Origin of the sequence: Massilia sp. BHUDP2 (assembly GCF_046236355.1) — a bacterium.
In the GTDB taxonomy this organism is placed as follows: Bacteria; Pseudomonadota; Gammaproteobacteria; order Burkholderiales; family Burkholderiaceae_D; genus Telluria; species Telluria varians.
This window is the reverse complement of record NZ_JBJUVW010000004.1, coordinates 56882-112006: the sequence shown is the minus strand read 5'-3', so window position 1 is coordinate 112006 and position 55125 is coordinate 56882. Positions and strand designations below refer to the sequence as shown.

56 protein-coding genes (2 of these 56 only partly in view) are annotated in these 55125 nt (G+C 66.6%); 23 read left to right on the top strand and 33 right to left on the bottom strand.

Features of this window, described 5'->3' with window-relative positions:
* Both ACK6C6_RS22125 and ACK6C6_RS22120 read right to left on the bottom strand, forming a co-directional pair.
* A protein-coding gene (locus ACK6C6_RS22125) for a TonB-dependent receptor domain-containing protein (protein WP_409269696.1) crosses the window boundary here: on the bottom strand, nucleotides 1-1011 show its 5' portion. Its footprint begins 624 nt before the window's first position; the window shows 1011 of its 1635 coding nt (coding positions 1-1011); its start codon is at nucleotides 1009-1011; its stop codon lies beyond the left edge, outside the window.
* Nucleotides 942-2252: a TonB-dependent receptor plug domain-containing protein gene (locus tag ACK6C6_RS22120; RefSeq protein WP_409269318.1), complete on the bottom strand. Its 1311-nt coding sequence runs from the start codon at nucleotides 2250-2252 to the stop codon at nucleotides 942-944. The genes ACK6C6_RS22125 and ACK6C6_RS22120 overlap by 70 nt, the downstream gene beginning before the upstream one ends.
* A gap of 549 nt (nucleotides 2253-2801) precedes the next feature.
* Here ACK6C6_RS22120 and aroG point away from each other — a divergent pair.
* From aroG to ACK6C6_RS22045, 15 genes are all read left to right on the top strand, one after another.
* Nucleotides 2802-3860 (top strand): 3-deoxy-7-phosphoheptulonate synthase AroG, encoded by a 1059-nt coding sequence (aroG, locus tag ACK6C6_RS22115; protein ID WP_409269317.1) that lies wholly within the window; start codon nucleotides 2802-2804, stop codon nucleotides 3858-3860.
* Nucleotides 3861-3964: 104 nt separating this feature from the next.
* A complete protein-coding gene (locus ACK6C6_RS22110; RefSeq protein ID WP_409269316.1) occupies nucleotides 3965-4903 on the top strand; it encodes an ABC transporter permease in 939 nt (312 codons plus the stop codon).
* 8 nt (nucleotides 4904-4911) lie between these two features.
* The gene (locus ACK6C6_RS22105; protein ID WP_409269315.1) at nucleotides 4912-5910 is read left to right on the top strand and encodes an ABC transporter permease; all 999 of its coding nucleotides are present in this window, start codon (nucleotides 4912-4914) and stop codon (nucleotides 5908-5910) included.
* Complete coding sequence (locus tag ACK6C6_RS22100; RefSeq protein WP_409269314.1) at nucleotides 5907-7598, top strand: ABC transporter ATP-binding protein; 1692 nt, start codon at nucleotides 5907-5909, stop codon at nucleotides 7596-7598. Before ACK6C6_RS22105 ends, ACK6C6_RS22100 begins: the two co-directional genes overlap by 4 nt.
* Nucleotides 7599-7652: 54 nt before the next feature.
* Nucleotides 7653-8597 carry a VTT domain-containing protein gene (locus ACK6C6_RS22095; protein WP_409269312.1) on the top strand — a complete coding sequence of 315 codons (945 nt, stop codon included), beginning with the start codon at nucleotides 7653-7655 and terminating at the stop codon, nucleotides 8595-8597.
* 142 nt (nucleotides 8598-8739) lie between these two features.
* Nucleotides 8740-9753 carry a glucokinase gene (locus tag ACK6C6_RS22090; RefSeq protein ID WP_409269310.1) on the top strand — a complete coding sequence of 338 codons (1014 nt, stop codon included), beginning with the start codon at nucleotides 8740-8742 and terminating at the stop codon, nucleotides 9751-9753.
* 349 nt (nucleotides 9754-10102) lie between these two features.
* A complete protein-coding gene (gene scpB, locus ACK6C6_RS22085) occupies nucleotides 10103-10849 on the top strand; it encodes an SMC-Scp complex subunit ScpB (protein WP_036217034.1) in 747 nt (248 codons plus the stop codon).
* The gene (rluB, locus tag ACK6C6_RS22080) at nucleotides 10836-12794 is read left to right on the top strand and encodes a 23S rRNA pseudouridine(2605) synthase RluB (protein ID WP_409269308.1); all 1959 of its coding nucleotides are present in this window, start codon (nucleotides 10836-10838) and stop codon (nucleotides 12792-12794) included. The genes scpB and rluB overlap by 14 nt, the downstream gene beginning before the upstream one ends.
* 354 nt (nucleotides 12795-13148) lie before the next feature.
* Nucleotides 13149-13637 (top strand): ribosome maturation factor RimP, encoded by a 489-nt coding sequence (gene rimP / locus ACK6C6_RS22075; protein WP_036217039.1) that lies wholly within the window; start codon nucleotides 13149-13151, stop codon nucleotides 13635-13637.
* Nucleotides 13634-15199, top strand: a complete 1566-nt coding sequence (nusA, locus tag ACK6C6_RS22070) for a transcription termination factor NusA (protein ID WP_036217042.1) — start codon at nucleotides 13634-13636, stop codon at nucleotides 15197-15199. The genes rimP and nusA overlap by 4 nt, the downstream gene beginning before the upstream one ends.
* Nucleotides 15200-15245: 46 nt before the next feature.
* Nucleotides 15246-18101, top strand: a complete 2856-nt coding sequence (gene infB / locus ACK6C6_RS22065; protein ID WP_409269305.1) for a translation initiation factor IF-2 — start codon at nucleotides 15246-15248, stop codon at nucleotides 18099-18101.
* Between the two features lie 108 nt (nucleotides 18102-18209).
* A complete protein-coding gene (gene rbfA / locus ACK6C6_RS22060; RefSeq protein ID WP_409269304.1) occupies nucleotides 18210-18617 on the top strand; it encodes a 30S ribosome-binding factor RbfA in 408 nt (135 codons plus the stop codon).
* Nucleotides 18614-19531, top strand: a complete 918-nt coding sequence (truB, locus tag ACK6C6_RS22055) for a tRNA pseudouridine(55) synthase TruB (RefSeq protein ID WP_409269303.1) — start codon at nucleotides 18614-18616, stop codon at nucleotides 19529-19531. Before rbfA ends, truB begins: the two co-directional genes overlap by 4 nt.
* Before the next feature lie 221 nt (nucleotides 19532-19752).
* The gene (gene typA, locus ACK6C6_RS22050) at nucleotides 19753-21591 is read left to right on the top strand and encodes a translational GTPase TypA (RefSeq protein WP_409269301.1); all 1839 of its coding nucleotides are present in this window, start codon (nucleotides 19753-19755) and stop codon (nucleotides 21589-21591) included.
* 258 nt (nucleotides 21592-21849) lie between these two features.
* Nucleotides 21850-22377 carry a porin family protein gene (locus tag ACK6C6_RS22045; protein WP_036217055.1) on the top strand — a complete coding sequence of 176 codons (528 nt, stop codon included), beginning with the start codon at nucleotides 21850-21852 and terminating at the stop codon, nucleotides 22375-22377.
* A gap of 78 nt (nucleotides 22378-22455) precedes the next feature.
* Here ACK6C6_RS22045 and ACK6C6_RS22040 read toward each other — a convergent pair whose 3' ends face one another.
* The 12 genes from ACK6C6_RS22040 to flgB all read right to left on the bottom strand — a co-directional run bounded on the left by ACK6C6_RS22040 (nucleotide 22456) and on the right by flgB (nucleotide 32274).
* Nucleotides 22456-23469, bottom strand: a complete 1014-nt coding sequence (locus tag ACK6C6_RS22040; protein WP_036217058.1) for a hypothetical protein — start codon at nucleotides 23467-23469, stop codon at nucleotides 22456-22458.
* Nucleotides 23470-23483: 14 nt separating this feature from the next.
* On the bottom strand, nucleotides 23484-24395 hold the full coding sequence (gene flgL / locus ACK6C6_RS22035) for a flagellar hook-associated protein FlgL (RefSeq protein ID WP_209588035.1): 912 nt from the start codon (nucleotides 24393-24395) through the stop codon (nucleotides 23484-23486).
* A 10-nt stretch (nucleotides 24396-24405) separates the two neighbouring features.
* Nucleotides 24406-25803, bottom strand: coding sequence for a flagellar hook-associated protein FlgK (gene flgK / locus ACK6C6_RS22030; RefSeq protein WP_409269298.1), 1398 nt, complete (start codon nucleotides 25801-25803; stop codon nucleotides 24406-24408).
* Nucleotides 25804-25891: 88 nt separating this feature from the next.
* On the bottom strand, nucleotides 25892-26233 hold the full coding sequence (locus tag ACK6C6_RS22025) for a rod-binding protein (protein ID WP_409269297.1): 342 nt from the start codon (nucleotides 26231-26233) through the stop codon (nucleotides 25892-25894).
* Complete coding sequence (locus tag ACK6C6_RS22020) at nucleotides 26233-27324, bottom strand: flagellar basal body P-ring protein FlgI (protein WP_409269295.1); 1092 nt, start codon at nucleotides 27322-27324, stop codon at nucleotides 26233-26235. Before ACK6C6_RS22020 ends, ACK6C6_RS22025 begins: the two co-directional genes overlap by 1 nt.
* A gap of 46 nt (nucleotides 27325-27370) precedes the next feature.
* Nucleotides 27371-28036, bottom strand: a complete 666-nt coding sequence (gene flgH / locus ACK6C6_RS22015; RefSeq protein ID WP_409269294.1) for a flagellar basal body L-ring protein FlgH — start codon at nucleotides 28034-28036, stop codon at nucleotides 27371-27373.
* A 3-nt stretch (nucleotides 28037-28039) separates the two neighbouring features.
* Nucleotides 28040-28825 carry a flagellar basal-body rod protein FlgG gene (gene flgG / locus ACK6C6_RS22010; RefSeq protein ID WP_409269292.1) on the bottom strand — a complete coding sequence of 262 codons (786 nt, stop codon included), beginning with the start codon at nucleotides 28823-28825 and terminating at the stop codon, nucleotides 28040-28042.
* Between the two features lie 30 nt (nucleotides 28826-28855).
* Complete coding sequence (locus ACK6C6_RS22005; protein ID WP_027866931.1) at nucleotides 28856-29584, bottom strand: flagellar basal body rod protein FlgF; 729 nt, start codon at nucleotides 29582-29584, stop codon at nucleotides 28856-28858.
* A gap of 3 nt (nucleotides 29585-29587) precedes the next feature.
* Nucleotides 29588-30784, bottom strand: a complete 1197-nt coding sequence (locus ACK6C6_RS22000) for a flagellar hook protein FlgE (RefSeq protein WP_409269290.1) — start codon at nucleotides 30782-30784, stop codon at nucleotides 29588-29590.
* An 11-nt stretch (nucleotides 30785-30795) separates the two neighbouring features.
* Entirely contained in the window at nucleotides 30796-31491 is a 696-nt protein-coding gene (locus ACK6C6_RS21995) for a flagellar hook capping FlgD N-terminal domain-containing protein (RefSeq protein ID WP_409269289.1), read from the bottom strand.
* Between the two features lie 5 nt (nucleotides 31492-31496).
* Nucleotides 31497-31901: a flagellar basal body rod protein FlgC gene (gene flgC, locus ACK6C6_RS21990; protein WP_036217083.1), complete on the bottom strand. Its 405-nt coding sequence runs from the start codon at nucleotides 31899-31901 to the stop codon at nucleotides 31497-31499.
* 13 nt (nucleotides 31902-31914) lie between these two features.
* Nucleotides 31915-32274: a flagellar basal body rod protein FlgB gene (flgB, locus tag ACK6C6_RS21985; protein WP_027866935.1), complete on the bottom strand. Its 360-nt coding sequence runs from the start codon at nucleotides 32272-32274 to the stop codon at nucleotides 31915-31917.
* A gap of 207 nt (nucleotides 32275-32481) precedes the next feature.
* Here flgB and flgA point away from each other — a divergent pair, with 207 nt between their 5' ends.
* Nucleotides 32482-33063 carry a flagellar basal body P-ring formation chaperone FlgA gene (gene flgA / locus ACK6C6_RS21980; RefSeq protein WP_409269288.1) on the top strand — a complete coding sequence of 194 codons (582 nt, stop codon included), beginning with the start codon at nucleotides 32482-32484 and terminating at the stop codon, nucleotides 33061-33063.
* Between the two features lie 101 nt (nucleotides 33064-33164).
* Here flgA and ACK6C6_RS21975 read toward each other — a convergent pair whose 3' ends face one another.
* Genes ACK6C6_RS21975 through ACK6C6_RS21895 form a run of 17 tightly spaced genes read right to left on the bottom strand, consistent with a single transcriptional unit; the run spans nucleotide 33165 to nucleotide 46655 of the window.
* A complete protein-coding gene (locus ACK6C6_RS21975) occupies nucleotides 33165-33923 on the bottom strand; it encodes a glycoside hydrolase family 73 protein (RefSeq protein ID WP_409269286.1) in 759 nt (252 codons plus the stop codon).
* On the bottom strand, nucleotides 33910-34338 hold the full coding sequence (gene flgN / locus ACK6C6_RS21970; RefSeq protein WP_209588045.1) for a flagellar export chaperone FlgN: 429 nt from the start codon (nucleotides 34336-34338) through the stop codon (nucleotides 33910-33912). The genes ACK6C6_RS21975 and flgN overlap by 14 nt, the downstream gene beginning before the upstream one ends.
* Entirely contained in the window at nucleotides 34335-34622 is a 288-nt protein-coding gene (flgM, locus tag ACK6C6_RS21965) for a flagellar biosynthesis anti-sigma factor FlgM (RefSeq protein WP_409269285.1), read from the bottom strand. Before flgM ends, flgN begins: the two co-directional genes overlap by 4 nt.
* A 43-nt stretch (nucleotides 34623-34665) precedes the next feature.
* Complete coding sequence (locus tag ACK6C6_RS21960; RefSeq protein ID WP_409269283.1) at nucleotides 34666-35613, bottom strand: flagellar motor protein MotB; 948 nt, start codon at nucleotides 35611-35613, stop codon at nucleotides 34666-34668.
* A 2-nt stretch (nucleotides 35614-35615) separates the two neighbouring features.
* The gene (gene motA / locus ACK6C6_RS21955) at nucleotides 35616-36527 is read right to left on the bottom strand and encodes a flagellar motor stator protein MotA (RefSeq protein ID WP_209588048.1); all 912 of its coding nucleotides are present in this window, start codon (nucleotides 36525-36527) and stop codon (nucleotides 35616-35618) included.
* A 40-nt stretch (nucleotides 36528-36567) separates the two neighbouring features.
* A complete protein-coding gene (locus ACK6C6_RS21950; RefSeq protein WP_409269281.1) occupies nucleotides 36568-37308 on the bottom strand; it encodes a FliA/WhiG family RNA polymerase sigma factor in 741 nt (246 codons plus the stop codon).
* A gap of 21 nt (nucleotides 37309-37329) precedes the next feature.
* Complete coding sequence (gene fliL / locus ACK6C6_RS21945) at nucleotides 37330-37800, bottom strand: flagellar basal body-associated protein FliL (RefSeq protein WP_409269279.1); 471 nt, start codon at nucleotides 37798-37800, stop codon at nucleotides 37330-37332.
* Nucleotides 37801-37822: 22 nt separating this feature from the next.
* Nucleotides 37823-38971 (bottom strand): flagellar hook-length control protein FliK, encoded by a 1149-nt coding sequence (locus ACK6C6_RS21940; protein ID WP_209588050.1) that lies wholly within the window; start codon nucleotides 38969-38971, stop codon nucleotides 37823-37825.
* Between the two features lie 8 nt (nucleotides 38972-38979).
* Nucleotides 38980-39297, bottom strand: a complete 318-nt coding sequence (locus ACK6C6_RS21935; RefSeq protein WP_209588051.1) for a hypothetical protein — start codon at nucleotides 39295-39297, stop codon at nucleotides 38980-38982.
* The gene (gene fliS / locus ACK6C6_RS21930; RefSeq protein WP_209588052.1) at nucleotides 39290-39679 is read right to left on the bottom strand and encodes a flagellar export chaperone FliS; all 390 of its coding nucleotides are present in this window, start codon (nucleotides 39677-39679) and stop codon (nucleotides 39290-39292) included. Before fliS ends, ACK6C6_RS21935 begins: the two co-directional genes overlap by 8 nt.
* An 11-nt stretch (nucleotides 39680-39690) precedes the next feature.
* On the bottom strand, nucleotides 39691-41067 hold the full coding sequence (gene fliD / locus ACK6C6_RS21925; RefSeq protein WP_209588053.1) for a flagellar filament capping protein FliD: 1377 nt from the start codon (nucleotides 41065-41067) through the stop codon (nucleotides 39691-39693).
* Nucleotides 41068-41094: 27 nt separating this feature from the next.
* On the bottom strand, nucleotides 41095-41529 hold the full coding sequence (locus tag ACK6C6_RS21920) for a flagellar export protein FliJ (RefSeq protein ID WP_409269276.1): 435 nt from the start codon (nucleotides 41527-41529) through the stop codon (nucleotides 41095-41097).
* Nucleotides 41526-42842, bottom strand: coding sequence for a flagellar protein export ATPase FliI (fliI, locus tag ACK6C6_RS21915; protein ID WP_409269275.1), 1317 nt, complete (start codon nucleotides 42840-42842; stop codon nucleotides 41526-41528). Before fliI ends, ACK6C6_RS21920 begins: the two co-directional genes overlap by 4 nt.
* On the bottom strand, nucleotides 42839-43522 hold the full coding sequence (gene fliH, locus ACK6C6_RS21910) for a flagellar assembly protein FliH (RefSeq protein WP_409269273.1): 684 nt from the start codon (nucleotides 43520-43522) through the stop codon (nucleotides 42839-42841). Before fliH ends, fliI begins: the two co-directional genes overlap by 4 nt.
* Nucleotides 43519-44541, bottom strand: coding sequence for a FliG C-terminal domain-containing protein (locus ACK6C6_RS21905; protein WP_409269271.1), 1023 nt, complete (start codon nucleotides 44539-44541; stop codon nucleotides 43519-43521). Before ACK6C6_RS21905 ends, fliH begins: the two co-directional genes overlap by 4 nt.
* Entirely contained in the window at nucleotides 44525-46282 is a 1758-nt protein-coding gene (gene fliF, locus ACK6C6_RS21900; RefSeq protein ID WP_409269270.1) for a flagellar basal-body MS-ring/collar protein FliF, read from the bottom strand. Before fliF ends, ACK6C6_RS21905 begins: the two co-directional genes overlap by 17 nt.
* A 25-nt stretch (nucleotides 46283-46307) precedes the next feature.
* Nucleotides 46308-46655, bottom strand: a complete 348-nt coding sequence (locus ACK6C6_RS21895) for a flagellar hook-basal body complex protein FliE (protein WP_409269268.1) — start codon at nucleotides 46653-46655, stop codon at nucleotides 46308-46310.
* Between the two features lie 333 nt (nucleotides 46656-46988).
* Here ACK6C6_RS21895 and ACK6C6_RS21890 point away from each other — a divergent pair, with 333 nt between their 5' ends.
* Genes ACK6C6_RS21890 through ACK6C6_RS21860 form a run of 7 tightly spaced genes read left to right on the top strand, consistent with a single transcriptional unit; the run spans nucleotide 46989 to nucleotide 53357 of the window.
* Nucleotides 46989-47894, top strand: a complete 906-nt coding sequence (locus ACK6C6_RS21890) for a hypothetical protein (protein WP_292041763.1) — start codon at nucleotides 46989-46991, stop codon at nucleotides 47892-47894.
* Complete coding sequence (locus ACK6C6_RS21885; protein ID WP_409269267.1) at nucleotides 47895-48251, top strand: FliM/FliN family flagellar motor switch protein; 357 nt, start codon at nucleotides 47895-47897, stop codon at nucleotides 48249-48251.
* Nucleotides 48248-49033 carry a flagellar type III secretion system pore protein FliP gene (fliP, locus tag ACK6C6_RS21880; RefSeq protein WP_409269266.1) on the top strand — a complete coding sequence of 262 codons (786 nt, stop codon included), beginning with the start codon at nucleotides 48248-48250 and terminating at the stop codon, nucleotides 49031-49033. The genes ACK6C6_RS21885 and fliP overlap by 4 nt, the downstream gene beginning before the upstream one ends.
* Before the next feature lie 31 nt (nucleotides 49034-49064).
* Nucleotides 49065-49334, top strand: coding sequence for a flagellar biosynthesis protein FliQ (gene fliQ / locus ACK6C6_RS21875; RefSeq protein ID WP_027866955.1), 270 nt, complete (start codon nucleotides 49065-49067; stop codon nucleotides 49332-49334).
* 18 nt (nucleotides 49335-49352) lie between these two features.
* On the top strand, nucleotides 49353-50138 hold the full coding sequence (gene fliR, locus ACK6C6_RS21870) for a flagellar biosynthetic protein FliR (RefSeq protein WP_036217131.1): 786 nt from the start codon (nucleotides 49353-49355) through the stop codon (nucleotides 50136-50138).
* Nucleotides 50128-51267, top strand: a complete 1140-nt coding sequence (flhB, locus tag ACK6C6_RS21865; RefSeq protein WP_209588060.1) for a flagellar type III secretion system protein FlhB — start codon at nucleotides 50128-50130, stop codon at nucleotides 51265-51267. Before fliR ends, flhB begins: the two co-directional genes overlap by 11 nt.
* Complete coding sequence (locus ACK6C6_RS21860) at nucleotides 51264-53357, top strand: flagellar biosynthesis protein FlhA (protein WP_409269265.1); 2094 nt, start codon at nucleotides 51264-51266, stop codon at nucleotides 53355-53357. The genes flhB and ACK6C6_RS21860 overlap by 4 nt, the downstream gene beginning before the upstream one ends.
* A 58-nt stretch (nucleotides 53358-53415) precedes the next feature.
* Here ACK6C6_RS21860 and ACK6C6_RS21855 read toward each other — a convergent pair whose 3' ends face one another.
* Both ACK6C6_RS21855 and ACK6C6_RS21850 read right to left on the bottom strand, forming a co-directional pair.
* Complete coding sequence (locus tag ACK6C6_RS21855; protein ID WP_409269264.1) at nucleotides 53416-54273, bottom strand: hypothetical protein; 858 nt, start codon at nucleotides 54271-54273, stop codon at nucleotides 53416-53418.
* An 81-nt stretch (nucleotides 54274-54354) separates the two neighbouring features.
* A protein-coding gene (locus ACK6C6_RS21850; RefSeq protein WP_209588063.1) for a flagellin crosses the window boundary here: on the bottom strand, nucleotides 54355-55125 show its 3' portion. It continues 69 nt past the right edge of the window; the window shows 771 of its 840 coding nt (coding positions 70-840); its start codon lies beyond the right edge, outside the window; it ends in the stop codon at nucleotides 54355-54357.

Below are 55125 nucleotides of genomic sequence, written 5' to 3'. Positions count from 1 at the left end.
CGTCGTGGGATCGCGCGCGACGCGCCCGGCAAGGATGGCGGCAGGAATCTGCTCCTGGTTGATCTCGTTCTTGCGCTTGATCTGCCAGTAGTCGAGCGAGATGCTGGTGCGCGGCAGCGGGTCCCAGATGATGCCCACGTTATAGCTCTTCGAGCGCTCGGGATCGAGGTCCGGGTTGGGCGAGGTGATCAGCGCGATATTGGCCGGGTTGCAGGCCACCTGCACGCCGAGTGCGCAGCGCACCGGGTCGGAGGCGTTGGTGAAGGCGGCCAGGCCGCCGACCCCGTTTTCCGCCGGGCTCGGCGCGCGGAAGCCGCGGGCCCAGGTGGCGCGCAGGGCGAACTGGCGCGCCGGCGTCCACTTCACGCCGACTTTCGGCGTGTAGGCATTGCCCACGTCGGTGAAATGGTCCCAGCGCATGGCGCCGGTCACTTCGACCCCGGGCCAGACCGGCGCCAGCACTTCGCCGTACATGGCGAACACGTTGCGCTGGCCGTCGTAGGCCGAATAGCCGAGGCCGATGATGTTGCCGCGTTCGGTGCCGGTGGTGGGCTCGAGCTCGGCCGATTCGTGGCGGAATTCGGCGCCGACCGCCACCCCGAGCGGGCCGCCGGCCAGCCTGCCGAATTCGCGCGTGGCCTTGAAGTCGAGCTGGGCGATCTCGGTCTTGGCGTCGTTCGAGATTTCGGGCGACAGCGCGGCATACACGGCCGGGGAATTCAGGAAGGCGTTCTCGCCGATGCGCCAGACGGTGCCGACCGGCAGCGCGCGGTAGCCGGGATTGTTGGCGATGGCGGTGGCGATGTTGGTCGGGGTGGGGTTGAGCAGGGCAAAGGTCGCGTCGCGCTGGAGGAAGCCGTTGCGATCGTTGCTGACCCGGCTGCTGGAGTAGAGCAGGGAGGTGTCCCAGTCCCAGCCGATGTGGCTGCCGCGCACGCCGATTAGCGCCCGGGTGAAGGTCGATTCGATGTCCGAGCGGCGCGGCCCGACGTCGCCTGCGAGGTAGCGCAGGCGCGCCTCGCGCCCGAAATACGGGTTGTCCGGGTGGGTCGGCCCGAAGGCGGCGCCGGCGCCGCTGACCGGGCCGCCCGGATAGCCCTGGTTGGCGCTGATGGTCGAGGGCGTCGTGGAGTCCGGCTCAGGCTGTTGTAGAGGTTGAGTTCGGTATAGGCCTCGACCTCGTTGTTCAGCTTGAAGGTGCCGCGTCCGAACAGGGACCCGTATTCCTGGTCGGGCTGGATCTGGCTGTACAGGTGGGCGGCGTCGATCAGGCAGCCGCCGCCCGGGTCGCCCTGCGGGTGGTTGGTGAAGTTGCTGCAGGCCGCGCCCGGGAAGAAGCGGGTGAAGCCGACCCCGGCCGGGTTGCCCCGGTTGTAGTAGTCGAGCGTGTCGGGGTTGCGCACGTTGCCGTTGATGGCGCTGCCGGAGGCGTTGTTGCCGGTGATGGCGCCGGTGCCGCCCAGCCCCTCCTGGGCCGAATAGCCCCAGGGCCGCAGGTCGGCCTTGCCGACCCAGTCGCGGTTGCCGCGCTCGCGGTTCCAGATTTCGTCGGTCTTCTTGTACTCGAAGTTGAGCAGCACGTTGTAGCGGTCGGTGTCGAGGTCGCCCTTGCCCAAGGTGACGGCGACGTTGTATTGCTGGCCGTCGCCGGCGGTGGAGGTGCCGGCCAGGGCGCGCACCGTGCTGCCCGTGAAATCGCGCCGCAGGATGATGTTGACCACGCCGGCGATGGCGTCGGAACCGTAGATGGCCGAGGCGCCGTCCTTGAGGATCTCGACCCGTTCGACGGCGTCGGTGGGGATGACGTTGAGGTCGGCGAACACCTTCTGGCCGTCGTCGGCAAGCCCGTAGGGCGCCATGCGCCGGCCGTTGAGCAGCACCAGGGTCGAGGCGGTGCCGAGGCCGCGCAGCGAAATGCCGGACGCACCGGCGGCGAAGCCGCCGCCGAAGTTGGTGGGAACCGAGCCCGAGTTGTCGACCGCCAGCGTCTGCAGCAGCTCGGCGACCGTGGTCTTGCCGGAGCGTTCGATGTCGGCCCGGTTCACGGTCTGCACCGACGAGGCGGTTTCGGCCTGGGCGCGGCGGATGTTCGAACCGGTGATCTCGACGCGGGCAACGGGTGTGGGCGCCGCTTCCTGCGCCGCCGCATGCGGGCTTGCGGCGAGCAGGGGAAAGCCGACCGACAACAGGCCGACGGCGCCGCCGCCGGCAAAGATGCGCCGCAGGGCGCGCGAAAGCAGGGTTTCAGTCATGTCCGGACTCCAGTGGTTGGGATTGTTCCCGCCATATTCGCGCCGGCGTTTGTTGAGTACAATCAAGTTCCTAAACGACTTTTCTTGCGAGAACACAAGAACGGCGCGAAGCAGTCGGGGCTTGCATCGACTTTTGCATCGCTGGATGAACGGCGACTGATCCAGATCAAGGTGCGCGGAAAGGCCGGGAACAGCTGTAGGATTCCCGCAACCGGTCGACAAATCCGCCGGTGCCAGTCCGCATGCCGGGCTGCGCGCAAGCGATGGAGATCGCGGGCAGGCTGCGACAGAGCCTCCCGGAAAAGGCTTGCCAAGCGTTACACAATGGCGTTATAGTCAGTCGACCAGGTCTTCGGACCATCACGGATTTTCCATGCGCCAGCACGTTTTCTTTACCTGCTACTTTTACTTTAGCCATTCCAGCCCCTTGGCGGTGGAGTAGCGGCAGGTTCACGCGATTCAAGAACAGTCCGACGCAAATCCAGACAAACCGCCAGCGATGGCGGTTTTTTTATTTCAGCCCAGACCAGACCAGATACGGAGTACAGCATGCCTCGCACCGACGATTTACGCATCCGCGAAATGAAGGAACTGACGCCGCCCGCGCACCTGATCCGCGAGTTCCCGGTCACCCCGGCGGCCGAACAAACCGCGGCCAGCGCGCGTGTGGCCCTGCACCGCATCCTGCACGGCCAGGACGACCGCGTGATGGTGGTGGTCGGCCCGTGCTCGATCCACGACCCGAAGGCGGCGCTCGAGTATGCGCGCGGCCTGGCCGAGCAGCGCCGCCGCTTCAAGGGCGAGCTCGAGATCATCATGCGCGTGTACTTCGAGAAGCCGCGCACCACGGTCGGCTGGAAGGGCATGATCAACGACCCCTACATGGACAACAGCTTCCGCATCAACGACGGCCTGCGCATGGCGCGCGAGCTGCTGCGCGACGTCAACGAGATGGGCTTGCCGGCCGGCACCGAGTTCCTGGACGTGATCAGCCCGCAGTACATTGCCGATTTGATCAGCTGGGGCGCCATCGGGGCCCGGACCACCGAATCCCAGGTGCACCGCGAACTGGCCTCGGGCCTGTCCTGTCCGGTCGGCTTCAAGAACGGCACCGACGGCAACATCAAGATCGCGGCCGACGCGATCAAGGCGGCCTCGCAGCCGCACCACTTCCTGTCCGTGACCAAGGGCGGGCATTCGGCGATCGTGTCGACCTCCGGCAACGAGGACTGCCACATCATCCTGCGCGGCGGCAAGACGCCGAACTACGACGCAGCCAGCGTGGAAGAGGCGTGCAGGCAGCTGGCGGCCAACGGCCTGGCCAGCCGCCTGATGATCGATGCCTCGCATGCCAACAGCAGCAAGAACCCGCAGAACCAGGTGCCGGTGTGCGCCGACATCGCCTCGCAGATCGCGGCGGGCGACGACCGCATCGTCGGCGTGATGATCGAGTCGCACCTGGTGGGCGGCCGCCAGGACCTGGTGCCGGGCAGGGAGCTGACCTATGGCCAGTCGGTCACCGACGGCTGCATCGACTGGGAAACTAGCATCGGGGTGCTGGAAGGACTGGCCGAGGCCGTGAAGCAGCGCCGCCTGCGGCAGGACTGAGTATTTCCCAGGTTATGGCGAGGCGATGAAAAGGAATGGCCCGTCCCTGTCATGGCAAGCTGACATGACGGCAAAATAGACGGATTCAACCATCCAGGAGTCACATGCTGAGTTTTATCGTCCGCCGGCTGTGGCAGATGCTGCCGACCATGCTCGGGGTGGTGCTGCTGGTGTTCTTGCTGTTCAACTGGGTCGGCGGCGACCCGGCCTACCTGCTGGCCGGGAAGATGGCCGATACCGCCGCCATCGAGAACATCCGGCGCCAGCTCGGCACCGACCAGCCCTGGCCGGTGCAGCTGTGGATCTTTATCAAGCAGATCCTGACTTTCGACTTCGGCAACGCCTGGAGCACGGGCGAACCGGTGTCGCACATCATTTCCAGCCGCCTGGGCCCATCCCTGACCGTGCTGGTGCCGCTTACCATCCTGGAAACCGTGCTGGGCATCGCCCTGGCGCTGGCCATCGCTTTCGTGCGCGGCTCGCTGACCGACCGCGCGGTGATGGTGGCCTGCACGGTCGGCATGTCGATCTCGATCCTGGTCTACATCATCGTGTTCCAGTATCTGTTCGCCTACAAGCTGGGGCTGTTCCCGGTTCAGGGCTGGGGCAACAGCTTAGGGGAAAACCTGCTGCGCTATGCGCTGCTGCCCATCGTCATCGGCCTCGCTGTTTCGATCGCGCCGACCTTACGCTTGTATCGTAGTTTTGTGCTCGACGAAGTGGGGCAGGACTACGTGCGCACCGCGCGCGCCAAGGGCTTGCCCGAGCGGCGCGTGGTCTGGGTGCACGTGCTGCGCAATGCGGCGATCCCGATCATCACCCATGTCATGGCCAACCTGCCGGCCTTGCTGATCGGCGCTTTCTTGCTCGAGCGCTTCTTCGGCATCCCGGGCATCGGGCGCGAAGTCATCCTGGCGGTCGAGCGCAGCGACTTCCCGGTGATCAAGGCGATCACGGTCTACGTGGCCGCCGCGACCATGGTGTTCAACCTGCTGGCCGACCTGCTGTACCAGGCCGTCGATCCGCGGGTGCAGCTGAAATGAACGCAAGCATGCAATCACCAGGCCTGTGGGCCCTGGCCTGGCGCCGCCTGCGCGCCGACCGCGTCGCCATGGGCGCGCTGGCGGTGGTGCTGGGTTTCCTGTTGATGCTGGTGCTGTCCAGCGCCGGCCTGATTGCCGCCGATTGGGAAGAAGAGGTGGCGGTCAACTACGCGCCGCCCACCTTTGTCGGCGCGGACGCGGGCGCGCGCGCGCTGGCCGCAGCAGGGCTGCCGCGCGAGACGCCGCCGAACGCCTTCGACCCGCTGGCGCAGGAGCTGGCGGAGCTCAAGGCCCAGGTCCGCGCCAGCCATCCGCCGGTGGAAAAGGCGACCACGCTGCCCTTCGGCGCCGACAAGTGGGGCCACGACATCCTCAAGAAGACCATCAAGGGCGGCGAGACCTCGATCGTGGTGGGCCTGGTGGCCGCTTTCGTGGCGGTGGCACTGGGCACCCTGTTCGGGGCGCTGTCGGGCTTCTACGGCGGTGTCGTGGACGATTTGTTCAACTGGTTCTACAGCATCTTCACCTCGATCCCCTCGATCCTGATGATCCTGACCGTGGCCGCGGTGCTGCAGCAGAAGGGCGTGATGACCATCGTCCTGATCCTCGGCCTGACCGGCTGGACCGGGCCCTACCGCCTGATGCGCGCCGAATACATCAAGCACAAGGCGCGCGAATACGTGATGGCGGCCGACGCCATCGGCGCGTCAAGCGCGCGCCGGATGTTCGGCCACATCCTGCCCAACGTCTCGCACGTGGCCCTGGTGCAGATGTCGATCCTGGTGGTCGGCTTCATCAAGGCCGAGGTGATCCTGTCCTTCCTCGGCTTCGGCGTGCCGGTCGGCGTGGTGTCCTGGGGCAGCATGCTGAACGAGGCGCAGAACGAGCTCATCCTCGGCAAGTGGTGGCAGCTGGCGGCCGCCGCGAGCGCGATGGCGCTCCTGGTGACGGCATTCTCCCTGTTCGCGGACGCCCTGCGCGACGCCCTCGACCCCAAGCTCAAATGACGGACCACCAACATCCCCTGCTGCAGGTGCGCGACCTGCGCATCGCCTTCCGGGTCGACAGGAAGAACACGGTCGAAGCGGTCAAGGGCATTTCCTTCGACGTGCCGAGGAACGCTACGGTCGCCCTGGTGGGCGAATCCGGCAGCGGCAAGTCGGTCAGTTCGCTGGCGGTGATGGGCCTGCTGCCGCCGGAGACGACCATCATCGATCCCGGTTCGCGCGCGCACTTCGACGGCCGCGAGCTGCTCGCGCTCGCGCCCGCCGAGCGCCGGGCCTTGTGCGGCAAGGACATCGCGATGATCTTCCAGGAGCCGATGTCCTCGCTCAACCCGGTGTTCACGGTGGGCTACCAGATCGCTGAAGTGCTGCGCCAGCACCTGGGCATGAACGCCAGGCAGGCGCGCGCCCGCACGCTCGAACTGCTGGAAGAGGTCGGCATTCCTGACCATTCGGTAAAAATCGATGCCTACCCGAGCCAGATGTCGGGCGGCCAGCAGCAGCGCGTGATGATCGCGATGGCGATCGCCTGCGAACCCAAGCTCCTGATTGCGGACGAGCCGACCACGGCGCTCGACGTGACCATCCAGAAGCAGATCATCGAGCTGATCAAGCGCCTGCAGAAGAAGCACCAGATGTCGGTGCTGTTCATTACCCACGACCTCGGGCTGGTGGGGGAGATCGCCGACCGCGTGATCGTGATGCGCCACGGCGAGGTGCGCGAGGAAGGGGAGGCGGCCCAGGTGTTCGGCGCCCCGGCCGACGCCTATACCCGGGCCCTGCTGCACTGCCGTCCGAAGCTGGACGAGCGGCCGCTGCGCCTGCCGGTGATCGACGACTACCTGAGCGGCAGGTTCACGCCGGAACAGGAACTGCCCCAGCGTACCCGCGGCACGGCGCCCGGCGACGAGCCGGTGCTGGTGGTGAAAAATCTGGCCAAGAGCTTCTGGCTGCGCGACGGCCTGTTCAGGAAGCGCGAGTTCAAGGCGGTCAAGGATGTCTCCTTCACCCTGGCGCGCGGCAAGACCCTGGGCGTGGTGGGCGAGTCCGGCTCGGGCAAGACCACGGTCGGCCTGACGCTGCTGCGCCTGCACCGCGCCACCGGCGGCAGCGCCATGTTCGACGGCAAGGATCTATTCGCCATGCCGGAGCGCGACTACCAGGCCTACAAGCGGCGCATCCAGATCATCTTCCAGAACCCCTACGCCTCGCTGAACCCGCGCTTCACGGTGGGACAGATCCTGCTGGAGCCGATGCGCATCCACCGCATCGGCCAGGACGACGCCGAGCGGATCGGGATGGCGCACGAGCTCCTGAGGCGGGTCGGCTTGCCGGAACAGGCCTTCCACCGCTACCCGCACGAGTTCTCCGGCGGCCAGCGCCAGCGCATCGCCATCGCGCGCTGCCTGACCATGAAGCCGGAGATCCTGGTGTGCGACGAATCGGTGTCGGCGCTCGACGTCTCGGTGCAGGCCCAGGTGCTGAACCTGCTGCAGGACCTGCAGGACGAATACGGCATGAGCTACATCTTCATCTCGCACGATCTGTCGGTGGTGAAGTACATCGCCGACCAGGTGATGGTGATGCACCACGGAAGCGTGGTCGAGATGGCGGATTCGGACGCGTTGTACCGCAATCCGCAGCATGACTACACGCGCTCGCTGCTGGCGGCGATCCCGCGCGGTGGGTAGGAAAAACAACAGCGGCGCCCAGCGACCCGCATAAAACTCGGCTACACTAGCGCGATGCCCCAACTCGTCGAACTGCTCCAGGTCTACGGTGTGCTGATCGTGTTCGGCATCGTCCTTGTCGAGCAGTTCGGCCTGCCCATTCCCGCCTTCCCGATCCTGGTCGTGGCCGGCGCGCTCTCGGTCGACGGCGAGCTCAGCTGGCAGCTGTGCCTACTGTCCGCGGCCCTTGCCTGCCTCATCTGCGACATGTTCTGGTTCCGCGCCGGGCGCTTTTATGGCAAGCGGGTCCTGCGCCTGCTCTGCAAGATCTCGCTGTCGCCCGATTCCTGCGTCAACCAGACCGAGGACCGGTTCCGCCGCTTCGGCGCCAAGTCGCTGCTGGTGTCGAAGTTCGTCCCCGGCTTCAATACCATCGCCGCGCCGCTGTCGGGCGCCATCGGCACCCGTACCCGCCAGTTCCTCGGCTATTCCGTGACCGGAGCCGCCTTGTGGAGCGGCACCGGCATCCTGCTGGGCATCCTGTTCCACGACGGCGTCGAGGAGCTGCTCGGCTGGCTCGAGACCATGGGCGGCACCGCCCTGATGGTGCTGGCTACCCTGCTGGTCCTGTTCATCGCCGTCAAGTACGTCGAGCGGCGCCGCCACCGCGCCCGCAGCGCCGTGCCGCGCATCGAGATCGCCGAACTCATGGCGCTGATCGACGGCGGCCACGACCCGCTCATCATCGATGCCCGCAGCCTCACGGCCCAGGGGCTGGAAACGGCGATTCCCGGAGCCCTGGTATTCCAGTCCTGCGCCCCGGACCAGCTGATGGCCACTATCGACAAGGACCGCCACGTCGTCATCTACTGCAGCTGCCCGAACGACGTCACGGCCGCCGAGGTCGCCAAGCAGTTCCTGGCCAACGGCTTCCACCGCGCCCGCCCGCTGCACGGCGGCCTGGATGCCTGGAACGCCCGCCGTGGCGCCGATCCGGATCTGCATCCGGTGGCGTGCTGAGGTAGTTCGACTACTTCGTCTTTCCATGCTGCTCGTGTGTATGTAGCAGGAGAGCTGCGGTGATGTACCTAAACTACAAAATCTACTTGTAAGAACACTACAAAGTTGTGTAAGCTTGGTCATCGCTCTTCTATTAGCTGCAATGACCGCCTTTCCCTCCAGCCTCGACTCCGCCTCCCTGACCCATGCCGGCGGCGCCCGCCTGCTCGCCGACATCGGCGGCACCAATGCCCGTTTTGCGCTGGAGGCCGGGCCGGGCCGTTTCGACGCGATCGAAGTGCTGTCCTGCCAGCAGCACGCGAGCCTGGGCGAGGCCATCCGCGCCTACCTGGCGCTGCCGCAGCTTGCCGGCCTCGGCGCCGGCATCCGCCATGCGGCCATTGCGATCGCCAACCCGGTCACCGGCGACCAGGTGCGCATGACCAACCACCACTGGGCCTTTTCGATCGAGGCGCTGCGCCAGGAGTGCGGCTTCGATACCCTGATGGTCGTCAACGATTTTTCGGCGCTGGCGCGTTCGCTGCCGCACCTGGGCGATCAGAAGCGCCAGGTGGGCGGCGGTGCACCCGTGCCTGACGCGCCGCTCGGCCTGCTGGGCGCCGGCACCGGCCTCGGCGTGTCCGGGCTGATCCCCTGCGGGAACAGCTGGACCGCGCTGCGCAGCGAAGGCGGCCACGTCGGCTTCGCGCCGGTCAACGAGCTCGAAGTCGCCATCCTCCAGTACGCCTGGCGCGAATTCGAGCACGTCTCCAGCGAGCGCCTGCTGTCCGGCGCCGGGGTGGAGCTGATCTATCGCGCCCTGAGCGAGCGCGCCGGCCGCCCCGGCAGCCTGGCCGCGCCGGAGATCTCGCGCCGCGCCCTCTCCGGCGAATGCGCGCTGTGCGATGAAGTGCTGGAAGCCTTCTGCGGCATGCTCGGCACCGCCGCCGGCAACCTCGCCATCACCCTGGGCGCCCAGGGCGGCGTCTACATCGGCGGCGGCATCGTGCCGCGCCTGGGTGAGCGCTTCGACCGGTCCTCGTTCCGCCGCCGCTTCGAGCAGAAGGGTCGTTTCAGCGGCTACCTGGCCCAGGTCCCGACCTACGTGATCACCGCGGACTACCCGGCCTTCCTGGGCGTGTCGGCGATTTTGTCGGAAAAACTGTCTGTCGCTTGATCAAATACGGCCTTCCTTCGGCTGCGGCCCCGCCGTCTTGTCCATTCCCGGGTTTTATCGGTTACAATGGCCGTCAGTTGTCGGAAACGATGTCGTCAGTTCGCGCCCTGCGCAGCCCCCGCGTTTCCCCTGAAAGACCAACGTTGATCGCCCGCCTGGCACGCGGGCAGCAGTGACCGGCGCCAAGCCGGTCGCTTAGTCAGCCCGGCGCATTTTCGGCCCGGGCCCCACGGATTCCAGAGTATTGCGCGCATCACCTTCGCACCGCGGCCGGTCTCGGCCCCGCGGCTGGCATCCGTTAAACCAGTTTTGTTTGATGTGTGCATTCGAAGCGTGACGACACCGCGATATGAATACTGACGAGGCCAAGCGCGTTCTCGAGACCGCCTTGCTGTGCGCGCGCGAGCCGATGACGATCCACGGCATGAAGAAGCTTTTCGCCGAGGTCGACGCGGGCGGCCGCCAGCTCGGCGCCGGTGTCGGTAGCGACACGATCAAGATTCTGCTGGAAGAATTGCGCCAGGACTGGCAGGGGCGCGGCATCGAGATCGTCAGCCTGGCTTCCGGCTGGCGCTTCCAGAGCCGGCCCGAGATGAAGCCTTACCTCGACCGCCTGACGCCCGAGAAGCCGCCGAAATATTCGCGCGCGACGCTGGAGACGCTGGCGATCATCGCCTACCGCCAGCCGGTCACGCGCGGCGACATCGAGGAAATCCGCGGCGTCGCCGTGAACTCGCAGACCATCAAGCTGCTGGAAGACCGCGGCTGGATCGACGTGGTCGGCCACCGCGAAGTGGTGGGGCGCCCGGCGCTGCTGGGCACGACCAAGGCTTTCCTCGACGACCTTGGCCTCGCCTCGCTGTCGCAACTGCCGCCGCTGCAGGCGGTCAGCGAAGGACCGGACAGCCGCAGCCTCGAGGCGCTGGAAGCGGCACTGAACGACAATTTTGACAGGGCGGACGCTGCGGCGGACGCCACCGAGACAGACACCGAAGCGGACGCCACGTCCGTCGAAGTCCCCATTCTTGACCAGGAGACGGCGGCAGCCGCTGGGCCGGGTCAGCACAATAAAGATACGAACGATGAACCCAACTGAACCGAACGAAAAGCCCGTCGAGGCCGATGGCGCGCCCGCCGCCAAACCCAAGCGCACCCGCAAGGCCGCGGCTGTTGCCGCGACCGACGCCGCGCCCGTGACCGCGACCGAACAGCCGGCCGCCGCCGCGAAGCCGAAGCGTACCCGCAAGCCCGTCGCGGCGCCTGCCGATGCGCCGGCGGAAGCGCCGGGCGCAGGCTCGGCCGCTGCCGTAGCCGAAGCGGCCGAGAAGCAGGCCGCCAAGCCGCGCAAGCCGCGCGCCGCCAAGGTGGCCGCTGAAGCGGCGCCGGTCGCCGCTGCGGAAACGCCGGCCGCCGCCCCGGCGCCGGAAGCGGCGCCGGCAGTCCTCGATGGCGAGCAGCGCAAGCCGCGCGGCCCGCGCCAGATGCGCGAAAAGCGCCAGGAACGCGAGGCGCGCCAGCACGAACAGGCTGCCGCCGCCGCGGCCTCGGCTCCCGAGGCCGCGCCCGTCGACGCCGCGCCTGCCGACGCTGCGCCGCAGACGCCGGCCGACGGCCAGCGCGAAGGGCGCGGCCGCAACCAGAAGGGGCGCGGCCAGCAGAACCAGCGTGGCCAGCAAGGCCAGGCAGGCCAGCAAGGCGCCCAGCCGGCCGCCAAGCAGGGCAGGCAAGGCAAGCAGCAGGGCAAGCCGCAACAGAAACAGCAGCAGGGCAAGGGCGGCAAGGCCAACGATGCCGACGCCGTGTTCTCCTTCGTCACCTCAAGCGACTTCGACGCCAACGAAGGTGGCCGCGGCAAGGCGCAGGCCAAGCCGGTGCGCCGCGACCTGACCGCCGACGACGACGCGCCCAAGCTGCACAAGGTGCTGGCCGAGGCCGGCCTGGGTTCGCGCCGCGACATGGAAGAGCTGATCGTCGCCGGCCGCGTGTCGGTGAATGGCGAGCCGGCCCACATCGGCCAGCGCATCCTGCCGACCGATGCGGTGCGCATCAACGGCAAGCTGATCCAGCGTAAGGTCAACAACAACAAGCCGCCGCGCGTGCTGGTGTACCACAAGCCGGCCGGCGAGATCGTCAGCCACGACGATCCGGAAGGCCGTCCGTCGGTGTTCGACCGTTTGCCGAACATGAAGACCGGCAAGTGGCTGGCCGTGGGCCGCCTCGACTTCAACACCGAGGGCCTGCTGCTGTTCACGACCTCGGGCGACCTGGCCAACCGCCTGATGCACCCGCGTTACAACATCGACCGCGAGTACGCGGTGCGCACCCTGGGCGAGCTGGAGGAAGGCATGCGCCAGAAGCTGCTCGCCGGCGTCGAGCTGGACGACGGCGTGGCCTCGTTCTCGAAGGTCCAGGACGGCGGCGGCGAAGGCATCAACAAGTGGTACCGCGTGGTCATCGGCGAAGGCCGCAACCGCGAGGTGCGCCGCATGTTCGAGGCGGTCGGCCTGACCGTCTCGCGCCTGATCCGTACCCGCTACGGCGCCATGACCCTGCCGACCGGCCTGAAGCGCGGCCGCTGGGAAGAACTGCAGGAAAACGACGTGCGCGCCCTGATGGCCGCCTTCGGCGTCGAGAAGAAGGGCGGCGAAGCGCCGAAGGGCAAGGGCGGCGCCAAGGGCCAGGGGCGCGACGACGCGCGCCGTTCCGACGGCAACCGCATCGACCGTGCCGACGCCAACCGCAACGTGGATCCGTTCGGACCGCCGGTGCTGCGTGCCGGCGTCCCGCGCCAGCAGGGTCCGGGCGGTTTCGCCGGCGGCCGCCCGCAAGGGCAGGGCGCGAAGGGCGGCGGCCAGGGCGGCAAGGGCCGTGGCGGCAACAACGCGGGCTCCTTCGGCGGCGGCAAGACCAGCAACCGTCCGAAGCAGCCGGATCCGCTGCAGACCACCTTCGGCTTTGCCGGCACCGGCGGCGGACGCCGTGGCGGCCAGGGTCCGCGCGGTTCCGAGCACGGCCTGCCGCGCCGCGGCCGCCGCGGCTAAAAGCTCGGTTCGTCCGGCAGCGCGAACATCCGCTTGAAAATCCCGGTTCAGGGACCAATATCGGATAAATTCTCGCTCCGCCGGGCACGCAATGCTGCAATGCCGTAGAATGCAGCCCATGCCCCGATATGGCCATCCTGCCAACTGTTGCTTTTTTCGCTAGCCCGCGGCCATTTTTGCCCCGGCGATTGCGAGAGAGGCGGGAAAGCTGTATAATTTGCAGCCTAATCAAAGTTCTTCCCAGTATTTTCTTGGTGCAAGTGCTTTCATCTGGTTGGGTAGTGAATACAAAAAGATGGGCAGATGCCCATTTTTTTTTTGGTAAATCGTTTGGTAAAGCCTCGGAGAAGCGCCGTGCAGCAGTTTGAACTCATCTCGAAAACAGTCAGTGGCCTCGGCTACGAACTCGTGGACGTCGAACGGGGCGAGCGCGGGATCCTGCGCGTGTATATCGATTTCCCCGCTGATGTCGTGGAAGAGAAGGGCCCGATCACGGTCGAGGACTGCGCCACGGTCAGCCACCAGTTGTCGCACGTGCTCACCGTCGAGAATGTGGATTACGAACGGCTTGAGATATCGTCGCCGGGCCTCGATCGCCCGGTGCGGACCCTGGCCGACTTTGCGCGCTTTGCCGGACACGAATGCACGGTGAAACTGCGCGTCGCCATGCCGGGCACCGCGAACCGGAAAACCTTCACCGGTATCCTGCGCGGCGTCGAGGGCGACAAGGTCGGTCTGGAATTTGAAAATAAAGATGGCGCAGCGTTGTTGGAATTTACGCTGGCCGAATTGGACAAGGCACGCTTGGTGCCACAGGTGGATTTTAGGAGTCGCAAAGCATGAGTCGCGAAATTTTATTGCTGGTGGATGCGCTTGCGCGCGAAAAGAACGTCGATAAGGAAGTGGTTTTCGGGGCGCTCGAGTTCGCGCTCGCGCAAGCCACGAAAAAACGCTATGAAGGCGAGGTCGACATTCGCGTGAGCATCGATCGCGACTCCGGCGAATTCGAGACCTTCCGCCGCTGGCACGTCGTTCCCGACGAAGCCGGCCTGCAGCTGCCCGACCAGGAAATCCTGCACTTCGAAGCCAAGGAACAGATCCCCGACATCGAAGTGGATGAATACATCGAAGACCCGATCGAATCGGTCGAGTTCGGCCGCCGCTTCGCCCAGGACACCAAGCAGGTCGTGCTGCAGCGCGTGCGCGATGCCGAGCGCGAGCAGATCCTGCAGGACTTCCTGGAGCGCGGCGATTCGCTCGTCACCGGCACCATCAAGCGCATGGAGCGCGGCGATGCCATCGTGGAATCGGGCAAAATCGAAGCGCGCCTGCCGCGCGACCAGATGATCCCGAAGGAAAACCTGCGCATCGGCGACCGCGTCCGCGCCTACATCCTGCGCGTGGACCGCAACATGCGCGGCCCGCAGGTGATCCTGTCGCGCACCGCGCCGGAATTCATCATGAAGCTGTTCGAGCTGGAAGTGCCGGAAATCGAACAGGGCCTGCTGCAGATCAAATCGGCTGCCCGTGACGCCGGCGTGCGCGCCAAGATCGCGGTGTTCACCGCCGACAAGCGCATCGACCCGATCGGCACCTGCGTCGGCATGCGCGGTTCGCGCGTGCAGGCCGTGACCGGCGAGCTGGGCGGCGAGCGCGTGGACATCGTGCTGTGGTCGGACGATCCGGCCCAGTTCGTGATCGGCGCCCTGGCCCCGGCCAATGTCTCCTCGATCATGGTCGACGAAGACAAGCACGCCATGGACGTGGTGGTTGACGAAGAGAACCTGGCGATCGCGATCGGCCGTTCGGGCCAGAACGTGCGCCTGGCGTCCGAGCTGACCGGCTGGAAGATCAACATCATGACGGCCGAGGAATCGGCCAACAAGGTGGCCCAGGAAACCGCCGCGATCCGCGCGCTGTTCATGGAAAAGCTGGACGTCGACCAGGAAGTGGCCGACATCCTGGTGGATGAAGGCTTCTCGAGCCTTGAAGAAATCGCGTACGTCCCTATTTCCGAAATGCTGGAAATCGAGTCGTTCGACGAAGATACCGTCAACGAACTGCGCACCCGCGCCCGTGACGCGCTGGTGACTGAAGCGATCGCTTCCGAAGAAGGCCTCGAAGGGATGGAAGAAGCCCTCGTGAACCTGGAAGGCATGGACCGCACCACCGCCGGCAAGCTCGGCCTGGCTGGGATCAAGACGGTCGAAGCATTCGCAGCACTTGCCTACGACGAATTCGGCGCCATCCTGGCGCTGCCGTCGGACCGTGCCCGCGACCTGATCAAGAATGAATTTAGTGATGTGACCGACGAAGAGATGAAGCTGGTCGACAGCAAATACGATGACCGCGCCAAGGCGCTGCAGGCGAAGGCCTGGAGCCTGGCAGAAACGGCCAAGGCGTAATTTGCAAATCTTTATCATCTCAGCGACACATAGAAAAGAGGACTGAATGGCGAGTAACAACGTAGCCCAATTTGCCACCGAACTGAAGATGCCCGCAGACCTGCTGCTGACACAGCTGCGCTCGGCCGGCGTCGAAAAAAGTTCGACGTCAGATCCCTTGTCGAAAGATGATAAGGACAAGCTGCTGAACCATCTCCGCCGTACCCACGGTGCGACCGAAACCGGCGAGAAGAAGAAGATCACGGTGACCCGCAAGGAGACCACCGAGATCAAGCAGGCTGACGCCAGTGGCAAGTCGCGTACCATCCAGGTCGAAGTGCGCAAGAAGCGTACCTTCGTGCAGCGCGACGACCTGGTCACCCCGAAAGCCGCCGAAGCCGCCGCCCCGGTGGTCGATGCAGCCGAGCAGGTGCGCCGCGACGAAGACGCGCGCCGCCAGGCCGAGCTGATCGCCCGCCAGGAAGCGGACCTGCGTGAAAAGCAGGAACGCCTGGCCAAGCTCGAAGCGGAAGAGGCCGCCCAGGCCAAGGCCGCCGAAGAGCAGGCCAAGCGTGACGCGGCCGAGAAGGCCAAGCGCGAAGCCGCCGAGGCTGCCGCAGCCGCGAAGGCCGCCGCGAGCGCTCCTGCGCCTGCGGCCCCGGTCTCCGCCGCCGCCGAAGAAGCTGCCCAGGCCGCTGCCGCCGAGGCCAAGAAGCGTGCCGAGGAAGCCGCCAAGGAAGCCGCCGAGCGTGCTGCCGCCACCGAGCGCGCACGCAAGGCCGTGGCCGACGAAGTGGCCCAGATCAAGCTCATGATGAGCCAGCCGCGCCGCGTCATCAAGGCGCCGGAACCTGCACCGAAGCCGGCTGCTCCCGCAGCACCGGCCGGCACCCTGCACAAGCCTGCCGCATCGGCCGACAAGAAGCCGGGCGACGCCAAGCCGGGCGACAAGAAGCCAGGCGACAAGAAGTCGATCAAGTCGGCCAATGTCTCCTCGACCTGGTCGGACGACGCCAAGAAGCGCGGCGCACCGAGCGGCGGCAAGGGCCGCGGCGGTCCTGGCGCGGGTACCGGCCGTGACGGCTGGCGCGCAGGCGGCCGCAGCGGTGGCCGTCGTTCGCACAGCGACGACCGCGAAAGCAACTTCCAGGCGCCGACCGAGGCGATCGTCAAGGACGTCCACGTGCCGGAAACCATCACCGTGGCCGAACTGGCCCACAAGATGTCGGTGAAGGCCTCGGAAGTCATCAAGCAGCTGATGAAGCTGGGCCAGATGTGCACCATCAACCAGGTGCTGGACCAGGAAACCGCGATGATCCTGGTGGAAGAGATGGGCCACAAGGCCTTCCCGGCCGCCGTGGACGATCCGGAAGCGCTGCTGGCCGACCAGGGCGAGCACGCCGAGTTCGAGGCCAAGCCGCGTGCGCCGGTCGTGACCGTCATGGGCCACGTCGACCACGGCAAGACCTCGCTGCTGGACTACATCCGCCGCGCCAAGGTTGCCGCGGGCGAAGCCGGCGGCATTACCCAGCACATCGGTGCATACCACGTGGACACCCCGCGCGGCATGGTCACCTTCCTGGATACCCCGGGTCACGAGGCGTTCACCGCCATGCGTGCCCGCGGTGCGAAAGCGACCGACATCGTCATCCTGGTGGTGGCGGCGGATGACGGCGTGATGCCGCAGACCAAGGAAGCGATTGCCCACGCCAAAGCTGCCGGCGTGCCGCTGGTGGTGGCGATCAACAAGATCGACAAGCCGGGCGCCAACGCCGACCGCGTCACCCAGGAACTGGTGGCCGAAGGCGTAGTGCCGGAAGAATACGGCGGCGAGTCGCCGTTCGTCCCGGTGTCGGCCAAGATCGGTACCGGTATCGACGACCTGCTGGAACAGGTGCTGCTGCAGGCCGAGGTGCTGGAACTGACCGCCCCGACCGAAGCTCCGGCGCGTGGCCTGGTGGTCGAGGCGCGCCTCGACAAGGGCCGCGGCCCGGTCGCAACGATCCTGGTGCAGTCGGGCACCCTGAAGCGCGGCGACGTCGTGCTGGCGGGTTCCTCGTTCGGCCGCGTCCGTGCGATGCTCGACGAGAACGGCAAGTCGGTGACCGAAGCCGGTCCGTCGATCCCGGTCGAGATCCAGGGCCTGACCGAAGTGCCGAGCGCCGGTGAAGAAGCGATGGTGATGGCCGACGAGCGCAAGGCGCGCGAAATCGCGCTGTTCCGTCAAGGCAAGTTCCGCGACGTCAAACTGGCGAAGCAGCAGGCCGCCAAGCTGGAGAACATGTTCGACCAGATGGCCGAAGGCGAAGTCAAGAACCTGCCGCTCATCGTCAAGACCGACGTGCAGGGTTCGCAGGAAGCGCTGGTCGGTTCGCTGCAGAAGCTGTCGACCTCGGAAGTGCGCGTGCAGATCGTCCATGCGGCGGTCGGCGGCATCACCGAGTCGGACGTCAACCTGGCGACCGCGTCGAAGGCAGTCATCATCGGCTTCAACGCCCGCGCAGATGCCCAGGCGCGCAAGCTGGCCGAAGCCAACGGCGTCGACATCCGTTACTACAGCATCATTTACGATGCGATCGACGAGATCAAGACGGCACTGTCGGGCATGCTGGCGCCGGAGAAGCGCGAGACCATCACCGGCCAGGTGGAAATCCGCCAGGTCATCCTGGTGTCGAAGGTCGGTGCGATCGCGGGCTGCCTGGTCACCGATGGCGTGGTCAAGCGTACCTCCTCGGTCCGCCTGCTGCGCAACAACATCGTCGTGTGGACCGGCGAGATCGATTCGCTCAAGCGCTTCAAGGACGACGCGAAGGAAGTCCGCGCCGGTCTCGAGTGCGGCCTGTCGTTGAAGAACATGAACGACATCCAGGTCGGCGACGTCCTGGAAGTGTTCGAAGTCACCGAAGTGGCACGTACGCTGTAATTTCGACATTGGGCGTACCATGAGGGCCAGGACGCTTCGCGGCGATGCCGCGAGGGGCCTGGCCCTTGTTTTTTGGCCCGACATTCACAAGAACAAGATAGCAACATCATGGCAAAACACAGCAAAAGCATCCCCCAGCGCGGCCTGCGCGTCGCCGACCAGATCCAGAAAGACCTGTCGGAACTGATCGCCTTCGAACTCAAGGACCCGCGCGTCGGCATGGTCACCATCAGCGAAGTCAGGCTGACCCCGGACTACGCCCACGCCAAGGTCTACTTCACCCTGCTGAAGGACAGCCCGGAAGAAGTGAAGCAGACCCTGGAAGGCCTGTCGAAAGCCGCCGGCTACCTGCGCAACCTGCTCGGCAAGCGCCTGCACATCCACACGCTGCCGCAGCTGCACTTCGTGCACGACACCTCGACCACCCGCGGCCTGGCCATGTCGGCCCTGATCGACCAGGCCAACGCGACCCGCGCCGCCGATTTCGGCCAGGACGAAGATTCGGACAGCGAGTGAGCCGCCCACCGAAAAAGCCGCGCGACCTCGTCGACGGCGTCCTCCTGCTCGACAAGCCGGTCGGCCTGTCCTCGAACAACGCCCTGATGAAGGCCAAGCGCGTCTTCAATGCCAAGAAGGCCGGCCATACCGGCACCCTGGACCCGTTCGCCACCGGCCTGCTGCCGCTGTGTTTCGGCGAAGCGACCAAGTTCTCGCAAGACCTGCTGGAAGCCGACAAGACCTATGAGGCGACGGTTCACCTGGGCATCATGACCACCACCGGCGATACCGAAGGGGAGCTCATCGAGCAGCGCGAGGTCGACGTGACGCGCGAGCAGGTCGAGGCCGCGCTGGCGCGCTTTCGCGGTCCCATCTTCCAGGTCCCGCCCATGTATTCCGCGCTCAAGCGCGACGGCAAGGCGCTGTACGAGTACGCGCGCGAAGGCATCACGCTCGAGCGCGAAGCGCGGCCGGTGACCATCCACGCCTTGTCCCTGGTCGAGTATACGGCGCCGCTCCTGAAGATCCTGGTTACCTGCAGCAAGGGCACCTATGTGCGCGTGCTGGGCGAGGACATCGGCGCCGCGCTCGGCTGCGGCGCACACCTGAACGCGCTGCGCCGGGTGCAGGTGGGGGCGCTCTCCACCGAGCGCATGATCTCGCTGGAAGACCTGCAGGCACACGCCGATCCGCTCTCGCTGCTGGCCCCGGTCGATGCGCTGCTGTCGAGCTTCCCGTCGGTCGAGCTCACGGCGGAGCTGGCGAAGCGCTTCCTGAACGGCCAGCGCCTGGCGCTGGGCAAGGAATCGGTCAGCGTTCCCAGCGAGCTGGGCCGGGTGCGGGTCTACCATGAGGACAAGCTGCTCGGTACCGCGCAGCTGCAGGAATATGCGATCCTGGCGCCCGAGCGCCTGATCGCGGCGCAGCAGTAAGCGCCCGCTTACCGTTGCTGGCGCGCTACGGCGCGCCGGCGGCGCCCAAGCGTCATCCTCCCGCAATGGATTGGCGCTAGTATCGACGCTAGTTTTCGTCGAAATTCCCGCTCGCTGCAGCGCAGCAAGCCACATAGCGTGCTATAGTAGCGGGCTACGGTAAACGGTAATGATCATCGCCGCCTCCGACCATCACGCAACATTCACTGTTGAAAACACACATGTCAGACACCAAACGCGCGATTCGTAATATCGCAATCATCGCCCACGTTGACCACGGCAAGACCACCCTGGTGGACCAGCTGCTGCGCCAATCAGGCACCTTCCGTGAAAACCAGGCGGTGGACACCCGCGTGATGGACTCCGGCGACATCGAAAAAGAACGCGGTATCACGATTCTCTCGAAGAACTGCGCGGTCGAGTACGAAGGCACCCACATCAACATCGTCGACACCCCGGGCCACGCCGACTTCGGCGGCGAGGTCGAGCGCGTGCTGTCGATGGTGGACTCGGTGCTGCTGCTGGTCGACGCCCAGGAAGGCCCGATGCCGCAGACCCGCTTCGTGACCCGCAAGGCGCTGGCCCTGGGCCTCAAGCCGATCGTCGTGGTCAACAAGGTCGACCGTCCGGGCGCACGTCCTGACTGGGCGATCAACCAGACCTTCGAACTGTTCGACAAGCTCGGCGCCACCGACGAGCAGCTGGACTTCCCGATCGTCTACGCCTCGGGCCTGAACGGCTACGCCGGCCTGGACGAGAGCGTGCGCAGCGGCGACATGAAGCCCCTGTTCGACGCCATCCTGAAATACGTGCCGGTGCGTGACGACAATCCGGACGGCCCGCTGCAGATGCAGATCACCTCGCTGGACTACTCCTCGTACGTCGGCAAGATCGGCATCGGCCGCGTCAACCGCGGCCGCATCAAGCCGGGCATGGACGTGCTGGTGCTGAACGGCCAGGACGACAAGAACCCGATCAAGGGCCGCATCAACCAGGTGCTGAACTTCAAGGGCCTGGAGCGCGTGCAGGTGGAAGAAGCCGTCGCCGGCGACATCGTCCTGATCAACGGTATCGAAGACATCGGCATCGGCGTGACCGTGACCGCCGTGGATACCCCGGAAGCGCTGCCGATGCTGACCGTCGACGAGCCGACCCTGACCATGAACTTCATGGTCAACACCTCGCCGCTGGCCGGCCGCGAAGGCAAGTTCGTCACCAGCCGCCAGCTGCGCGACCGCCTCGAGCGCGAACTGAAGTCGAACGTGGCCCTGCGCGTGCTGCCGACCGACGACGACACCATCTTCGAAGTCTCGGGCCGTGGCGAACTGCACCTGACCATTCTGCTGGAAAACATGCGTCGTGAAGGCTTCGAGCTGGCCGTGTCGCGTCCGCGCGTGGTCTTCAAGGAAATCGACGGCGTCAAGTGCGAACCGTACGAGAACCTGACCGTCGACGTGGAAGAAGTGAACCAGGGCGGCGTGATGGAAGAGCTGGGCCGCCGCCGTGGCGACCTGCAGAACATGGAATCGGATGGCAAGGGCCGTGTCCGCCTCGAGTACCTGATCCCGGCCCGTGGCCTGATCGGCTTCCAGGGCGAGTTCATGACCCTGACCCGCGGTACTGGCCTGATGAGCCACGTGTTCCACGAATACGCACCGGTCGACACTAGCAAGGGCGACCTCGCCGGCCGCCGTAACGGCGTGCTGATCTCGCAGGATGACGGCGCCGCCGTCGCCTACGCGATCTGGAAGCTGCAGGACCGCGGCCGCATGTTTGTCGAGCACAACACGCCGGTGTACGAAGGCATGATCATCGGCATCCACTCGCGCGACAATGACCTGGTGGTCAACCCGATCAAGGGCAAGCAGCTGACCAACGTGCGTTCGTCGGGTACCGACGAAGCCGTGCGCCTGGTGCCGCCGATCCAGATGTCGCTGGAATACGCCGTCGAGTTCATCGAGGACGACGAACTGGTCGAGATCACCCCGAAGTCGATCCGCCTGCGCAAGCGCTTCCTGAAGGAACACGAGCGCAAGAAGGCCAGCCGCGAAGGCGCGTAATCGGCCTCCAGGCTGCTCCAGGAAAACCCGCTGCTTGCAGCGGGTTTTTTTTTATTTCGAACATCCGTTCGCTTCCGGTTACATGCTTGTATCGTCCGTCATCTGGCGCACATAAGTGCGGATCTGGTCTCAATTTTGCATCTTGTTACAGTTCTTACCAGGTTTGCACTGGGCTCAGCCGGCTGGGTTTGCTATTGTGTCTACAACGCGATTCATTGTGAATTGCGAGCCAGATGAAGATTATTGAAGGGAGTTCGCATGAAAAAGCTGATGATTGCACTGATCGCCACCGCCGCCGTCGCCGGTACCGCCCAGGCCCAGACCAATGCCGGGCGCGGCTATGTCGGCGCTAGCGCCGTGACTGCCAAGAACAGCACCGTTGACGCCCACAAGGCCGACGGCAAGCTGTTCGCCGGCTACCAGTTCGACGAGCGCATGGGTGTCGAGGCCGGTTGGACCAACCACCACAAGACCGACTTCGCCAATGGCGGCGTGCGCGGCAACACCGAAGGCTACGGCACCTATGTCGCCGCCAAGTACACCATGCCGGTGAACGAGCAGGTGTCGGCCTACGGCAAGCTGGGCATCTCGCACAGCGAGCGCAAGCTGAACACCAACGTGGGCAACTTCAAGCAGGATGACACCAGCGGCTACGCCGGCGTCGGCGTGGAGTACAAGCTGAACCAGAACACGGCACTGGTGGCGGAATATGAGCGTTACGGCAAGTCCAAGGACTTCGGCGCCCGCGCCAACGTCTGGAGCGCCGGCCTGAAGTACGGCTTCTAAACGCTTTTAACAGCACGCAAGCAGTAAAAAAGCCCTCCGGCGCCTGGCGTCGGAGGGCTTTTTCATGATCGGGACCGATCAGCGCAGTCCGAGCAGCGCCTGCACCCGTTCGCGGCTCACGCCGACCAGGGCCGAGGTGATCGCCAGCAGCGACTGGTAATCGTGGCTGGCCGCGGTGGCGGCGAAGTCACCGCTGATGGCCGCCAGCTCCGCTTCCGGAATGGCTGCTTGTTCGACACGCGCCATGGCCGCGCTCAGTGCGGCGCTGGCGGCTTCCTGCGAACGGCGCACCCGCGCCAGGGCCTGGACCACTTCGCGCAGGCTCTGGCGCAGCGCGTCCGGGTTGCCGACATTCCACTGTTCCGGCGCGAGGCCGGCCGGGTCTTCGGCCACGTCGACACGGCCGCGGCCCGAGATCGCGATCGCATCCTTCATGCCGACCCACTCGGATTCCGGTGCGCTGAACACCAGCTGCTGTTGCCTGTCCAGCGAGACGCGGACTTTCACCGGCGACAGGGTGCGGTCGAGGCGGGCGGCGATCTCTTCCGGCGTCATGCCGGGCTCGATGGTGGCAGTCAGCTGCGGGCCGCCAGCGCTGCCCACCGAGAAGGCATAGGTTTGCTGGCCGGCCGACTGCAGCGAGGCGAGGTCGAAGCCGCGGATCCGGAAGCGCGTCATGGCGGGCTGGCCGTCGCTGAAATCCAGCTGGGCGTCGACGCCGCCGCCGGACTGCTTGCGGCGCGACTCCAGCGCCGTGGCGAGCTGCTGGGAGCGGGCTTCGATCTGGCGCGCCGGGTCGCCGCGGCCGGAGATCTTGGCGCTCAGGTCGGCCTTCAGGGCCTCGAGCTGGGAGGCGACGCGCGCCAGGTAGTCCAGTGCCTGCTGGGCCCGGGCAACGTCGCCCTGCGTGCGCGTATCCCACCTGAGGCCGCGCTGGAGCGGGGCAGCGGCAGGGGGCGGGGTAACGACACGGCTGTCCGGGTCGGCAGGCTTGATCGCATTGGCGCGCGCCGCCGCGGCGGTCGAGGCCGCGGCAACGGAATTGTTGATCGGCGAGTTGGCCGGGTTGGCCGGACGGAGGGCAGCTTCCATGCTGGATTATCGTATTACAACATCGAGAAGAGGGACAGGGTGCCGATGCGGCTGTAGGCCTTGTAGGTGGCCTGCAGGGCAGTCGAATAGGCGTTGAGCGAGGTGGCCGCTTCGCCGACGTCGAGCGTGCCGATGTCGGTGATCGCCATCTTGTTCGACAGGCTGATGTTGGCGTGGTTGGCGTCCAGCGTCTTCATGATGTTCTGCGCACCGCCCAGGGTGGCCACCTTGCTGCTCAGCAGGTTGAGGGCGCCGTCGAAGCCGTCCAGGGTGCTGCTCAGGGTCGCACGCAGCGTCGGGTCGTTGGCCGAGGCGGTCGGCGCTTTCAGGCCGACGATTGCCTGGTCGAGGCGGTTCAGCAGCTGTTCGATGCCCTCCAGGTTCTGGTTGGCCGGCTGGGTGATGCCGTTGCCGACCACGACCTGTTGCGAATTCGTGTTGCCGACGTAAGTGTAGCGCGAACCGAGCGGCGCTGCCGGATCGTAGGCGATCGGCGCGGTCCTGGTCAGGGTGCCCGAAAAATTGTAGTTGCCTTCCTGGTCGATCGAGTTGGCGCCATAGAACAGGCTTTCGCGCAGCGATTCGAGCGGGGACACCATGGCGTTCAGGTCTTGCGGCGCATTGCTGCCGTCGGAAGCCCAGACCAGCAGGTCGCGTCCCGGGATCAGCTCGTCCGCCATGTTCTGCAGGATGCCCTCGGTCTTGGTCATGCGAATCTTGATCGAGGCAATGTTGTCGCGGTACTGCTGCACCGTCGCTTCTTCGCGCGCCAGGCGTGCCAGGCGTACGCTGTCGACCGGGTCGTCCGACGGCACCATGATGCGCTTGTTGGATGCCAGCTGCTGCGTCAGGTGGGTGATGCGCTCCTGGTTGTTCTGGAGCGACTGGTTCATCGTCGATTGGTACTGGGAGGTAGCGATACGCATGGTGGTTCCTTTAGCCCATCATCGCCAGCGTGGCGTCGAAGAGCTGGTTGGCGATGGCAATGACTTTCATGTTCGCCTGGTACATGTTCTGGTATTCGACGAGGTTGACCGCTTCCTCGTCCTGGTTCACGCCGCTGGTCGACTGCCAGTCGTCCACCGACTGGGTGCGCACGGTCTGGGTGGTCTTCAGCGCAGCCTTGTTGAGCTGGCTGTCGACGCCGAGCTTGCCGACCAGCTGGGCGTCGGCATCGCTCAGCAGCACGGTGCCGATGCTGGTCACCGAGATCGACTGGCTCTTGATGGCGACCAGTTTCTGCAGGTTGCCGGTGTCGCCCGGATTGCCGTCGGCGGAGAAGGCGAGGTCGGCCGCCTCGAGGGTGCCGGCGACCTTCAGCATGTCGGCGCCGCCGCCCGGGGTGAACACGAACAGGGCTTCGCCCGGCGAGGCCGTCACTGGCGGGCCGGCGACGCCGTCGGCCTTGTAGCCGAGCACGAGCTGGGCATTGACTTTGCTGGCGATCTGGCTCGCCATGTCGCCGATGCCGGTTTGCAGCGGCACCAGCTTTTCGGTTTCGTATTTTGCCAGGCCGCCCAGCTGGCCGCCGAGCTTGCCGGCGTCGAGCACATAGGTGGTGCCGGCAAAGCTCAGCGAGAACTCCTGTGGCGAGGTGGCGGTCGGCGCCGCCTTCAGGCTGCCGTGCATGCTGCCCAGCACCAGGGCCTGGCCGGTTTTCAGCGAGATGTCGCGGGTGCCGTCGCCGTTGTCCGAGACTTCCAGCGCCATCTTGCTGGCCAGCTCGTCGATGGCCTGGTCACGCGCGTCGATCAGGCTCGACGAGCTCAGGCCGCCGGCCTGCGCTTCGCTGATCTGCTGGTTCAGGCGCGCGATGGTGGCGATCTGGGCGTTGGCCGAATCGACGATCGCGCTGCGCTGGTTGCGCACCGACTGCAGCTGGGCGTTGAAGACGTTGTTCAGGCCATTGAAACGTTCCGCCATCAGGGCGGCCGAGGTCAGCACCTGCTGGCGCAGCGGGGTCGAACCGGGGTCGCCGGCCACTGCGTTGAGCGCGCCGAAGAACTGGTCGATGCCGGCCGACAGGCTGGCGGTCTCGTCGCCCATCACGTTTTCGAGCTGGCTCAGGTAGGGCTGGGTCTGCGAATAGGCGCCGAGGTCGGCGGCGGCGCGCCACATGGCCTGGCTCTTGTAGTTGTCCGAGAAGCGCAGCAGGGAAGACACCTGCACGCCATTGCCCGGCGAGCGCGGGTTGGCGTCCGGGCCGACTGCGCCGAGCAGGGCGGCCTGGCGGGTATAGCCCTTGGTCTGCAGGTTGGCGATATTGTGGCTGCTGGTGGTCAGCGCGACCTGGGCGGCAAGCGCGCCGGACAGGGCATTGTTGATGATGGCCATGGTGCGGATTCTTCCTCGAGCGGGGTACACCTGATCAAGGCGACCGTTTATTGCATCTTATTAAGTCCTGCGCGTAAAGCTTTGCGCATCAGGCCTTGTTGCCGGGTTTGGCGCCGGGGACGAGCTGGCGCAGGATGGCGTCGGCGATGCCGAAGGCGCGGTTGCCGGCCATGTTCCCGGCCAGCAGGTCGTCGGCCATGTCCTGCATGTCCTGGTTGACGCGGTTGTTGAACACGCTGTCCTCGGCGGCCATGGCGCGGGTCGAGGAACGCATTTCCTTCAGCATGTGCGAAATGAAGAAGCGCTCGAACTCGACGGCGGCCTTGGTGGCTTTCGCGACATAGACGGGGTCGGGCTGGTCGGCGGCGGCGACGACCGGGGCCTCGGCGCCGGCCTGCAGCGGGATCGGCTGGTGTTGGTCGATCTTCATCAGATCACCACCAGTTCGCCTTCGATCGCGCCGGCCTGGTCGAGGGCCTGCAGGATCGCCATGATGTCGTCGGGCGACGCGCCCAGGCTGTTGACCACGTCGATGATGGTCTGCAGCCTGGCACCGGCCGGCCAGCGGAACATCTGGCCCGAGCCCTGGTCCACCGACAGCTTCGATTCCGGCGTCACCGCGGTCTGGCCGCGCGAGAACGGACCCGGCTGCGAGACGCGCGAGCTTTCCGAAATGATCACCTTGAGCGAACCGTGGGTGACGGCGGCCGCTTTTACCCGCAGGCCGTCGGCGATGACCACGGTGCCGGTGCGCGAGTTGAACACCACCTTCGGGATCTCGACGCCGGCTTCCACCGGCAGGTTGTTCAGCCTGGCCATGAAGGCCACGCGCTCGGTCGGATTGGTGGGCGCGACCACTTCGACGCTGGTGCCGTCGGCGGTGGTGGCGATCGGGCCGTACTTGGCGTTGATCGCATTGACCACGTTGGTGGCGGTCTCGAAGTGCGGCTGGCGCAGGCGCAGCATCACTTGCGGGCGGGTGGCGAAATCGGTGGCGATCTCGCGCTCGATCATGGCGCCGTTCGGGATGCGGCCGGTGGTCGGGGTATTCACCGTCACCGAGGAACCGCTTTTTCCGGTGGCATTCAGGCCGCCGACCACCAGGTTGCCCTGGGCCAGCGCATACACTTCGTTGTCTGCCGCGCGCAGCTGGGTGAGCAGCAGGGTGCCGCCGCGCAGGCTCTTGGCGTCGCCCAGCGAGGACACCGTGACGTCGATCGCCTGGCCGCGGCGGTAGCCGGGCGGGAACACGGCCGACACCATGACGGCGGCGACGTTCTTGTTGCGCGCGTCTTCGCCTTCCGGCAGGCGCACGCCGAACTGCTTGAGCATGTTGACCACCGACTGGCTGGCGTACTTGACCTGGGTCGAGTCGCCGCTGCCGTTCAGGCCGACCACCAGGCCGTAGCCGACCAACGGGTTCTCACGCACGCCTTCGACGCTGACCAGGTTGCGCAGCGCCTGCGCCGCGTTGGCGGCGCCGGGCAGGGCGGCTGCGCCGAGTACGGCGGCGCACAACATGATTCGAAAACCACGAGAAAGGCTAAAATTTTGAATCATGTCGTCCTCAGAACGGCATCAAGGGGCTGTTGAAGAAACGGGTCAGCCAGCCCGGCTGGTTGGCATCGGCCAGCGCGCCCTTGCCGGAATAGGCGATGCGGGCGTTGGCCACGCGCAGCGAGGACACCTGGTTGTCGTTGTCGATGTCCTGGGCGCGGATGAAGCCTTTCAGGCGCACGAACTCCTCGCCCTGGTTCAGGGTCAGGTTCTTTTCGCCGGCGACGCGCAAGAGTCCGTTCGGCAGCACTTCCTGCACGATCACGGTCAGCGCGCCGGACAGGGCGTTCTGCTGGGTGCTGGTGGCGTTGCCTTGGAATTCACGCTCGGCCGACAGGTCGATCGCGGTCTTGCTGAAGGTCTTGCCCAGCGCCGCGATCGGCGACACGCCGGCCGAGGATTCCTTCGAGAAGCTGGTGCCGGCGCGCTTGCTGGCCTGGGTGGTTTCCTGGAGGATGACGGTGACCGCGTCGCCCACGCGGTAGGCGCGGCTGTCCGAGGTCAGCGACACGGCTTCACCCGTGAACACGCCGCCGGAGACGCCGCGCGCGCTTGTTCTTGCCATCGGCACGAAATCGTCGTCGTCGTTCATGGCCTGGCGCGGCGGCGCGGAGGCGCAGCCGGTCAGCAGACTTGTCAACAGCGTGGCGCACAGCGCCGCGGTAAGGAGTTTCATTATTTAGCGTGCAGCCTGTGCCAGGTACTGGAGCATGTTGTCGGCGGCCGACAGCACCTTGGTGTTCATCTCGTAGGTGCGCTGGGCGGCGATCATGTCGACCATCTCTTCGACCACCTGCACGTTCGAGCCTTCCAGCGCGCCCTGTTTCAGCTTGCCGAAGGCGCCGTCGCCCGGACGGCCTTCGTTGGCGGTGCCCGAGGCGCCGGTTTCCTGGAACAGGTTCTCGCCCAGTGCCAGCAGGCCGGCCGGGTTGACGAAGCTGGTCAGCGTGAGCTGGCCCAGTTCCTGCGGCGCGGTGGAGCCGGCCACGGTGGCCGAGACCATGCCGTTCTCGCCGATGGTGACGGCGGTGGCGTTCTGCGGCACGGTGATCTGCGGCACCAGCGGCAGGCCCTGGGCATTGGTCAGGGTGCCGTTGGCATCGACCTGCAGCTGGCCGGCGCGGGTGAAGGCCGGTTCGCCGTTCGGGCGGCGCACCTGCAGGAAGCCGGCGCCGTTGATGGCCACGTCCAGCGGCTGGCTGGTGGTCTGCATGCTGCCGTTGGTGAAGACCTTCTGGGTGCCGACGATGCGGGTGCCGTTGCCGAGCTGGACGCCGTTGGAGACGGTGTTGTCCGCGCTCTGGGCGCCCGGCTGGGCGTCGACCTGGTAGAACAGGTCTTCGAACACGACGCGGTCGCGCTTGAAGCCGACGGTGTTCACGTTGGCCAGGTTATTGGCGATCGCCTGCAGCTTGGCATCCTGTGCCTGCACGCCGGTCTTGCTGATCCACATTGCTGGATTCATGTTTGCTCCTTAAATATGGTGATGGCGTGCTTAAGCGCCAATGAGGCGGTTGCCCACTTCGTTCATGCTGTCGCTGGCCTTGAACAGCTTCATCTGCATCTCGAAGCTGCGGTTCAGGCTCATCACGGCGACCATCTCTTCCACCGCCGACACGTTGCTGCCCTCGAGGGCGCGGCCGCGCACGGTGACGTTCGGGTCCGCTTCGAGCGGTTCGCCCTGGCGCGAGACGATCAGGCCCGCTTCGTTCTTGGTCAGTTCCGCGCCTTCGGCATTCACCAGGCGCAGCTTGTCGACCGCCTGCATCAGGGTCGCGCCCTCGGTCAGCACCGAGATCGTGCCGTCGGTGCCGATCTCGACCGCCTGGTGCGGCGGCAACACGATCGGGCCGCCTTCGCCCATCAGCGGGTGGCCGTTGACCGACAGATTGCCCTCGGCGTCGATATCGATCGCGCCAGCGCGGGTGTAGGCTTCGCCTTCGCCGTACTGGACCGCCAGGTAACCGTTACCGTTGATGGCGACGTCGAGCGGGCGTCCGGTTTCGCGCACCGCGCCGGCGCGGGTCGAGATGGTGTCGGCATCGACCTTCGACAGGTGCATGCTGTCGTAGCCGTAGCCCTGCTGCATCGCCTGGGTCGCGGCCACTTCGAGATTGGCGCGGAAGCCCGCGGTCTCGATGTTGGCCAGGTTGTTGGCGCGCACCTGCTGCGCACGCAGGGTGCGCTCGGCGCCGCTGACGGCAGTGAAGATCAGCTTGTCCATGGATTAGAGTGCCTGCATCAGGGCCTGCATCATCTGGTTCTCGGCGGTGATCACCTTCGAGTTGGCCTGGTAGTTGCGCTGCGAGGTCATCAGGCCGACCAGTTCCGAGGTGATGTCCACGTTCGAGCCTTCCAGGGTGCCCTTGGACAGCTTGCCGGCCAGGCCGATGCCCGGGGTGCTGTACAGCGGCGCGCCGGAGCCGTTGTTGGCGGCCCAGCTGGTGTCGCTGGTCTGGACCAGGCTGCCTTCGTCCGGGAAGGTGGCGATCGCCAGGGTGCCGACGACCTGCTGCTGTTCGTTGCTGTACTTGGCCACGATCGAGCCGTCTTCGGCCAGTTCCACGCCCACGAAGCTGCCCGAGGCATAGCCGTCGCTGCGGTTGGTGGTGGTGGTGGCTTCGCCGGCGAACTGGGTGGTGCCGGTGTAGTCGACGGTGAAGCTCAGGGTGCTGGCGCCCGGCGCCGGCACGGTCAGGGGCACGCTCTTGGTGGCCGGCGGCAGGTTGCCGTTGGTATCGAAGGTCAGGCGGGTCGTGGTCGTGATCGGCGCGGCGCCGTCGAAGGCGTAGTGCACGTCCACGGTGTTGTCCGGCGCCGGGGCTGCGGCCTTGACGAAATACTGCGACACGGTGTGCTGGTTGCCGAGCGAATCGAACAGCACCGATTGCTTGACCATGTTGTAGCTGGTCGCGTCGGCCGGGTCGAAGGTGGTGGTGGTCGGCACTTTCCAGTCCGACGACAGGTTGCCCACGTAGGCAACGCCGGTGCTGGCCTTGGCCGCGATCTGGCCGGTCGGGATCTTGATGTCGCCCATCATGCCGAGCACGCCGCCCACGCTCGGGCCATAGCCCTGCACGTTGCGGCCGGCGGCGTCGACCAGGTAGCCGTCCTTGTTGGCATTGAAGATGCCGACGCGGGTGTACTGCATCACGCCCTGGGCGTCGCGGCTGGTGAAGAAGCCGCGACCCTGGATCGCGGCGTCGAGGCCGCGGCCGGTGGTCTGCAGGCTGCCGTTCTGGCTGATGTTCTGGGTCAGCGAACCGATCTCGACGCCGTTCGCCTGCTCGCCGGCATACACCGAGGCGAAGTTGGCGCGGCTGCTCTTGAAGCCGTAGGTGCCGGCGTTGGCGATGTTGTTCGAAACGGCTTCCAGCTGCTCGTTGATGGCCTGGATGCCGGACAGTGCGATGTTGAAGCTCATGGAGTTTCCTTTCAGTGTTCGGTAGAGGCGAGGGCAGCGGTGGCCTTGCCGTTGAAGCCGGTGACGGCGAAGGGTTCGACTTCGCCGATCCCGGCGACCTGCAGCAGGATGCCGCCGGCGGCCGACATGCGCACGCTGTCGAGGCGGCCCGTGACTTCGACCGCGGGTTTGGTGCCGTCCGATGCCTCGGCGCTGATGCTGTAGTTGCCCGGCGCCAGGCCGAGCTTGGCCGGGTCGATCGAGAAGGGCAGGCTCCCCGCGCCGTGCGCGGGCAGGCTGACGCGGGTCTGCTTGCCGTCGACGGCGGTCAGGACCAGGTTGGTGACGCTGCTGGCCCCGCCCAGCTGGATGCTGCCCGAGACCTTGTCGCCGTCCAGGCGCACGCGGCTGGTCTCGACCGAGACTTCGCTGCCGACCTGGGCGCCCATGGCCAGCACCTGCAGGCTTTGCAGCACGCTAGCGCTGGCGCTGGTGGTCTGGGCCAGCTGCTGCAGCGCTTCGGTCTGCGACAGCTGCGAGAGCTGGTTCACGAACTGGCTCGGGTCGGAGGGCGCGAGCGGGTCCTGGTTGCGGATCTGGGCGACCAGCAGCTTGGTGAACATGTCCTTGTTCTCGCTGGTGGTCACGCCGGTTGCGATCTTGTCGCTCGCCGGCGTGGTCGATGCCGGGAAGCCGAAGGAGTTATTGGTGCCGGTGGTGGTGGTCATCGTGCTCAGCCTTCGCCCATCTTCAGCAGCGAAGCCTGCATGCTCTTGATGCGGCCCATGACCTCGACATTGGTCTCGAAGGCGCGCGAAGCGGCCATCATGTCGGCCATCTCGGCGACTTCGTTGACGTTGGCGTAGTAGACCATGCCGTCGGCGTCGGCCACCGGATTGTCCGGCTCGTACATCTTGCGCAGCGGTTCGCTCGACTGGACCACGTCCAGCACCTGTACGCGGGCGCCGCCGTCCTCGCCCATGAGGGAGGCGAACACCGGCTTGCGCGCGCGGTAGCCTTCGGTTTCCGAGCCCGACACGGCATTGGCGTTGGCCAGGTTGCTGGCGATCGTGTTCATGCGCACGGTCTGGGCCGCCATGGCCGAACCGGCGATATTCGAAATGTCTTTGAAACCCATGTTCGGTGTCCTCTTACTGGCCGTTGATTGCTTTGGCCAGGCCCTTCAGCTTCATGTTGATGAAGGTGAGGCTGGTCTGGAAGTCGGAAGCGTTCTGCGAGAACGCGGCCTGCTCGACGCCGATCTCGACGGTGTTGCCGTCGGCGCTCGGGTGGTAGGGCACGCGGTACAGCGGACCGTCGGAGGACAGGGTCGGCTCGCCCGCCTCGGCATCGATCTGCTCCTGCAGGGCGGACGCAAAGTCGATGTCGCGCGCGGTGTAACCCGGCGTGCTCTCGTTGGCGATATTGGCCGCGAGCACGCGGGTGCGTTCGGCGCGCACCTGCAGCGCGTCGGCGTGCACGCCGAGGGCTTCCTTGAAATTAATCGTCATGGCGATCCTCTGTCGGTTTTATTTCCGCTTGTTTCGGTAAAATGAAATTTTCACGGCCTCTATTTAACAATGATTGCTTTCCGTACGGCAACCATCGGCATTGTAACCTGTCTTTTGTGCGCCACAATCGACGCCGCGCAACCTATTTCTTTAGCAGTAGAGCAAGAGGCGCGTGGACAAATTGACAAACAACTGCTAAGCAGCGGCTTGTCAGAGCCGCAAGTCGAGCTCGATGTCGTCAGCGCCCGACCAGCCCCGCCCTGCAGTGCCCCGGTCGAGATCGAGGCAGTCGACACCCGCCAGTACAGCCGCATGCGCTTCGTGGCGCGCTGCCCGGATCCGAAAGGCTGGCGCCACGATTTCATCGTGCGCGCCCGCGTCAGCGCCCAGGTCGCCGTCACCGCCATGCCGCTCAGGGCCGGCGAAGTGCTGGGCATTGAGCACGTCACGCTCGAGCGCCGCGACGTCACCCTGATCGGCGACGCCATCGGCGCACCGGAAGCCGCCATCGGCCAGACCAGCCGCCGCAGCCTGCGCGCCGGCGAAGTGCTGCGCGCCAACCAGCTGGTGGCGCCCCAGGTGGTCAAGCGCGGCGACCAGGTCTTGATGGTGGCGCGTCACGAAGGCATCGAGGTGAGCATGGCGGGCGAGGCGCTGGACGCCGGCGCGCAGGGCGCCGTGGTCCGGGTGCGCAATACGGCCAGCGGCCAGGTGCTGCGCATGCGCGTGGCCGGCGCCGGCACCGTCGAACCGGTCGACATGGCCCCTGGCATCAGCCGAAAGCCTTAGAGCGCCTAACAATTCCCCCTATGGCTGCGTTGCATCGTCTCGCCGTACTAGCGTACTGTCTTCGACGCTGCGCCTTGCCCTAGGGGTTTTGTTAGGCGCTCTTAACCCCCGCTGTTCTGCAGTTTGGTAGCCAGGCGTTCCAGCTTGGCCGCATAGGCGGGATCGGTCGCATAGCCGCCGCGCGCCAGACCCTGGGCAAAGGCGCGCGCGTCGCCGCCGACGCCCAGCGCTCCCTTGTAGCGCGGGTTATCGATCAGCATCTGGGCATAGTCGCGGAAGGCGGCGCCGGCATCCGGGTAGGAGCGGAAGCGCTCGCGCGTCTTGATCGCCGCGCCGGCCACGTATTCGGTGGTAGCCGATTCGTTCACGGCGCCCTGCCAGCCGCCGCCGGCCTTGATGCCGAACAGGTTGTGGCTCGACTCGCCGTTGCTTTTCCTCAGCGGGCGCTGGCCCCAGCCCGATTCCAGCGCGGCATGGGCCGACACCAGTTCCGGCGCCACGCCCAGCTGCTGCGCGGCCTGCTGGGCCCAGGGCGCGATACTTTCCAGGAAAGCCCGCTGCTCCGGCGTGCCGGCGGCGTTGCTAGCCTCCAGGCCATCCGGGCCGTCGACGGCGGTCTCGCCGCCCATCAAGCCGGCCGCACGGGCGCGCCAGATGGCGCCTTCGGCATTCAGGCTGGCCGCGCCGCCCGCTTCGCCGGCGTCGCCATGCTGGATATAGGCGGCGACTTCTCCCTGTACTTCACTGAACATGCGGCCGAAGCCGGCGCCGCTGCCGCCATCCATGCCCGCGGTCGGACGGGTGGCGGCGGTCGCCGCGGTCGGCTGCATCGACGGCATCGAGAAATCAGCGTGGCGCATAGGTGTCGTCCTCGCCGTGCAGCACGCGCTGCATCACGCTGTATTGTTCCGCCAGCAGGCCGCCGTTGCGGGTGGTGGCCGCCTTGCAGGCCTGCACGGTGCTTTCCAGGTTGGCCCAGGCCGCGGCCAGCGCGCCTTGCGCGGGTTGCGCCAGGCCGGCGATGAAGTCCGCCATGCTCGCGCCTTCGCCCAGCAGGGCGCGCACCAGCGACACGCGCTGCTGGCGCCGCGCTTCCATGGCGTCGAGCAGGGGCGTGAGCTGTTCGGCGAGGAGATTGAGCTCGCTGCTGCGGTGGCGCAGCGCGGCCTCGAACTGGCGTTCCAGCAGGGCCAGCACTTCGGCGCTGTCGCGCACGTCGGCCTGCACGCCGTCGGCAAGCAGCAGGTTGGCCTGCTGGCGAGTCATCCTGCTCATCCGCGGCCTCCGCCATGGAAGCGCTGGATCAGGCCGGCCAGGCGGCCCGGATCGAAGGGCAGCTCGCCCTTGGCCAGGGCGTCGCGCAGCTCGGCCACGCGGCCGGCGTCGAAATCGGGCATCGCGCGCAGGGCCTCGGCGGCCGGCTGCAGCACCTCGGATTGGAGGGCAGGGGCGGCGGCGCGTGCGCTCGCCGCCGCGGCCGGCGCCTCGGCCGGCGCTGCAACCGTGACCGGTTGGGTGCCGACGTTCACGGTGGAGGTGATCGTGCCGGAGATTTTCATGCGGGGTCCTCGGGTTTTCGATTGTATGCTCATGTGCTGGCCCTCATTTCGGCAACTGGCCGCGCAGCTTTTCCAGGGCTGTCGCGTCGGGCATCTCGATCGACGCTTCCTTCCCCAGCGGGAGGGTGGCGCCGGGCTTGCCGAACATGCTGGACACCAGGCGCGATTGCGTACTGGTCAGGATCAGCAGTTCGATGCGGCGGTTCACGCCCGCCAGCGGCTTCTCGGCGTCGATCGGGCCGCGGTCGGCCATGCCGACCACCTGCAGCACGCTTGCGCTGCGCATGCCGCCGCCAAGCAGCTCGGCCCTGGCCGACAGCGCGCGGTCGGTCGACAGCGCCCAGTTCGAGTAGCCGCCCTTGTCCGGGCCGGCGAAACGCGAAGAGTCGGTGTGGCCGACGATCAGCATCTGGTTTTCCATCTGCGCGAACAGCGGGCCCATCTTGCGCAGGAGCTTGACGAAGCGGCCGGTGGGCAGGGCGCTGCCGCGCATGAACATGCCCTGGTTGTCGGTATCGTGCAGCATCACGCGCAGGCCGTAGGGCGTCACCACGGCGTCGAGGTTGGCGGCGAGGCCGGCCTCGCGGCTCATCTCGCCCAGCGCCTTCGACAGGGCCGCCAGTTCGGACGGCGACTCGTAGGCCACGCGCGGCTGGCTCGGTGCGCCCGGGTCGTTGCTGCCCTTGCCGCCGGCGGTCGGCAGCTGGAAGCGCTCGATCAGGCTGCCGCTCGGCTCGGCCGCGATGGCCGGCTTGTGGCCCATGCCCTCGAGCATACCGCTGTCGGTGGCGTCGCGCACGATTTTCTTGAGGTTCTGTTGTTCCCGCGAGGCAATCAGCCACAAGACGAGAAAGAGTGCCATCAAGGCCAGGCAGAAGTCGGCAAAGGCGACCTTCCAGGCGCCGCCGTGCTCGTCGTGGGCATGCTTGCCGCCACCGCGCTTGACGATGGTGGCTTCGTGCTTGTCGTTTTTGGAAGAAGGACCGGCCACGATCAACCCGCCATGCGATCGGTGCCGCGGCGCCGCTTGTTCTGCGACTCATCCTCGCCGCCCATGGCATTGATCCACTGTTCGAGCTGGGCGAAGCTGGGCTTGGTGTTCAGCTGGATCAGGCGGCGCCCGGCGTCGATCGCCAGCAAGGCCGGCTTGCCGGCCACGTGGGTGCACAGCACCACCTTCACGGTTTCCATGGTCGAGGCTTCGGAATTGACCATCTGCTTCATCAGGTTGGCCAGCGGTTCCAGCAGGCCGTAGCAGAAGAAGATACCGATGAAGGTGCCGACCATGGCCGCGCCGATCTTCTCGGCGATCTCGCCGGAATCGGCGCCGCCCGACACCGAGAACATCGCCATCACGATGCCCAGCACCGCGGCCAGGATGCCGAAGCCGGGCATTGCTTCGGCGATCTTCTGCAGCGACTTGGCCGGTTGGGTCAGTTCTTCATGGATGGCTTCCAGTTCCTGCTCCAGCACGCCTTCCAGCTCGTGGGCGTTGATTTTACCCATGGCCATCAGGCGGAAGTTGTCGACGATGAAAGCCAGCAGCTTCGGCTCTTCCAGGATGCGCGGATAGCGCTGGAACAGCGGGCTTTCCGCCGGCGCCTCGACGTGGGCGTCGAGCGCCTTCAGGCCGCCGGCGGCGGTCTGCAGCAGTTCGTACATCAGGAGCAGCAGCTGGCGCTGGAATTCCGAATCGTGCTTCTTGCGCGCCGCAACCTTTTTCAGCTGGTGCGCCATTTCGCCCAGCACGTGCTTCGGGTTGCCGAGCACCAGGGCGCCAAGCGCCGCCCCGCCGATGATCAGGAGTTCGGTGGGGTGGAAGATCGCGGAGAAGGTGCCTCCCATCAGGGAGAAACCCCCGAACACGGCCCCGAGCACGATCGCGATACCGAGTAATTGCTGCATGACGTACTGCCTTTCTTGTGGCTTGCTTGTTGTTTGTCGTTCAGGCGCGCAGCAAGGCCGCCTTCATCTTGGCCAGGGCGCTCTTGTTGAGCTGGCAGACGCGCGCGTCCGACAGGTCGAGCACTGCGGCGATTTCCTTGTAGCTCAGTTCGAACTCGTAGATCATCTGGATCACGCGCTGTTCTTTTTCGTTCAGGCTGCCCAGCACCTGTTCCAGGCTGCGGCGCACCAGGTAGGCTTCCTCCGGGCTGGGCGCGCTGTGCGCATGGTCGGTTGCTTCCTGCAGCACCTCGTCGAAGCTGAGCATCTCTTCGGCGCAGTCGTCCAGCACGTGCTGGCGGAATTCTTCCAGCGTCACGCCCAGGGCGGCGGCGGCTTCCTTTTCAAGCGGCTCGCGGCCGAGCTTGCGGGTGAGGGCGCGCAGCTCGTCGCGCACGCGGTGGCTGTCCTGGCGCACCGCGCGCGGACGCCAGTCCTGGCGGCGCAGCTCGTCGAGGATGGCGCCGCGCACACGCAGGCTGGCGTAGCTGCCGAAGCCCACGTCCGGGGTGCCGTAGCGGCGCAGCGCTTCCAGCAGGCCCATCAGGCCGATCTGCTCCATGTCCTCGCGCGAGACCGTGCCCGACACCTGCGAATTGAGCTGGCGTACGATGCGCTTGACCAGCGGCGCATAGGCCAGCAGGTGACGCTGCTCCTCGCCCGGCGTCATCCCGGCGTTGGCGGGCGCCTCGCCGTACAGCGAAGCGCCGTTGGTATCGGCATAGTCGGCTAGATAGGCCACGATGTCCCCGCTGCGCGTGTTTTATTCAATGATCAGCTTGCCGATCATGACTTCGGAAAACGGCTTCTCGTGGTTTTCCTTTTCATAATTGGCGTTGAAGGTCTGGTTCAGCAGGGCGGCGTACTGGTCCACGGTCATGGCGTTGGCCTCGGCCAGCGTGTGGGTGGACAGCGAGGACACCACGATGCTGCGCAGCAGCGGCAGGTGTTCCTTGGCCTCCTTCTCCTGCTCGGTGGTGGTGGCCAGCACCAGGTCGACCGACAGGTAGTGGGCTGCTGCCTCGCTCGGGGCGCGGCGCAGCATCACGATCACCTTGTCGAGGGTGACGTACTTGGTCGGCTTCTTTTCCAGTGCTTTCTTCGGCGCTTCGGCCGCGGCGCCCGCCTTGCCGGACTGGGCAGGGGCCAGGTACCACATCGCACCGCCGGCGGCGCCGGCGGCGAGGATGGCGACACCGAAGAAGGCGGCGATCAGTTTGGCTTTGCTGTTCATGGCTCAGTGGGTAATAGGAGACTTAAGCGCGTCCGCCGAGGGAGAACGCGGTGGTGGATTGGTTGGCTTCGGCGAGGGCCGCGCCGGGGGCGCGCTCGTCCTGGTCCTGGCCCTGCTGGCGGCCGCGGCCCTGCGCATCCGCGCCGAAGCCCGCGCCCGGCTGCGCCGCGGCCTGCGCGCGCGGCGCCTGGCTCACGTTGACCGAGACGTCGGTGTACTGGCGCCCGGCCAGGTCGTTGCGCAGGTTGTCGCTCACGGTATTCAGTTGGCGCAGCACCTCGCTATGGGTGGCGGTGATGTTCACTTCCAGGCTGCCGCCGGCGTGGCGGATCGAGATCTCGACCCGGCCCAGCATGGGCGGATCGAGGCGGATCACGGCCTGCTCGGCGTTCTTGCCGAGCTGGAGGTTCAGGCGGTCGCCCAGCGCTTCCTGCAGGCTCTGGCGCCATGCGGTCGGCGGGCCGGACAGGCTCAGCGTACCGCCGTCGCGCGGCGCGGCGGCCGGGGCGCTTGGTGCGGCGACGCCGAAGCCGGTGCTGCCGGCGGCGCTGCCGCCGCTTGCGGCCTGGCCGTCGGCGCCGGCGGCGTCGAGTGCCGGTGCGGCCGCCGCTGGGGCGGCAGGCGCGGCCACGGCCGGCTGGGCCGGCTGCGGCGCGGCGCCGGCGCGTGCCATGACGGCTTCGTGCACCTGGGCCGGCTGCGGGCTGGCGGGCGCCGCGGCTGTGGGCGGCAGCGCGGCCACGCCGGCGTTGGCGGCTGCGGCAGCAGGGGCCGGTGCGGCATCCAGCGGACGCTCCTGGCGCTCCGGCGCGCCGGCCATCAGGCGCATGGCGGCGGGCAGGGCCGCCGGCATCGCCATCATCGACGGCATCAGCGGCGTGCTCATGGCAGCCAGCAGCGGCTGGGCGTCGGCCTCGGTGGCTTCTTCCCGCGCTTCAGGGGCGGGTACGGCCTCGCCCGGCACGGCGGCAGCCAGTTCCGGCTGCGCCATGGCCTCGGGCGCCGCCGGCGCCTCCACCTGCATGAACTGCAGGAAGGCGAGCGGCGCCTGTGCGCCGGACTGCGCGGCGGCCAGCGCCGGGTCGAGCGACAGGGCGTCGGCCGGGGCCGCGCCGTTGACGGCGGCGCTGTTGGCGGTGTCGGCGGAGACCGGCAGGGAAGCGCTATTCATGGTGATGTTCATCGTTGGGTGCTACCGGTGTCGTTGTCGTCTGCGAGGGCATAGGCCATCCAGCCTTCCTTGTTGGCGAGCATCTCGTCCATGCGTGCCTGCAGCTGGGCGCTGGCGGCGGCGACCGCCTGGGCCGCGCTCGCGTGGGCGCCGCGCAGCTGCTCGAGGGCTGCGCGCTCGGCATCGGTCCAGGGACGGCCAGCAGCCAGCGCCCGCAGCCGCGGGGCGAGCTCGCCGACGGCGCGGCCCAGCAGCGCCCAGTCGGCGCGCGCGCCGGCGTCGAGCAGGACCTTGCCAAGCTCATCGATGGCGCGCGTCCTATCCATTGCGCTCCTGGACGCCTTTCCAGCCCTGGCGGATGGTGCTCAGGATGCGCACCACTTCATCGACCATGCCCGGGTCCATCTTGATGCCGGCGCCATGCAGGTGGGTGACGCAGAATTCGTAGATGCGCGCCAGGTTGCCGACGGTCTCGCCGCCCTGTTCGAAGTCGAGGGAGCTCGACAGGCCGTTGATGATCTCGACGCACTTGTCGATGCTGGCGGCCTTGGCTTCGAAGCGCTTGGCGACGATGTGGGCGCGGGTGCGCGCCAGTTCGTCGAGCAGGCCGTCGGTGAGCAGCAGGACCAGCTCGACCGGCGAGGCGCGCGAGGTCTGCGCATCGAGGTTGACGGCGTGGTAGTCGCCATAAGCGTCTTGGTAGGACATCGTGGGTACCTTTAATCCTTGTTGTTGCCGAACAGTGCGTCGAACATCGAGCTGTTGCTCGTCATCCGGCTCTGCACATTCTGCAGTTCGGTAAATTGCAGCAGGTAGCGCTGGTAAGCGGAGTCATACCGCTTGTCGAGCAGATCCTGGCGTGCGGTCAGGTCGATCTGCAATTTCGACACCGCTTCCTTGCGGGTCTTGATCTGGCCGTTGATGCTGTTGTTCCATTCCTTGATGTAGGCATCGAGCTTGCCGGCGATGCCGGTCGCCGTGGTGCCGCCGGCGCTGCCGATCATGGCGTCCAGGCCGTTCGGATCGGCCGCCAGGCCCTTGGTCAGGCGCGCGTTGTCCAGGGTCAGGGTGCCGTTGCGGGCGCCGATGATGCCGTAGTTGGCCAGCGAGCCGTCGGCCGTGCTGCGCAGCAGGCTGACCAGGCGGCTCTGCAGCGCACGGATGCCGCTGTCGCCGGAGAACACGCCACCCGCCTTGCCGCTGGCCGGGTCGCCGGGCGCGACCATGGCGTCGACCGCGCTCTTGAGCTTGTTATAGGCATCGACGAAGGCCTGCACGTTGGTGGTGGTGGCGCTGCTGTCGGCGGCGACCGTGAGCGTGACCGGCGTGGCGCTGGTCTTGTTGAAGGTCATCTTCACGCCATCGATGTTGGAGAAGGTGTTCGATCCTTGCACGATCTTGGTGCCGCTGCCCTGGGCGCCGAGCCAGACGATCGCATCCTTGGCGATCACGGTCTCCTTGACGTTGGCGGTATTGTCGAGCGCAGCCTTCAGCGGTCCGCTGACCAGGCTGGTGTCGAGCGAAATCTTGTTGTCGGTGCCGGTGTTGCGCGCACTGAGCACAAGTTGCGGGTTGCCGTCGACCGTCACGACCGAGGCCGACACCAGCGAGGTATTGCCGGTGGCGCCGTTGATCGCCGCGGCCAGTTCGCGCACCGTCAGGGTGGCGTTGCCGTCGGTGTTGGCGGCAGTCAGGTCGACCTGGAAGCCCGGCCCGGTGCCCAGCTTGATGGTCAGCTTGCCGGTATTGGCGCCGTCGGCCAGGCCGCTGTAGGCGAACTGGCTGGCGGTCGCCAGTTGTTCGACCACGAAGGAATAGCTGCCCGGGGCCGCGCTGGCGCTCGCCGTGGCGGTGCCGACGGTGGTGTCGCTGAAGCTGGCGGACTGGCTGAACAGGCTCTTGTTCAGGCCGGTCAGCGAGTTCAGGCTCGACTGGAAGGCGCTGAGCGCGCTGGACAGGTCGTTCAAGCCTTTCACGGTCGCGCTGGCCTGGTTGGTGCTGGCCGTCAGCATCTGCTGGCTGCCCGCAACGTATTTCTGCGCCAGCGCGGCAGCGGTGCTGGCCGGGTCATAGGTTGGGCTGGTGATGGTTGCCATGTTGTCTCTCCTATTGTTGCGGCCCGCTTAGGCCCTGCCTGCCATCCACGACTGGGTGGCGATATCGTCTTCACGCTTGCGCACGACACGTTCCTGCTCGCGCGCATGCAGCACTTGTTCCTGTTCCAGCACCTTGCCCAGCAGTTCGCGCCTGGTCCAGGCATCGGCCAGCTTGCGCTGGGACACCGCCATATTCGCTTCGTGCAGGGCCAGGTCGGTGCGATGCAGGTCGGCCATCGCCATCACGTTCTGCTTGTAGGCGCCGCAGTTCAGCGCCAGCGCCAGGGGTAGTGCTCCGGTCGCGCCGCTGCCTTCGGTGAGCGCATCGAGGCGCGCCAGGTTGTTCTGGTAGCGCGTGCGGGTGGCTTCCTGGCTGGCCAGGTCGGCCTGCAGGCGGTCCACGTCGAGCGAGCGCAGCTCCACCAGGGTGCCGAGGCTGGCGATCGTGCGGGTGCGCTTCATGCCATCATCGCTTTCAACTGTTCGACGCACCCACCCATCGGCGCCTCTTCACGCGTGCCCTGGCACAGGAAGGCTTCGATGTGCGGATGCAGGCGCACCGCCTTGTCGGTCTCCGGATCGGCGCCCGGCACGTAGGCGCCGAGCGGGATCAGGTCGCGCACCCGGGCGTGCTTGGCCAGAGCCGCCTTGAGCTTGCGGGCGGCGAGCTGGTGCTCCTGGCCGACCACCTGCGCCATGCAGCGCGAGATCGACTGGGCGACGTCGATCGCCGGGTAGTGGCCGCGTTCGGCCAGTTCGCGCGTCAGCACGATGTGGCCGTCCAGGATCGCGCGCGCCGAATCGACCACCGGGTCCTGCTGGTCGTCGCCTTCGGCCAGCACGGTGTAGATCGCGCTCATGCTGCCTTTCGGGTTCTCGCCGTTGCCGGCCGATTCGACCAGCTGCGGCAGGTTCGAGAACACCGAGGGCGGATAGCCGCGCGTGGCCGGCGGCTCGCCCAGCGACAGCGCGACTTCGCGCAGCGCCATCGCGTAGCGGGTCAGCGAATCGCACAGCAGCAGCACGTTCTGGCCGCGGTCGCGGAAGTGGGCCGCGATCGAGTGGCACAGTTCGGTGGCCATCACGCGCATCAAGGGCGACTCGTCGGCCGGGGCAACGACCAGGACCGCGCGCTTCAGGCCGTCGGGGCCGAGCGACTTCTCGACGAATTCGCGCACCTCGCGGTTACGCTCGCCGATCAGGCCGACCACGATCACGTCCGCCACGGTCTGGCGCGTGATCAGGCCGAGCAGCACCGACTTGCCGACGCCGGAACCGGCCATCAGGCCGACGCGCTGGCCCTTGCCGATGGTGAGCATCGCATTGATCGCACGCACGCCGACGTCCAGCGGTTCGTCCACCGGGGCCTTGCGCAAGGGATTGACCTTGGGCGGGGTCGTGGACAGGGGCTGGTCGCCGCCGAGTTTGCCGAGGCCGTCGATCGGCTCGCCCATGCCATTGACCATGCGGCCCATCCAGGATGGGCCGATCATCAGCTCGCTTTTCTCCTGCACCGGCAGCACGCGTGCGCCGGTCGCCAGGCCGGATGCCTTCTTGAAGGGCATCAGGTAGCTGATCTTTTCCTTGAAGCCGACCACCTGTGCGTCCATCCAGCCGCCGTCGACGGTCTCGATGCGGCAGCGCTGGCCGGTGTGCAGCGGGCAGCCTACCGATTCCAGCAGCAGGCCCTGGGCGCCCACCAGGCGTCCGGTCGGGGTGGCGACCGGCACCGCGCCCAGTTCGACCGCGCGCAGCTTGGCGGCAAGCGCCGTCATTCGGCGTCCTCCTCGTCGAGGATCTGCGCGCGCACCTGGTCCATCACGGCCGTCAGCCGGCCCTGGCAGCCGGCGTCGACCTCATTGTCGCCGGAACGCACCCGGCATTCGCCCGGCTCGAGGGCCGGGTCGGGCAGCAGGGTCCACTTCTTGGCGCGCTTCGGGTCGAGCTCGAGCACGCGGCGCAGTTCTTCCGGATTCAGGAACACCTCGACCGCGTCGCGCGAAGGCGGCATCACGCTCAGGGCTTCTTCCACCAGGGCGAGCAGCTGCACCGGCTGCAGCGCCAGTTCGGCGCGGATCACCTGGCGCGCGATCTTGCCGACCAGGTCCACCACTTCCTTGCGCTGGGCGGCGCGCATGTCGGTCTTGAGCTTCTTCAGGCTTTTCAGCATGGCGTCGATCGGCTTGGACAGCTCATCGAACTGGGCCAGCGCCATGGCGCGGCCTTCCTCGACGCCGCGCTGCAGGCCTTCGCTCTGTCCCACCGGGAAGCCGTCGGCGCGGCCCTGGTCCAGGCCGGCCTCGTAGCCTTCGCGCTGGCCCTGGCGGTAGCCGTCGGACAGCGCGGCCTGCCATTCTTCGGTCGAGCCGATGCCGTCGCCCGCAGTCGCGCCCTTGGGCAGGGCGCTGGTCAGCTGGTACAGGGGCGGGAAGTGATAGGGCCGGAATTGCTTCATTCGGCGGTCGCCTCGGCAAACAGTGCGATGTCGATCTCGCCGGCGTCGGCCAGGTCCTTGACGGTGGCCATGATCTCGCGGCGGGTCTGCTCGATGCGCGACATCGGCACCGGGCCGGAACGGCGCATCAGGTCTTCGAAGCTCTGGGCCTGGCGCTTCGGCATCGCGCCCAGGATCGCATCGCGCAGCTGCGGCTCGGCGCCCTTGAGCGCGATCGCCCACTGCTCCAGCGGCACTTCGTCGAGCAGGCGGGTGATGACCTGTTCGGTCTGGCGCGATAGGATGAAGAAGTCGTACATCGACATCTCGATCTGCGACACGACCTCCGGATCGTGGGCGCGCAGCAGCTCCACCATGCCGGCGCGGTTGTCCTGCAGGCGGTTGAGGATCTCGGCGACCTGGCGCACGCCTTCCACGCTGGCGCTTTGCGTATCCAGCGCGGCCAGGCAGCGGTTCACCAGTTCTTCCAGCTCGTGCAGCACGTCGCGCTCGATCTCGTCGAGGTGGGCCATGTTCAGCAGCACCATCTCGCGGCCGTCGGCCGGCAGCGCTTCGAGGATCTGCGAGGCCATGGCGGGCGGCAGGAAGGCCAGGAACACGGCCTGCATCTGCACGTGCTCGCTCGAAATGAATTCGGCCAGCCACTTGGGAGAGGCGTACTGCAGGCGCGCCATCATCGGGCGGATCTCGTCGCCATAGATGGTGTTCAGGACGCTGTTGGCAATGTCGCTCCCCAAAGCCAGGTCGAGCGAGCGCTTCAGGTAGCTGCGCGAGGCGGCGTGCAAACCACTTTGCTCGCGGTAGTCGTCGAAGAAGTTCTGGACCGCGGTCTTGACCGAGTCGACCTTGATGCCGCTCATGCGCGACATCACCTGGGTCAGTTCCAGCAGTTCTTCGCGCTCGAGGCAGCGCAGCACCGCGGCGGCGCCTTCTTCGCCGATCGAGAGCAGCACGATGGCGGCCTGCTCGACCGGAGTCAGGACGGCTTGTTCGCCGTCGAAGTTATTCAGTTCGGCCATGTTTTTTCTGCACCCATTGTTTGACGACTTCGGCGACGCGCTCAGGCTCCTTGCCGGCGAGGACCTTCAGATGGTCGACCATCACGTCGACGGCCGAACCGGCCGGCGGGAGGTCGTAGTTTTCGAGCAGCGGGACCACCGGCATCTTGCCCGGGGCGGCGGCGTCGGCGACGGCGGCCGCACCGGCCAGGGCCGGGGCGCCCAGGGCGGCAGGCGCGCCTGCCGGCAGGGCGGCGATGGCGCCGTCGGCGCTCGCGGCAGCGCCACCCGGCGCACCCGGCAGGCTTGGTGCGGCCGGCATCAGCGGCGGCTGCGGCGCCAGGCGCGAGGTCGCGGCGCGCAGCAGCGGGCGGGCCAGCAGGAGGTAGGCGAGCAGGGCGCCCAGCGCATACAGGCCGTAATTGGTCATGTCGACCACGTTGTCGCGTTCCTGCCACCATTCCTGGGCCGGGGCAGCGGCCGGGAAAGTCAGGCTGGAGACGGTCAGCACGTCGCCGCGGGCGGCGTCGATGCCCAGGCCGCCCTTCAGGATCTTCTCGATGTTCGCCAGCTCGGCCGGGGTGTAGCCGAGTTTCGGATTGGCGGCGCTGGCATTGTTCAGCACCACCGCCACCGACAGCTTCTTCAGGCGGCCGCGCGAGCGCTTGATCTGGGTGATCGCGCGGTCATAGGCGTACTGGCGGGTGGTGGCGTTCTTGCGCGCGCTGCCGTCGTCGGGCTTGGCGGCGGCCTCCGGGGCCTGGCCGTCGGCCGCAGCGGCCGGGTCGGCCACCGGCGGACGGTTCGACAGGGTGCCCGGCACGCCCAGCGCCATGCGGTTGCGCTCCATCTCTTCGCGCATCGCTTCGCTGGTGACCTTCGGGGCCTCGCCGTACTTTTCCTGGGTCTCTTCGATCTTGTCGTTGTCGACGTCGGCGGTGACGCTCATCTTGAAGTTGTTCGCGCCCAGCACCGGCGCCAGCAGTTCGTTGACGTTGTTGCGCACCTCGTCGGTGTAGCGCTTGGCCGCGCTGTTGTCGCCCTGGCCCTGGGCCTGGCCGTCGTAGCCGTCGCTCAGGTCGACGCGCGAGGACAGGTAGTTGCCGGCCTGGTCGACCAGCGACACGCGCGCCGGGTTCAGGTTGGCGACGCTGCTCGACACCATGTTGACGATGGCGGCGATCTGCTCGTTCGACAGCGAGCGGCCCGGCTTGACCGCGACCACCACCGAGGCCGAGGACTGGTCGCCGGCGCCGGCCACGAAGGAGCTCGACTTGGCGATCGCCAGGTGCACGCGCGCCGAGGCGATCGCGTCGATGGTCAGGATGCTCTGCGCCAGTTCGCCCTCGAGGCCGCGGCGGAAGCGCACGTCCTGCACGAACTGCGACACGCCGAGCGGGTCGTTGCGGTCCATCAGCTCGAGGCCGGCCGGCAGCTGGGCGGTCACGCCCTTGGCGGCCAGCAGCATGCGCACCTTGCCCAGCTCGCCGGACGGCACCATCACCTGGCCGCTCTCCGGGTGGATGCGGTAGGGGATGGCTTCGGCTTCGAGCACGCTCATCATGTCGCTGGCGGCGACCTTTTCGCGGGCGCCGAACACCGGCTTGTAGTTGGACTGGTCCTGCCACAGGAACAGCATGACCGCGGCCGTGATGGCCACGGCCAGGCCGAGCAGCAGGCTGAGGTTGTTGCGCAGCGCCGGCGGCATGTCGGGCAGCGTCGGCTTCTTGCCGCCAAAGGCGGCCTTGAGGGTCGAAATCACGAGAGTCTCTGGAATAGGGGAGAGGTCAGACCGGCAGCTTGATCAGTTCGTCCACGGCGCCCATGACTTTGTTGCGAACTTGCATGAGCATCGAGAAGGACAGGCTGGCCTGCTGGCTGGCCAGCATGGCGCCGACCAGGTCGTCGCTCTTGCCGGCGTCGACGGCGGCCATGCGTTCGCCGGCGGCGCGGTCTTCCGCGTCCACGCTGGCGATCGCATCCTTCATTGATTGCGTGAAGGAAAATGCGCCTTGCGAATTGTTAAATGTGGTGCCGGTTGACGGGTCAGCGGCCGGAACGACGGCCAGACGCTTGGCTTCATTTGTCAGGGCAGCAAGGTCAGCTTTGATCAGACCGACAAGTTCAGTTCCCATTCTCAATCCAGTGCGAAAAAAGAGGTGTTGCGCGTGTTGTGCGAAGGCGACAAAGTGTGTCTTGTTTTGTCGTCAGAAAACCCGTCTAAGGGCATGCTTTGTTAAATCAGTGTCTACGAACGGCCGTTTTGTTCTTGACCCTTTTATCGGGGCTTTCCTCTGTATGTGCAGGGAAAAGGGCCGTTTGTTGCGATGCGATGGGAGAGATATTACCGTAGGGCAAGTGGGAAATCAAAGGCGAATGTCAAAGTCTTTGGCGTAAATCTCCATGTATAATAGTTTCCCTGCGGAATGAAAAAAAGATATTCGCCGTTTCCTAGTGACCAATAAACAATGCCGATGAATCCACTCGACCGATCGCGCAAGGACGGGGCCGACCGTTCCGGGAAGTACCAGGGTAGTTACCAGGTACTCGATCCCAGCCTGCTGGGACGCCCGGTGCACCTGCTGCCGAAGTTCGCGCGCCGTTTCGCCGATGCCCTGGCCACGACGATGGCGGGGCCCGGCGGGCGCCGCTACTGGGGCAGCTGGCGGCTGGCGAACCTGGCCTTCGAGCGTGCTCCCGACCAGGACGGCCTGCGCTGGCTGGCGGTGGCCGGTCCCCTGGGCACCGCCGCGGTCGCGTTCGAGCGCAGCCTGCTGCTGGATTTGCTGGAAGGCCGCTACGGCCGCAAGAACGCGGCGCCGAGCGCGCCGCGCGACCCCAGCCTGGAGCGCGTGACCGCGACCGAGGAGCGCCTGGCCGCGACCCTCACCGCGCAGCTGGCCGAACAGCTGCATGCGCGCGTGGCCGAAGGCCTGGCGGCGGTCGGCGTGGACGTGCCGGGCGCCGACGCCGCGGTGGTGGAAGTGCCGAGCCCCGCGAGCGCGCCGGGCAAGGCCGGCTGGGTCATCCGCATCACCCTGGCGCAGGGCGAGCAGCAGAGCCATTGCTGGATCGGCCTGGACCAGGAACTGATGGCCCATGTGCTGCAGGGCCTGAAGGAAGAGCGCAGCAGCGTCCGCACCGCGCGCGCCGGCAACGACGGCCTGTCCTCCGGCCTGTTCGTGAAGCTCGAAGGACGCCTGGTCAGCAAGGAAACCACATTGGGCGCGCTGTTCGAACTGAAGGTGGGCGACGTCATTCCGGTGTCGGTCGGACGCGCCGACGTGCTGCTGGACGAATCGCGCCTGTTCACGGCCGCCGTGGCCGAGCACAAAGGAAAACTCTGTTTAACCTCTTTTGAAGATGCCGAGTAAATGGACATGAACCTGAACGATCAACTCACTGGCGACGTGATCATCGACGACCTCGAGGGTGTCGAGGCCGCTACCGCCGTCGCGGGCAAGAACGCGGCGCGCCAGCTGCCGCAGATGATGCGCCGGATCCCGGTGACCCTGACGCTGGAAGTGGGCTCGGCCCGCATCTCGCTGCAGGAACTGATGGCGATCGGCTCGTCCTCGGTGGTGCCGCTCGACGCCTTGGCCGGCGAGCCGCTGGTCATCAAGGTCAACGGCGCGCCGATAGGCCGCGCCGAAGTCGTCGTCGCCGGCGAGCAGTACGGCCTGAAGGTCATCGACCTCGACGGCCTGAACCTGGACGCCCTGACGTCATGACGTTGGCAGTTCGCGGCGCATCCAGGCGCCGCGCCGCGCTGGCGCTTGCCGGCGCGCTGGCCTTGCCGCTGCTGCTGGTCGCGCTGCCTGCCGACGCCCAGCAGCAGGGGCCGAGCATCCTGCCCGGGGTGATCCCCGGCTCGACCCAGGGGATGACGGTCAAGTCGCAGATCCTGGTCCTGATGACCCTGCTCGGGCTGCTGCCCGTGATGGTCATGATGATGACCAGCTTCACCCGTTTCGTGATCGTGCTGTCGCTGCTGCGCCAGGCCCTTGGCCTGCAGCAGGGCCTGCCGAACCGGATCATCACCGGCATCGCGCTGATCCTGACCCTCTTGGTGATGCGTCCGGTCGGCGAAGCGGTGTGGAAGGACGCCTTCCTGCCCTATGACCGCGACCAGATCGGCCTGGAGCAGGCCTTGAGAATCGCCGAGGTGCCGGTGACGCGCTTCATGCTGGCCCAGACCAGCAAGACCGCGCTGGCCCAGGTCGCGCACCTGGCGGGCGAGCCGGCCAGCCTGGCGCCCGAGCAGCGCAGCTTCACCGTCAAGCTGGCGGCCTTCGTGCTGTCCGAACTGAAGACCGCTTTCCAGATCGGGGCGATGCTGTTCATCCCCTTCCTGATCATCGACCTGGTGGTGTCCTCGGTGCTAATGGCGATGGGCATGATGATGCTGTCTCCCCTGGTGATTTCGCTGCCCTTCAAGCTGCTGCTGTTCGTCCTGGTGGATGGCTGGACCCTGACCGTGAACACGCTGGTCGGCAGTATCCATGGTTATTAGCTATAAGCGACCGAACGAGAGACATTACTAGATGAGTCCTGATATCGCTGTCGACCTGGTGGCCGAGGCCCTGCAGGTCGTGATGCTGCTGGTGCTGGTGCTGGTGGTGCCGGGCCTGGTGATGGGCCTGATCGTGGCGCTGTTCCAGGCCGCGACCCAGATCAACGAACAGACCCTGAGCTTCCTGCCGCGCCTCCTGGTGACGCTGGCGGCGGTGATCCTGGCCGGTCACTGGATGACCTCGACGCTGATGGATTACTGCGTCTCGGTATTCCAGCGCGCGGCCACGCTCGCGTCTTGACGGGAACAAGAAAAACAGATGGAGCTGGTCGGCTTCCTGCTGCCGCTGATGAACGCCCTGTGGTGGCCGTTCGCCCGCATCATGGCCATGATGGCGACCGCCCCGGTGCTGGGCGAGGGCGCGGTGTCGGTGCCGGTGCGCGCGCTGCTGGCCGTGGCCCTGTCCTTCATGATGCTGCCGGTGACGACCCAGAGCGCGGGCGCGCTGCCGGATCCGTTCTCGCTGGCCGGGGTGGTGACGATGTTCGAGCAGGCCGTGATCGGCGGCGTGATCGGGCTGGCGATGCAGTTCGCGATGGCCGTCATCGGGATGCTGGGCTTCCTGGCCTCGAGCCAGATCGGCTTCTCGATGGCCCAGATGAATGACCCGATGAACGGCCAGGCCTCGGACGTGGTCTCCAGCCTCTTGTCGCTGCTGGCGATCCTGGTGTTCTTCGGGATCGACGGCCACCTGGTGCTGATGGGCGTGGTGGGCCAGAGCTTCAAGGCCTGGCCGGTCGGCGCCGGCTACGGGCCGCTGCTGCTGGAGGCGGTGGCGCTGAACCTGGCCTGGGTGTTTTCGGCGGCGATGCTGCTGGCGCTGCCGATCGTGTTTTCGACCATGGTGGTGCAGATCGGTTTCGGTTTCCTGAACCGGGTGTCGCCGAGCCTGAACCTGTTCTCGCTGGGCTTTTCGCTGGTGACGATCTTTGGCCTCCTGATGCTGGTGCAGGTGGTGCGTTTCATCCCCGAGCACTACGTCGCGATGACCAACCAGATCCTGGAGATGCTGCAGGAGCAGATGAAGGTGGCGCATGGCCGATAACGGTACCGGTGGCGACAAGACCGAAAAGCCCTCGGCGCAGAAACTGAAGAAGGCGCGCCAGGAGGGCCAGGTCGTCCGCTCGAAGGACCTGGCGACCGCGGTCGGCATCCTGGTGAGCCTGAAGCTGTTCGCCATGCTGCTGCCGGGCTACATGGAATCCTTCCGCGCGCTGTTCCGCCTGGTCTTCGTGCCGCTGGGCGAAGCCGGGGCGATCGAGAACGCGATGTCGGTGGTGTTCACCAGCGCCCTGATGCTGCTGCTGAAGATGGTGCTGCCGCTGCTGGCGATCCCGGCCGCGATCATCGTCGCCGGCGTGATCCCGGGCGGCCTGGTCGCATCGAGCAAGAACATGGCGCCGAAGTTCAGCCGCCTGAGCCCCATCACGAACCTGGGCAACCTGTTCTCGCAAAAGCACTGGATCGGTTTTGCGACCTCGACCGCCAAGGCGATCGTGCTGGGATTCGTGCTGTGGCACGTGAGCACGTCCGGCACCAAGGCCTACGTCGAGCTGCAGCGCATGCCGCTGTCCGACGCGCTGCTCGGCGGCGCCGACCTGATGCTGGGCGGCCTGATGGCGCTGGTGGCGGTGTTCGTGGTGTTTGCGCTGATCGACGTGCCGGTGCAGGCCTTCCTGTTCACCAAAAACCAGCGCATGAGCAAGCAGGAACTGAAGGAAGAACACAAGACCAACGAGGGCAAGCCCGAGGTGAAGCAGCGCATCCGCCAGCTGCAGCACCAGCTGGCCCAGCGCAGCGTGCGCAAGAGCGTGCCGACCGCCGACGTGGTAATCGTCAACCCGGAGCACTACGCGGTGGCCCTGAAGTACGACACCAGCCGCGCCGAGGCGCCTTTCGTGGTGGCCAAGGGCGTGGACGAGATGGCGCTGTACATCAAGCGCATCGCGCGCGAGCACGACATCGAAACCCTGTCGCTGCCGCCGCTGGCGCGCGCGATCTACAACACCAGCCAGGTGCAGCAGCAGATCCCTGCGCAGCTGTACGGGGCGGTGTCGCAGGTATTGAACTACGTCCTACAACTGAATGCGTTCCGTGCAGGCCGGCGCCAGGCGCCCCCACGGTTCCCCAACGAGGTGGTGGTCCCATCTCATTTGAGTGAGGTATCTGCATGAATTCCATTAACGCCTTCGTCTCGGAGCTGAAGCGCCAGAAGTTCGCCGGCCCGGTCTTCCTGATCGCGCTGCTGGCGATGATCATGCTGCCGCTGCCGCCGGTGCTGCTGGACGTGCTGTTCACGTTCAACATCGTGCTGGCGCTGATCGTGATCCTGGTGTCGGTGACGGCCAAGCGGCCGCTCGACTTCTCGGTGTTCCCGACCGTAATCCTGGGCACCACCCTGATGCGCCTGGCGCTGAACGTGGCCTCGACCCGCGTGGTGCTGCTCAATGGCCACACCGGCCCGCATGCGGCCGGTAACGTGATCGAGGCCTTCGCCAACGTCGTCATCGGCGGTAACTTCGTGGTCGGCCTGGTGGTGTTCGTGATCCTGATGATCATCAACTTCATCGTCGTCACCAAGGGCGCGGAACGCATCTCGGAAGTGTCGGCGCGCTTCACCCTGGACGCGCTGCCCGGCAAGCAGATGGCGATCGACGCCGACCTGAACGCGGGCCTGATCAACCAGGAAAAAGCGACCCAGCGGCGCAAGGACGTGGCGGCCGAAGCCGACTTCTACGGCGCCATGGACGGCGCCTCGAAGTTCGTGCGCGGCGACGCCATCGCCTCGATCCTGATCCTGATCATCAACCTGGTGGGCGGTATCGCCATCGGCGCCCTGATGCACGGCCTGCCGCTGGGAGAAGCCTTCAAGGTCTATGCGCTCTTGACCATCGGTGACGGCCTGGTGGCGCAGATCCCGGCGCTGCTGCTGTCGGCGGCGGCGGCGATCCTGGTGACCCGCATCGGCGAATCCGGCGACCTCGAAAAGCAGGTGAGCGGCCAGATGCTGGCCCAGCCGGCGGTGCTGTTCTCGGTGGCGGGCGTGATGGTCGTGCTCGGCCTGGTGCCGGGCATGCCGATGTTCACCTTCTTCACCTTTGCGGCGGTGGTCGGCTACGTCGGCTGGAAGCTGACCAAGCGCGTGCAGGCGCCGGACAATGCCGGCGTGGCCGCGATCGAGGCCGCGCTGCGCGACGAGCGCGCGCCGGAGCTCGACTGGCAGGCGCTGCCGGTGGTGCAGCCGGTGACGGTGGCGGTGGGCTACAAGCTGGTCGGCATGATCGACAAGGCCCAGGGCGAGCCCCTCACCAAGCGCATCAAGGGCCTGCGCCAGAGCCTGTCGGAGCAGATGGGCATGGTGTTACCAAGCATCGGCGTGCGCGACGACCTGGCGCTGCGCCCCTCGCAGTACGCGATCAGCCTGTCGGGCGTCGTGGTGGCCGAGGCGGAGGTGATGCCCGAGCACCTGATGGCGATCCCGTCGCTCAACGTGTACGGCGAGATCGACGGCATCCCCGGCATCGAGCCGGCCTACGGCATGGCGATCACCTGGATCACGCCCGAGCAGAAGGCCGATGCGCTGGGCCTGGGCTACCAGGTGGTCGAGGTGGCGAGCGCGATCGCCACCCATACCTCGAAGGTGGTGCGCGAATACCTGCACGAGCTGTTCCGCCACGAGGACGTGCCGGCGATCCTGGAGCGCCTGCAGGCGCTGTCGCCGAAGCTGGCAGGGGCGCTGGAAAAGGCGCTCACCCACACCCAGCTGCTGCGCGTGTTCCGCGTGCTGCTTGCCGAAGGCGTGTCCTTGAAGGACATCGTGGTGATCGCCACCACGCTGCTGGACAGCTCGGAGAGCACCAAGGACCCGATCCTGCTGGCGGCCGAGGTGCGCTGCGCGCTGCGGCGCCAGATCGTGTCAGGCCTGTTCGGCAAGAAGAAGGACATGCCGGCGTTTAACCTGTCGGCCGAACTGGAAAACATGCTGCTCGGCTCCCTGAACCAGGCGCGCCAGAACAATGGCGGCAAGGTCGCGCTGGACAACTACCCGATTGACCCGCAGCTGCTGTCCCAGCTGCAGATCAACATGCCGGTGGCGCGCGAGCAGATGAAGCAGCAGCGTACGCCGCCGCTGCTGCTGGTGCTGCCGCAGGTGCGCCCGCTGCTGGCGCGCTACGCCAAGCTGTTCGCGCCGGGGCTGCACGTGCTGTCGTATAACGAGATTCCCGAGAACCGTGACGTGTCGATCGTCGGTACCGTCGGCTAATCCGCTGCGGTAGGTGGTGAAATATTATTTCACCAATAGGGTCTTGCTGAAATAATATTCAGCCTTCGCGCGCCTGCGTCTCCGCCGCATCAAGGCGCGGCAGCACCAGGGCCAGTTCGGCCACGGCGCGGAACACGGGCAGCGTCAGCACCTGCACCACGTCGCTCGACGCCATCCGTGCGTGCACCGGCGCCAGCGGCAGGCTGTCGCGATAGCGCCAGCGCTGCACCTGCAGGCCGGCGCGCGCGATCGCGTCTTCCAGTTCCGGCTGCAGCTTGCGCAGCCGCGCCAAGGCCGCCGCATCGGGGGCGCACAGCTCCACCGCCAGTCCGCCGGGGATCGCCTCCACCTGCAGCACGACCGCGGTGCCATCGGCCAGTTCCAGTTCGAGCCGCAGCGCGGCCCGGCTGCGCTTGCGCCGGCCGGACGCGCCGTCGGGCTGCTCCTGCAGCACCCCCAGGTGCTGGTCCTTGGCGCCGCCCGCATGCACCGTGAAGCGCCAGGCGTCCTGCAGCAGCAGCGGATGGTCCGGCTGGCGCAGCACGCGTCCCTCCTGGCTGGCCGCCAGCACCGCCGGCGGCAGCTGGCCCGCCTGGTTGCGCAGCTCGCGATCGGTCATCTGCTTGCCGTACTGGCGCACCATGGCCTGCCAGGACGTGGCCAGTGTGCGGCCGTCGACCGCCTGGAAATGCATCTGGCGCGCCAGGAAGACCTGGTCGGGGCGCATGGCCAGGCCCTCCGGCCCCGGCTCGCCCTGCGCGGCAGGGGCGGGCGCGAGCAGCTGGGACACCGGCAGGGGCGGCTCGCCGCCGTCGAACGGCGCCAGCGCGACGGGCGCCGCCGCCGCAACCGCGCCGACGCCCAGCGGCGTTGCCGTGGGCGGCAGGAGAGGGACGATGGACGGGATGCTGGACATGAGGATCTACCTATGAAAAAAAGGCCAGCCTTTGCGGGCCGGCCTTTCGATACTACCCCGAACTGTGCCCGGGAGCGAGGATTACTGCAGCAGCGACATGACCATCGAGGACATGCTGTTCGACTGCTTCAGCATGGCGGTGCCGGCTTGCATCAGCATCTGCTTGGACGACATGTTGGCGCTTTCGGCGGCGAAGTCGACGTCCATGATACGGCCGGTAGCGGCCTGGACGTTGGTGCTGATGTTCGACAGGTTGTTGTACACGTGCTCGAGGCGGTTCGCAGCCGCGCCGATGGCCGAGTTCAGGGCGCCGACGTTGTCCAGGGCGGTGGTCAGGGCGCCGATGGCGGCGGTCGAGCCTGCCAGGGTGCTGACGTCGACGGCCGGGGCGCTGATCGCGGTCACCGAGTTGGTCACCGGGGTCACGTGGGTGGTGCCCAGGTTCAGGCTCATGGTTTCGGTCGACGAGGCGCCGATCTGGAACTGCATCGCGCCGGCCAGCGTGGTGCCGAACAGGTTCTGGCCGCCGAAGGTGGTCTTGGTCATCACGTTGTTGATTTCCGAGGCCAGGCTGTCGTACTCGGCCTTGATGGCGGTACGGTCGGCGCCGCTCGAGGACTGGTCGGCCGACTGGGTGGCCAGGTCCTTCATGCGGATCATCATGTTGGTCACTTCGGTCAGCGCGCCGCCGGCGGTCTGCAGCATCGAAGTGGAATTCTGGGTATTGCGCATCGCAACGGCCATGCCGCTGGTCTGCGATTTCAGACGGGTAGCGATCTGCAGGCCGGCGGCGTCGTCCATCGCCGAGTTGATGCGATAGCCGGTCGACAGGCGGGTCATCGAGGTCGACAG

Excerpts from the sequence above, each read along its gene's own strand:
- ACK6C6_RS22120 (WP_409269318.1), bottom strand. The coding sequence starts at position 2,252 with ATGACTGAAACCCTGCTTTCGCGCGCCCTGCGGCGCATCTTTGCCGGC.
- aroG (WP_409269317.1), top strand. The coding sequence starts at position 2,802 with ATGCCTCGCACCGACGATTTACGCATCCGCGAAATGAAGGAACTGACG.
- ACK6C6_RS22110 (WP_409269316.1), top strand. The coding sequence starts at position 3,965 with ATGCTGAGTTTTATCGTCCGCCGGCTGTGGCAGATGCTGCCGACCATG.
- ACK6C6_RS22105 (WP_409269315.1), top strand. The coding sequence starts at position 4,912 with ATGCAATCACCAGGCCTGTGGGCCCTGGCCTGGCGCCGCCTGCGCGCC.
- ACK6C6_RS22100 (WP_409269314.1), top strand. The coding sequence starts at position 5,907 with ATGACGGACCACCAACATCCCCTGCTGCAGGTGCGCGACCTGCGCATC.
- ACK6C6_RS22095 (WP_409269312.1), top strand. The coding sequence starts at position 7,653 with ATGCCCCAACTCGTCGAACTGCTCCAGGTCTACGGTGTGCTGATCGTG.
- ACK6C6_RS22090 (WP_409269310.1), top strand. The coding sequence starts at position 8,740 with ATGACCGCCTTTCCCTCCAGCCTCGACTCCGCCTCCCTGACCCATGCC.
- scpB (WP_036217034.1), top strand. The coding sequence starts at position 10,103 with ATGAATACTGACGAGGCCAAGCGCGTTCTCGAGACCGCCTTGCTGTGC.
- rluB (WP_409269308.1), top strand. The coding sequence starts at position 10,836 with ATGAACCCAACTGAACCGAACGAAAAGCCCGTCGAGGCCGATGGCGCG.
- nusA (WP_036217042.1), top strand. The coding sequence starts at position 13,634 with ATGAGTCGCGAAATTTTATTGCTGGTGGATGCGCTTGCGCGCGAAAAG.
- infB (WP_409269305.1), top strand. The coding sequence starts at position 15,246 with ATGGCGAGTAACAACGTAGCCCAATTTGCCACCGAACTGAAGATGCCC.
- rbfA (WP_409269304.1), top strand. The coding sequence starts at position 18,210 with ATGGCAAAACACAGCAAAAGCATCCCCCAGCGCGGCCTGCGCGTCGCC.
- typA (WP_409269301.1), top strand. The coding sequence starts at position 19,753 with ATGTCAGACACCAAACGCGCGATTCGTAATATCGCAATCATCGCCCAC.
- ACK6C6_RS22045 (WP_036217055.1), top strand. The coding sequence starts at position 21,850 with ATGAAAAAGCTGATGATTGCACTGATCGCCACCGCCGCCGTCGCCGGT.
- ACK6C6_RS22040 (WP_036217058.1), bottom strand. The coding sequence starts at position 23,469 with ATGGAAGCTGCCCTCCGTCCGGCCAACCCGGCCAACTCGCCGATCAAC.
- flgL (WP_209588035.1), bottom strand. The coding sequence starts at position 24,395 with ATGCGTATCGCTACCTCCCAGTACCAATCGACGATGAACCAGTCGCTC.
- flgK (WP_409269298.1), bottom strand. The coding sequence starts at position 25,803 with ATGGCCATCATCAACAATGCCCTGTCCGGCGCGCTTGCCGCCCAGGTC.
- ACK6C6_RS22025 (WP_409269297.1), bottom strand. The coding sequence starts at position 26,233 with ATGAAGATCGACCAACACCAGCCGATCCCGCTGCAGGCCGGCGCCGAG.
- ACK6C6_RS22020 (WP_409269295.1), bottom strand. The coding sequence starts at position 27,324 with ATGTTGTGCGCCGCCGTACTCGGCGCAGCCGCCCTGCCCGGCGCCGCC.
- flgH (WP_409269294.1), bottom strand. The coding sequence starts at position 28,036 with ATGAAACTCCTTACCGCGGCGCTGTGCGCCACGCTGTTGACAAGTCTG.
- flgG (WP_409269292.1), bottom strand. The coding sequence starts at position 28,825 with ATGAATCCAGCAATGTGGATCAGCAAGACCGGCGTGCAGGCACAGGAT.
- ACK6C6_RS22005 (WP_027866931.1), bottom strand. The coding sequence starts at position 29,584 with ATGGACAAGCTGATCTTCACTGCCGTCAGCGGCGCCGAGCGCACCCTG.
- ACK6C6_RS22000 (WP_409269290.1), bottom strand. The coding sequence starts at position 30,784 with ATGAGCTTCAACATCGCACTGTCCGGCATCCAGGCCATCAACGAGCAG.
- ACK6C6_RS21995 (WP_409269289.1), bottom strand. The coding sequence starts at position 31,491 with ATGACCACCACCACCGGCACCAATAACTCCTTCGGCTTCCCGGCATCG.
- flgC (WP_036217083.1), bottom strand. The coding sequence starts at position 31,901 with ATGGGTTTCAAAGACATTTCGAATATCGCCGGTTCGGCCATGGCGGCC.
- flgB (WP_027866935.1), bottom strand. The coding sequence starts at position 32,274 with ATGACGATTAATTTCAAGGAAGCCCTCGGCGTGCACGCCGACGCGCTG.
- ACK6C6_RS21975 (WP_409269286.1), bottom strand. The coding sequence starts at position 33,923 with ATGCGCCACGCTGATTTCTCGATGCCGTCGATGCAGCCGACCGCGGCG.
- flgN (WP_209588045.1), bottom strand. The coding sequence starts at position 34,338 with ATGAGCAGGATGACTCGCCAGCAGGCCAACCTGCTGCTTGCCGACGGC.
- flgM (WP_409269285.1), bottom strand. The coding sequence starts at position 34,622 with ATGAAAATCTCCGGCACGATCACCTCCACCGTGAACGTCGGCACCCAA.
- motA (WP_209588048.1), bottom strand. The coding sequence starts at position 36,527 with ATGCAGCAATTACTCGGTATCGCGATCGTGCTCGGGGCCGTGTTCGGG.
- fliL (WP_409269279.1), bottom strand. The coding sequence starts at position 37,800 with ATGAACAGCAAAGCCAAACTGATCGCCGCCTTCTTCGGTGTCGCCATC.
- ACK6C6_RS21940 (WP_209588050.1), bottom strand. The coding sequence starts at position 38,971 with ATGAATAGCGCTTCCCTGCCGGTCTCCGCCGACACCGCCAACAGCGCC.
- ACK6C6_RS21935 (WP_209588051.1), bottom strand. The coding sequence starts at position 39,297 with ATGGATAGGACGCGCGCCATCGATGAGCTTGGCAAGGTCCTGCTCGAC.
- fliS (WP_209588052.1), bottom strand. The coding sequence starts at position 39,679 with ATGTCCTACCAAGACGCTTATGGCGACTACCACGCCGTCAACCTCGAT.
- fliD (WP_209588053.1), bottom strand. The coding sequence starts at position 41,067 with ATGGCAACCATCACCAGCCCAACCTATGACCCGGCCAGCACCGCTGCC.
- ACK6C6_RS21920 (WP_409269276.1), bottom strand. The coding sequence starts at position 41,529 with ATGAAGCGCACCCGCACGATCGCCAGCCTCGGCACCCTGGTGGAGCTG.
- fliI (WP_409269275.1), bottom strand. The coding sequence starts at position 42,842 with ATGACGGCGCTTGCCGCCAAGCTGCGCGCGGTCGAACTGGGCGCGGTG.
- fliH (WP_409269273.1), bottom strand. The coding sequence starts at position 43,522 with ATGAAGCAATTCCGGCCCTATCACTTCCCGCCCCTGTACCAGCTGACC.
- ACK6C6_RS21905 (WP_409269271.1), bottom strand. The coding sequence starts at position 44,541 with ATGGCCGAACTGAATAACTTCGACGGCGAACAAGCCGTCCTGACTCCG.
- ACK6C6_RS21895 (WP_409269268.1), bottom strand. The coding sequence starts at position 46,655 with ATGGGAACTGAACTTGTCGGTCTGATCAAAGCTGACCTTGCTGCCCTG.
- ACK6C6_RS21890 (WP_292041763.1), top strand. The coding sequence starts at position 46,989 with ATGCCGATGAATCCACTCGACCGATCGCGCAAGGACGGGGCCGACCGT.
- ACK6C6_RS21885 (WP_409269267.1), top strand. The coding sequence starts at position 47,895 with ATGGACATGAACCTGAACGATCAACTCACTGGCGACGTGATCATCGAC.
- fliP (WP_409269266.1), top strand. The coding sequence starts at position 48,248 with ATGACGTTGGCAGTTCGCGGCGCATCCAGGCGCCGCGCCGCGCTGGCG.
- fliQ (WP_027866955.1), top strand. The coding sequence starts at position 49,065 with ATGAGTCCTGATATCGCTGTCGACCTGGTGGCCGAGGCCCTGCAGGTC.
- fliR (WP_036217131.1), top strand. The coding sequence starts at position 49,353 with ATGGAGCTGGTCGGCTTCCTGCTGCCGCTGATGAACGCCCTGTGGTGG.
- flhB (WP_209588060.1), top strand. The coding sequence starts at position 50,128 with ATGGCCGATAACGGTACCGGTGGCGACAAGACCGAAAAGCCCTCGGCG.
- ACK6C6_RS21860 (WP_409269265.1), top strand. The coding sequence starts at position 51,264 with ATGAATTCCATTAACGCCTTCGTCTCGGAGCTGAAGCGCCAGAAGTTC.
- ACK6C6_RS21855 (WP_409269264.1), bottom strand. The coding sequence starts at position 54,273 with ATGTCCAGCATCCCGTCCATCGTCCCTCTCCTGCCGCCCACGGCAACG.